Annotated in this window: 50 protein-coding genes, 1 tRNA gene, 4 pseudogenes and 4 CRISPR repeat arrays (2 of these 59 only partly in view); of the genes and pseudogenes, 17 read left to right on the top strand and 38 right to left on the bottom strand. The window is 65.7% G+C overall.

From position 1 onward, the window contains the following. Positions 1 to 2,497: direct repeats of the CRISPR family, unit length 29 nt; unit sequence GTGCTCCCCGCGCGAGCGGGGATGATCCC; it reaches 3,939 nt to the left of the window's first position. A 159-nt stretch (positions 2,498 to 2,656) separates the two neighbouring features. Beyond that, positions 2,657 to 3,907: an IS256 family transposase gene (locus GII31_RS21180; RefSeq protein ID WP_213245285.1), complete on the top strand. Its 1,251-nt coding sequence runs from the start codon at positions 2,657 to 2,659 to the stop codon at positions 3,905 to 3,907. Between the two features lie 54 nt (positions 3,908 to 3,961). Continuing rightward, positions 3,962 to 4,722: a CRISPR direct-repeat array (repeat unit 29 nt; unit sequence GTGCTCCCCGCGCGAGCGGGGATGATCCC). A gap of 47 nt (positions 4,723 to 4,769) precedes the next feature. Here GII31_RS21180 and GII31_RS21175 read toward each other — a convergent pair. The 4 genes and pseudogenes from GII31_RS21175 to istA all read right to left on the bottom strand — a co-directional run bounded on the left by GII31_RS21175 (position 4,770) and on the right by istA (position 8,163). Beyond that, positions 4,770 to 5,015, bottom strand: a complete 246-nt coding sequence (locus GII31_RS21175; protein ID WP_213245284.1) for a hypothetical protein — start codon at positions 5,013 to 5,015, stop codon at positions 4,770 to 4,772. Continuing rightward, entirely contained in the window at positions 5,015 to 5,158 is a 144-nt protein-coding gene (locus GII31_RS21170; RefSeq protein WP_213245283.1) for a hypothetical protein, read from the bottom strand. The genes GII31_RS21175 and GII31_RS21170 overlap by 1 nt, the downstream gene beginning before the upstream one ends. 29 nt (positions 5,159 to 5,187) lie before the next feature. Next, a CRISPR array of direct repeats spans positions 5,188 to 6,071; the repeat unit is 29 nt; unit sequence GTGCTCCCCGCGCGAGCGGGGATGATCCC. A 50-nt stretch (positions 6,072 to 6,121) separates the two neighbouring features. Then, positions 6,122 to 6,934: an IS21-like element helper ATPase IstB gene (gene istB, locus GII31_RS21165; protein ID WP_213245282.1), complete on the bottom strand. Its 813-nt coding sequence runs from the start codon at positions 6,932 to 6,934 to the stop codon at positions 6,122 to 6,124. Then, positions 6,934 to 8,163, bottom strand: a pseudogene (gene istA, locus GII31_RS21160) (IS21 family transposase). The gene istB and the pseudogene istA overlap by 1 nt, the downstream one beginning before the upstream one ends. An 81-nt stretch (positions 8,164 to 8,244) precedes the next feature. Beyond that, a CRISPR array of direct repeats spans positions 8,245 to 8,578; the repeat unit is 29 nt; unit sequence GTGCTCCCCGCGCGAGCGGGGATGATCCC. 372 nt (positions 8,579 to 8,950) lie between these two features. Here istA and GII31_RS22685 point away from each other — a divergent pair. Next, positions 8,951 to 9,244: pseudogene (locus tag GII31_RS22685) on the top strand (hypothetical protein); the annotation flags it as partial. After that, a complete protein-coding gene (locus GII31_RS21155) occupies positions 9,183 to 9,731 on the top strand; it encodes an IS3 family transposase (protein ID WP_213245281.1) in 549 nt (182 codons plus the stop codon). The pseudogene GII31_RS22685 and the gene GII31_RS21155, both read left to right, overlap by 62 nt. Here the strand turns inward: GII31_RS21155 and GII31_RS21150 are convergent. Next, positions 9,704 to 9,934: a hypothetical protein gene (locus GII31_RS21150; RefSeq protein WP_213245280.1), complete on the bottom strand. Its 231-nt coding sequence runs from the start codon at positions 9,932 to 9,934 to the stop codon at positions 9,704 to 9,706. The genes GII31_RS21155 and GII31_RS21150 overlap by 28 nt on opposite strands. Positions 9,935 to 10,011: 77 nt before the next feature. On the opposite strand from GII31_RS21150, the gene GII31_RS21145 reads away from it, so the two are divergent. Continuing rightward, positions 10,012 to 10,902 (top strand): IS982 family transposase, encoded by an 891-nt coding sequence (locus tag GII31_RS21145; protein WP_213244400.1) that lies wholly within the window; start codon positions 10,012 to 10,014, stop codon positions 10,900 to 10,902. 747 nt (positions 10,903 to 11,649) lie between these two features. On the opposite strand, the pseudogene GII31_RS21140 reads toward GII31_RS21145, so the two are convergent. Together GII31_RS21140 and GII31_RS21135 are read right to left on the bottom strand one after the other, a co-directional pair. Then, positions 11,650 to 13,044 (bottom strand): annotated as a pseudogene (locus GII31_RS21140) (IS1380 family transposase). A 380-nt stretch (positions 13,045 to 13,424) separates the two neighbouring features. Further along, positions 13,425 to 14,087: a TetR/AcrR family transcriptional regulator gene (locus GII31_RS21135; protein WP_213245278.1), complete on the bottom strand. Its 663-nt coding sequence runs from the start codon at positions 14,085 to 14,087 to the stop codon at positions 13,425 to 13,427. Positions 14,088 to 14,217: 130 nt separating this feature from the next. Between GII31_RS21135 and GII31_RS21130 the strand changes: the two genes are divergently transcribed. Next, on the top strand, positions 14,218 to 15,444 hold the full coding sequence (locus GII31_RS21130; protein WP_213245277.1) for an oxygenase MpaB family protein: 1,227 nt from the start codon (positions 14,218 to 14,220) through the stop codon (positions 15,442 to 15,444). 16 nt (positions 15,445 to 15,460) lie between these two features. Here the strand turns inward: GII31_RS21130 and GII31_RS21125 are convergent, their stop codons facing one another. Continuing rightward, on the bottom strand, positions 15,461 to 16,579 hold the full coding sequence (locus GII31_RS21125; protein WP_213245276.1) for a TDT family transporter: 1,119 nt from the start codon (positions 16,577 to 16,579) through the stop codon (positions 15,461 to 15,463). Positions 16,580 to 16,655: 76 nt separating this feature from the next. Between GII31_RS21125 and GII31_RS21120 the strand changes: the two genes are divergently transcribed. The 5 genes from GII31_RS21120 (at position 16,656) to GII31_RS21100 (ending at position 21,539) form a co-directional block, all read left to right on the top strand. Continuing rightward, positions 16,656 to 17,546: a LysR family transcriptional regulator gene (locus GII31_RS21120; protein WP_213245275.1), complete on the top strand. Its 891-nt coding sequence runs from the start codon at positions 16,656 to 16,658 to the stop codon at positions 17,544 to 17,546. 66 nt (positions 17,547 to 17,612) lie between these two features. Continuing rightward, on the top strand, positions 17,613 to 18,275 hold the full coding sequence (locus tag GII31_RS21115) for an O-methyltransferase (RefSeq protein WP_213245274.1): 663 nt from the start codon (positions 17,613 to 17,615) through the stop codon (positions 18,273 to 18,275). Between the two features lie 66 nt (positions 18,276 to 18,341). Continuing rightward, positions 18,342 to 20,027 (top strand): cation:proton antiporter, encoded by a 1,686-nt coding sequence (locus GII31_RS21110; protein ID WP_213245273.1) that lies wholly within the window; start codon positions 18,342 to 18,344, stop codon positions 20,025 to 20,027. Positions 20,028 to 20,125: 98 nt separating this feature from the next. Then, positions 20,126 to 20,839: a hypothetical protein gene (locus tag GII31_RS21105; protein WP_213245272.1), complete on the top strand. Its 714-nt coding sequence runs from the start codon at positions 20,126 to 20,128 to the stop codon at positions 20,837 to 20,839. Positions 20,840 to 20,972: 133 nt separating this feature from the next. Beyond that, positions 20,973 to 21,539: a putative glycolipid-binding domain-containing protein gene (locus GII31_RS21100; RefSeq protein WP_213245271.1), complete on the top strand. Its 567-nt coding sequence runs from the start codon at positions 20,973 to 20,975 to the stop codon at positions 21,537 to 21,539. Between the two features lie 10 nt (positions 21,540 to 21,549). Here GII31_RS21100 and GII31_RS21095 read toward each other — a convergent pair whose 3' ends face one another. Continuing rightward, positions 21,550 to 22,515, bottom strand: a complete 966-nt coding sequence (locus tag GII31_RS21095) for a prephenate dehydrogenase (RefSeq protein ID WP_213250840.1) — start codon at positions 22,513 to 22,515, stop codon at positions 21,550 to 21,552. 101 nt (positions 22,516 to 22,616) lie between these two features. On the opposite strand from GII31_RS21095, the gene GII31_RS21090 reads away from it, so the two are divergent. The 4 genes from GII31_RS21090 (at position 22,617) to GII31_RS21075 (ending at position 24,318) form a co-directional block, all read left to right on the top strand. After that, positions 22,617 to 23,174: a tRNA adenosine deaminase-associated protein gene (locus GII31_RS21090; protein ID WP_246221992.1), complete on the top strand. Its 558-nt coding sequence runs from the start codon at positions 22,617 to 22,619 to the stop codon at positions 23,172 to 23,174. Between the two features lie 43 nt (positions 23,175 to 23,217). After that, positions 23,218 to 23,688 carry a nucleoside deaminase gene (locus GII31_RS21085; RefSeq protein WP_213245270.1) on the top strand — a complete coding sequence of 157 codons (471 nt, stop codon included), beginning with the start codon at positions 23,218 to 23,220 and terminating at the stop codon, positions 23,686 to 23,688. 86 nt (positions 23,689 to 23,774) lie between these two features. Then, positions 23,775 to 24,182: a hypothetical protein gene (locus tag GII31_RS21080; RefSeq protein ID WP_260840174.1), complete on the top strand. Its 408-nt coding sequence runs from the start codon at positions 23,775 to 23,777 to the stop codon at positions 24,180 to 24,182. Positions 24,183 to 24,227: 45 nt separating this feature from the next. Then, a tRNA-Ser gene (locus GII31_RS21075) sits at positions 24,228 to 24,318 on the top strand. 255 nt (positions 24,319 to 24,573) lie between these two features. Here the strand turns inward: GII31_RS21075 and GII31_RS21070 are convergent. From GII31_RS21070 to GII31_RS20970, 20 genes and pseudogenes are all read right to left on the bottom strand, one after another. Further along, positions 24,574 to 25,551 carry an NAD(P)H-dependent flavin oxidoreductase gene (locus tag GII31_RS21070; protein ID WP_213245268.1) on the bottom strand — a complete coding sequence of 326 codons (978 nt, stop codon included), beginning with the start codon at positions 25,549 to 25,551 and terminating at the stop codon, positions 24,574 to 24,576. Between the two features lie 184 nt (positions 25,552 to 25,735). After that, positions 25,736 to 26,665 (bottom strand): SMP-30/gluconolactonase/LRE family protein, encoded by a 930-nt coding sequence (locus tag GII31_RS21065; protein ID WP_213245267.1) that lies wholly within the window; start codon positions 26,663 to 26,665, stop codon positions 25,736 to 25,738. A gap of 80 nt (positions 26,666 to 26,745) precedes the next feature. Next, complete coding sequence (locus GII31_RS21060; protein ID WP_213245266.1) at positions 26,746 to 27,168, bottom strand: hypothetical protein; 423 nt, start codon at positions 27,166 to 27,168, stop codon at positions 26,746 to 26,748. A gap of 272 nt (positions 27,169 to 27,440) precedes the next feature. Next, a complete protein-coding gene (gene nuoN, locus GII31_RS21055) occupies positions 27,441 to 29,072 on the bottom strand; it encodes an NADH-quinone oxidoreductase subunit NuoN (RefSeq protein ID WP_213245265.1) in 1,632 nt (543 codons plus the stop codon). After that, positions 29,069 to 30,802 carry an NADH-quinone oxidoreductase subunit M gene (locus tag GII31_RS21050; RefSeq protein ID WP_213245264.1) on the bottom strand — a complete coding sequence of 578 codons (1,734 nt, stop codon included), beginning with the start codon at positions 30,800 to 30,802 and terminating at the stop codon, positions 29,069 to 29,071. The genes nuoN and GII31_RS21050 overlap by 4 nt, the downstream gene beginning before the upstream one ends. Further along, positions 30,802 to 32,709, bottom strand: coding sequence for an NADH-quinone oxidoreductase subunit L (gene nuoL / locus GII31_RS21045; protein ID WP_213245263.1), 1,908 nt, complete (start codon positions 32,707 to 32,709; stop codon positions 30,802 to 30,804). Before nuoL ends, GII31_RS21050 begins: the two co-directional genes overlap by 1 nt. A gap of 47 nt (positions 32,710 to 32,756) precedes the next feature. Next, positions 32,757 to 33,056, bottom strand: coding sequence for an NADH-quinone oxidoreductase subunit NuoK (gene nuoK, locus GII31_RS21040; protein ID WP_213245262.1), 300 nt, complete (start codon positions 33,054 to 33,056; stop codon positions 32,757 to 32,759). Further along, positions 33,053 to 33,862: an NADH-quinone oxidoreductase subunit J gene (locus tag GII31_RS21035; RefSeq protein WP_213245261.1), complete on the bottom strand. Its 810-nt coding sequence runs from the start codon at positions 33,860 to 33,862 to the stop codon at positions 33,053 to 33,055. The genes nuoK and GII31_RS21035 overlap by 4 nt, the downstream gene beginning before the upstream one ends. Next, entirely contained in the window at positions 33,859 to 34,410 is a 552-nt protein-coding gene (gene nuoI, locus GII31_RS21030; protein ID WP_213245260.1) for an NADH-quinone oxidoreductase subunit NuoI, read from the bottom strand. Before nuoI ends, GII31_RS21035 begins: the two co-directional genes overlap by 4 nt. A 2-nt stretch (positions 34,411 to 34,412) precedes the next feature. Continuing rightward, a complete protein-coding gene (gene nuoH / locus GII31_RS21025; RefSeq protein WP_260840173.1) occupies positions 34,413 to 35,720 on the bottom strand; it encodes an NADH-quinone oxidoreductase subunit NuoH in 1,308 nt (435 codons plus the stop codon). Continuing rightward, entirely contained in the window at positions 35,717 to 38,128 is a 2,412-nt protein-coding gene (locus GII31_RS21020; protein ID WP_213245258.1) for an NADH-quinone oxidoreductase subunit G, read from the bottom strand. Before GII31_RS21020 ends, nuoH begins: the two co-directional genes overlap by 4 nt. After that, positions 38,125 to 40,202: pseudogene (gene nuoF / locus GII31_RS22680) on the bottom strand (NADH-quinone oxidoreductase subunit NuoF). Before nuoF ends, GII31_RS21020 begins: the two are co-directional and overlap by 4 nt. Further along, entirely contained in the window at positions 40,199 to 41,491 is a 1,293-nt protein-coding gene (nuoD, locus tag GII31_RS21005) for an NADH dehydrogenase (quinone) subunit D (protein WP_260840524.1), read from the bottom strand. Before nuoD ends, nuoF begins: the two are co-directional and overlap by 4 nt. An 89-nt stretch (positions 41,492 to 41,580) precedes the next feature. Further along, positions 41,581 to 42,282: an NADH-quinone oxidoreductase subunit C gene (locus GII31_RS21000; protein WP_213245255.1), complete on the bottom strand. Its 702-nt coding sequence runs from the start codon at positions 42,280 to 42,282 to the stop codon at positions 41,581 to 41,583. A 10-nt stretch (positions 42,283 to 42,292) separates the two neighbouring features. Further along, positions 42,293 to 42,847 carry a NuoB/complex I 20 kDa subunit family protein gene (locus GII31_RS20995; RefSeq protein WP_213245254.1) on the bottom strand — a complete coding sequence of 185 codons (555 nt, stop codon included), beginning with the start codon at positions 42,845 to 42,847 and terminating at the stop codon, positions 42,293 to 42,295. 7 nt (positions 42,848 to 42,854) lie between these two features. Next, on the bottom strand, positions 42,855 to 43,211 hold the full coding sequence (locus GII31_RS20990) for an NADH-quinone oxidoreductase subunit A (protein ID WP_213245253.1): 357 nt from the start codon (positions 43,209 to 43,211) through the stop codon (positions 42,855 to 42,857). Between the two features lie 233 nt (positions 43,212 to 43,444). Then, entirely contained in the window at positions 43,445 to 43,879 is a 435-nt protein-coding gene (locus GII31_RS20985) for a hypothetical protein (protein ID WP_246221990.1), read from the bottom strand. Positions 43,880 to 43,939: 60 nt separating this feature from the next. After that, a complete protein-coding gene (locus tag GII31_RS20980) occupies positions 43,940 to 45,262 on the bottom strand; it encodes a UDP-N-acetylmuramoyl-tripeptide--D-alanyl-D-alanine ligase (protein ID WP_213245252.1) in 1,323 nt (440 codons plus the stop codon). A 36-nt stretch (positions 45,263 to 45,298) separates the two neighbouring features. Next, on the bottom strand, positions 45,299 to 45,700 hold the full coding sequence (locus tag GII31_RS20975; protein ID WP_213245251.1) for a type II toxin-antitoxin system VapC family toxin: 402 nt from the start codon (positions 45,698 to 45,700) through the stop codon (positions 45,299 to 45,301). A gap of 18 nt (positions 45,701 to 45,718) precedes the next feature. After that, positions 45,719 to 46,000: a type II toxin-antitoxin system Phd/YefM family antitoxin gene (locus tag GII31_RS20970; protein ID WP_213245250.1), complete on the bottom strand. Its 282-nt coding sequence runs from the start codon at positions 45,998 to 46,000 to the stop codon at positions 45,719 to 45,721. A 125-nt stretch (positions 46,001 to 46,125) separates the two neighbouring features. On the opposite strand from GII31_RS20970, the gene GII31_RS20965 reads away from it, so the two are divergent. Together GII31_RS20965 and GII31_RS20960 are read left to right on the top strand one after the other, a co-directional pair. Beyond that, entirely contained in the window at positions 46,126 to 47,202 is a 1,077-nt protein-coding gene (locus tag GII31_RS20965) for a D-alanine--D-alanine ligase family protein (RefSeq protein WP_213245249.1), read from the top strand. A gap of 39 nt (positions 47,203 to 47,241) precedes the next feature. After that, positions 47,242 to 47,895 carry a Uma2 family endonuclease gene (locus tag GII31_RS20960; RefSeq protein ID WP_213245248.1) on the top strand — a complete coding sequence of 218 codons (654 nt, stop codon included), beginning with the start codon at positions 47,242 to 47,244 and terminating at the stop codon, positions 47,893 to 47,895. On the opposite strand, the gene GII31_RS20955 is transcribed toward GII31_RS20960, so the two are convergent. The 6 genes from GII31_RS20955 to GII31_RS20930 all read right to left on the bottom strand — a co-directional run bounded on the left by GII31_RS20955 (position 47,867) and on the right by GII31_RS20930 (position 53,077). Next, entirely contained in the window at positions 47,867 to 49,096 is a 1,230-nt protein-coding gene (locus tag GII31_RS20955; protein WP_213245247.1) for an McrC family protein, read from the bottom strand. The two genes, GII31_RS20960 and GII31_RS20955, sit on opposite strands and share 29 nt — an antisense overlap. Beyond that, positions 49,068 to 50,366, bottom strand: a complete 1,299-nt coding sequence (locus GII31_RS20950; RefSeq protein ID WP_260840172.1) for an McrB family protein — start codon at positions 50,364 to 50,366, stop codon at positions 49,068 to 49,070. Before GII31_RS20950 ends, GII31_RS20955 begins: the two co-directional genes overlap by 29 nt. 230 nt (positions 50,367 to 50,596) lie before the next feature. Then, on the bottom strand, positions 50,597 to 51,145 hold the full coding sequence (locus GII31_RS20945; protein ID WP_213245245.1) for a hypothetical protein: 549 nt from the start codon (positions 51,143 to 51,145) through the stop codon (positions 50,597 to 50,599). A 39-nt stretch (positions 51,146 to 51,184) separates the two neighbouring features. After that, positions 51,185 to 51,676, bottom strand: a complete 492-nt coding sequence (locus GII31_RS20940; RefSeq protein ID WP_213245244.1) for a hypothetical protein — start codon at positions 51,674 to 51,676, stop codon at positions 51,185 to 51,187. Between the two features lie 11 nt (positions 51,677 to 51,687). Beyond that, the gene (locus GII31_RS20935; RefSeq protein ID WP_213245243.1) at positions 51,688 to 52,314 is read right to left on the bottom strand and encodes a hypothetical protein; all 627 of its coding nucleotides are present in this window, start codon (positions 52,312 to 52,314) and stop codon (positions 51,688 to 51,690) included. 115 nt (positions 52,315 to 52,429) lie between these two features. Then, positions 52,430 to 53,077 (bottom strand): hypothetical protein, encoded by a 648-nt coding sequence (locus GII31_RS20930; protein WP_213245242.1) that lies wholly within the window; start codon positions 53,075 to 53,077, stop codon positions 52,430 to 52,432. Positions 53,078 to 53,301: 224 nt separating this feature from the next. Here GII31_RS20930 and GII31_RS20925 point away from each other — a divergent pair, with 224 nt between their 5' ends. Continuing rightward, positions 53,302 to 54,324: a ParA family protein gene (locus GII31_RS20925; protein ID WP_246221988.1), complete on the top strand. Its 1,023-nt coding sequence runs from the start codon at positions 53,302 to 53,304 to the stop codon at positions 54,322 to 54,324. A gap of 20 nt (positions 54,325 to 54,344) precedes the next feature. Here GII31_RS20925 and GII31_RS20920 read toward each other — a convergent pair whose 3' ends face one another. The 3 genes in view from GII31_RS20920 to GII31_RS20910 are tightly spaced (at most 22 nt apart) and all read right to left on the bottom strand, a layout consistent with a single transcriptional unit that may run on beyond the window. Beyond that, positions 54,345 to 55,154, bottom strand: coding sequence for a hypothetical protein (locus tag GII31_RS20920; RefSeq protein WP_213245241.1), 810 nt, complete (start codon positions 55,152 to 55,154; stop codon positions 54,345 to 54,347). Further along, positions 55,151 to 55,588, bottom strand: coding sequence for a hypothetical protein (locus GII31_RS20915; protein WP_246221987.1), 438 nt, complete (start codon positions 55,586 to 55,588; stop codon positions 55,151 to 55,153). The genes GII31_RS20920 and GII31_RS20915 overlap by 4 nt, the downstream gene beginning before the upstream one ends. Before the next feature lie 22 nt (positions 55,589 to 55,610). Then, positions 55,611 to 57,112, bottom strand: partial view of an Eco57I restriction-modification methylase domain-containing protein gene (locus GII31_RS20910; protein WP_246221986.1) — the end only. Its footprint extends 1,984 nt past the window's final position; only the last 1,502 of its 3,486 coding nucleotides appear in the window; its start codon lies off the right edge, out of view — the gene reads right to left on this strand; the stop codon is at positions 55,611 to 55,613.

The raw sequence follows: 57,112 nt of genomic DNA, 5'->3' as shown, positions 1-57,112 counted from the left end.
GGACCACCGACCTCGCGGACACGCCAATGTGCTCCCCGCGCGAGCGGGGATGATCCGTACGCGGGCATGAAGGATGGGTTCGCCTCTGCGTGCTCCCCGCGCGAGCGGGGATGATCCCGTTTCCGACGTGATCGCGACGTACTCAACGACGTGCTCCCCGCGCGAGCGGGGATGATCCGTCCACGTGAAGGCCTACCGGGGCGAAGCGATGGTGCTCCCCGCGCGAGCGGGGATGATCCGGTGCTGCCGGACGCGCTGAGCATGACGACCGGGTGCTCCCCGCGCGAGCGGGGATGATCCCGCGCGGACCACCGACCTCGCGGACACGCCCATGTGCTCCCCGCGCGAGCGGGGATGATCCCAAGCCCGAGGACCGCGCCGGATGGTCCGCGTTGTGCTCCCCGCGCGAGCGGGGATGATCCTCGGAGCGCCCTCCATGTGCGGCATCCCCGCAAAGTGCTCCCCGCGCGAGCGGGGATGATCCCCGTCGCATGTGTTGACGGTTGGCCCGGTCGGGGTGCTCCCCGCGCGAGCGGGGATGATCCCTCGCTGATCGCGATCCGGACCGGCCTGTGGGCGTGCTCCCCGCGCGAGCGGGGATGATCCCGGCACCTACATCGACGTCAACCCCACCTGACGGTGCTCCCCGCGCGAGCGGGGATGATCCCTCATCGAGGAACGGCTAACCGGCGGCCGATCCGTGCTCCCCGCGCGAGCGGGGATGATCCCATCTCGGCCGACTTCGTATCCGGGAGGTCGACGTGCTCCCCGCGCGAGCGGGGATGATCCGTGCGAATTCTTTTGATGCGCCTTCGCGACCAAGTGCTCCCCGCGCGAGCGGGGATGATCCCCGCTCACACTCACTCGTACGGCAGCTCGAACAGTGCTCCCCGCGCGAGCGGGGATGATCCGTAGGGGCCATAGAGTCTATTTTGACAGTCACTGTGCTCCCCGCGCGAGCGGGGATGATCCCTCGCCGACAACATCTTGGACACCCAAATCTGCGTGCTCCCCGCGCGAGCGGGGATGATCCCGGGCCGACCGTCTGATTCATCTGCCCCTGCAAGTGCTCCCCGCGCGAGCGGGGATGATCCCGCCGCCACCGAAGGCCGTGAGGTGGGGAAAGCGTGCTCCCCGCGCGAGCGGGGATGATCCCACCGGCAGCGGGTCAAAAAGCATGGTGATCCGGTGCTCCCCGCGCGAGCGGGGATGATCCCGACGGTGCCGCCGGTCGACGCCGCGAAGTAGCGTGCTCCCCGCGCGAGCGGGGATGATCCCGCGCCAAAGAACACCAATCCCGGAAGGAACTCGTGCTCCCCGCGCGAGCGGGGATGATCCCTCCCACCAGCCACGCTTCTGCGGCACAACCTCGTGCTCCCCGCGCGAGCGGGGATGATCCCGACACGATCCCGGTCGGGTCCGGGCCGGTCTCGTGCTCCCCGCGCGAGCGGGGATGATCCCGCGAAGTCGCCGATGTCATCGAGGCACACTTCGTGCTCCCCGCGCGAGCGGGGATGATCCGGTGACGACTTCGGTGGTGGCGCCGATGGTTCCGTGCTCCCCGCGCGAGCGGGGATGATCCCGTGCCGGTGCCCTCGAACGTCCAGTCCGGGTGGTGCTCCCCGCGCGAGCGGGGATGATCCCATCACGTCCGAGCAGGCCGAAGAGATGCACCGGTGCTCCCCGCGCGAGCGGGGATGATCCGTCGGGGGATCTGGGCGGCTGGCTGGAGTCGGAGTGCTCCCCGCGCGAGCGGGGATGATCCGGTGGATCGCCTCGCACGCAAGGTGCTCGACTTGTGCTCCCCGCGCGAGCGGGGATGATCCCAGGCACCAGGTGGTGCCGGCGGCCATGTCCGCGTGCTCCCCGCGCGAGCGGGGATGATCCGTATCCGTGGGGGCCAGGACCATGCCGGCGGCGTGCTCCCCGCGCGAGCGGGGATGATCCCCCGATTGACCGGATGACCGGTCACCACCCTGCGTGCTCCCCGCGCGAGCGGGGATGATCCCAGGCAATAATGTGAGCCGCGTCACACTATGGGGTGCTCCCCGCGCGAGCGGGGATGATCCGTGGAATCCGAGTGGTTGGCCGAGGGCATCACCGTGCTCCCCGCGCGAGCGGGGATGATCCCATCCACGTATCCATGGTGATCATTGCGATAAGGTGCTCCCCGCGCGAGCGGGGATGATCCCAACCAGCAAGGAGGACATCATGGACGCACAGAGTGCTCCCCGCGCGAGCGGGGATGATCCGGCGTGCCCGGAACCCAGGACTACAGCCTCGGCGTGCTCCCCGCGCGAGCGGGGATGATCCTCGGTAGCCCCGGCCGCAAGGCGTAAGCGCGGAGTGCTCCCCGCGCGAGCGGGGATGATCCGTGGTATGACACCCATGTTGAGGAGATCACTACGTGCTCCCCGCGCGAGCGGGGATGATCCCACCGAGCGGCAGTGTCGCGACAGCCGACGAGAGTGCTCCCCGCGCGAGCGGGGATGATCCCAGCGGCAGGTGCGCCGTCCGACACAGTAGTGCCCCATAGAGTGGTGTAACTCGGTGACCAGGACCGTAACTGACAGCGTGTAGCTGTCGGGCAGGGAAGCGGTCACCGTGTGATCCTTCGAGTCAACCTTCCACAGAATCCTCGAACGGAGTCATCACGATGACCGCACCCCACATTGTCGACCCTGCTGGCTTGCTTGGCCAAGCCCTGGCTGAGGCCTCGCCCGATCTGATGCGTGAGCTGCTGCAGACGATGATCAACGCACTGCTCTCCGCCGATGCCGACGCTGTGTGCGGCGCCGAGTGGGGCCGCCGGTCCGAAGACCGCATCAATCACCGGAACGGATACCGGCACCGGCCTCTCGATACCCGTGTGGGCACGATCGACGTCGCCGTGCCGAAGCTGCGCTCTGGCACCTATTTTCCCGAGTGGTTGCTCGAACGCCGCAAGCGCGCCGAGTCGGCGCTGATCACCGTCGTGGCCGACTGCTACCTGGCCGGGGTCTCGACCCGCCGGATGGACAAGCTGGTCAAGACTTTGGGCATCGATTCGTTGTCGAAGTCGCAGGTCTCGCGCATGGCCGAAGACCTCGACGAACAAGTCGCAGCGTTCCGTCATCGCCGACTGGACGAGGCCGGCCCGTTCACGTTCGTCACCGCGGATGCGCTGACGATCAAGGTCCGGGAGAACAAGCAGGTCGTCAAAGCCGTCGTTCTGCTGGCCACCGGAGTCAATGGTGACGGGCACCGTGAAGTGCTTGGCATGCAGGTCGCCACCAGCGAAACCACAGCCTCGTGGAACACCTTCTTCGCTGACCTGGTCGCCCGCGGCCTGGGCGGGGTCCGCCTGGTGACTTCTGATGCCCATGCCGGGTTGGTCGAGGCGATCGCGGCGAACCTGCCCGGAGCTGCCTGGCAACGCTGCCGCACCCATTACGCGGCGAATCTGATGGCGGTGTGTCCGAAGTCGATGTGGCCAGCGGTCAAGGCCATGCTGCACAGCGTCTATGACCAACCCACTGCTGGTGCGGTGAACGCCCAGTTCGACCGGCTGCTCGAATACACCGAAGACCGCCTACCCGAAGTGGCCGAACACCTCGGTGACGCCCGTGAAGACCTGCTGGCATTCGCCGCGTTTCCTGATGACGTGTGGCGCCAGATCTGGTCCAACAACCCCACAGAACGACTCAACCGCGAGATCCGGCGCCGCACCGACGTCGTAGGCATCTTCCCGAACCGCGATGCCATCGTCCGTCTCATTGGCGCAGTGCTCGCCGAGCAGACCGACGAATGGGCCGAAGGCCGCCGCTACCTCGGCCTCGAAGTGCTCAGCCGCTGCCGGCTGACCGTCACCGACACCGACCACACGCCGGAGGTGAACACCGACCCGCTGATCCAACTACCTGTCTGACCACCTACGAAGGACCACAATCAGCTACACCACTACGCGGGACTTGACCCACGCGTGCTCCCCGCGCGAGCGGGGATGATCCCAATGATCCGCATGTTCAGCCGTTCGCGGCGTTGTGCTCCCCGCGCGAGCGGGGATGATCCCATGCGTTTGCTGTAGTGCCCGTCGGGCATGGAGTGCTCCCCGCGCGAGCGGGGATGATCCCGAGCCCTGGTACCCGAATACGGACAGCCCGTCGTGCTCCCCGCGCGAGCGGGGATGATCCCAACTCACCTGCCCACAGCGCCGAAGCGGGCAGGTGCTCCCCGCGCGAGCGGGGATGATCCCTCAACCATTGAAATGCTCAACAACATGATGGAGTGCTCCCCGCGCGAGCGGGGATGATCCGTGATGAGTGGCAACAAGTTTGAGTTGACCGGCGTGCTCCCCGCGCGAGCGGGGATGATCCCGTTACGGCCGCGCGGAATTGCGCCACAGCAGTGTGCTCCCCGCGCGAGCGGGGATGATCCCACGCTTGACGATGCCCGTGCCGCAATCCGTGAGTGCTCCCCGCGCGAGCGGGGATGATCCCCTGACCGTGGCATTCGCTCCCGATATGGACGCGTGCTCCCCGCGCGAGCGGGGATGATCCGTCGACACCGCTGCCGGTGGCCGACGTGTAGAGGTGCTCCCCGCGCGAGCGGGGATGATCCGTCCTCACCCTCGAACTCGGGTGCGGAATCCGCGTGCTCCCCGCGCGAGCGGGGATGATCCCGTTCCGTAAAGCAACGCCGAAAACAGTCACAAGTGCTCCCCGCGCGAGCGGGGATGATCCTTGAGGCGGCGTGTCTTCGCGTCGTCGTCAAGATTCGAGCCGTCCACGTCAATCGCCCGGCATCGCAGGACCGAGGACGTGCCAGACGCTCCATATTTCATCACGCGGCACCGTGATGACGAGGTCACTGGGCTGTGGTCGGAACTCAAAGCGCCACCACGGCCATGTGACACCATTCGCATCGACAAAGACCCCTGGCGCAAACTGTGCGGCCGGAGTGTCATCGGACCCGAATACGTGCGTAGCCTTGACGGTCATCTCGGGAATGTCGTCGGCGTAGGGATACTCGACCATCACGCACCGCCGTTGAGGCCGAGTCCGGCGCGCTCGGCGGTGTCGTCTCCATGCACCGCGCCGACGCCCGCCTCGCCGAGCTTGGCGATGATTCGTTGAGCGTCTTCGGCCGAGACGTGGGAGGAGATCGTCACGTACGCCACGTCGTCCAACGTAACACCGCCGTGTATCTGGTGCTCCCCGCGCGAGCGGGGATGATCCTACGTGCACGACCCGAATGATCGGCAGTGCCGCGTGCTCCCCGCGCGAGCGGGGATGATCCTGCTTCGGCATCACCACCATCGCCGTGTGGATAGTGCTCCCCGCGCGAGCGGGGATGATCCGTGTATACCGAGTACGGGATTGAAAGTATAGGCGTGCTCCCCGCGCGAGCGGGGATGATCCGTCGTCAACGTCGATACCCTCCGGTGCCGGCATGTGCTCCCCGCGTGAGCGGGGATGATCCCGCGCCAAGCACGCACAAGACGGCGTCATGCAAGTGCTCCCCGCGCGAGCGGGGATGATCCGGCGTGGTCGGGGTGGATAGAGACCATATCCCTGTGCTCCCCGCGCGAGCGGGGATGATCCGATTTCCGAAATGCAGCTCGAACCGGCAGGGTTGTGCTCCCCGCGCGAGCGGGGATGATCCCTTGTCTAGCTAGGTTCCGTCGCCCACTACGTCGTGCTCCCCGCGCGAGCGGGGATGATCCCGGAAGTTCGACTCATCGACCGTGTTCCCATGGGTGCTCCCCGCGCGAGCGGGGATGATCCTGTGAAACGGTCCGTAGATTCAACGGTGACTGAGTGCTCCCCGCGCGAGCGGGGATGATCCCCTAGCCGAAGTTGGACCGCCCCCGGACTCCCTGTGCTCCCCGCGCGAGCGGGGATGATCCCGCTTCAAGCGCGCACAGGGCCGCGTCATTCAAGTGCTCCCCGCGCGAGCGGGGATGATCCGTCGGGACCGGTGTAGTCCCACACTGCCGAGCGGTGCTCCCCGCGCGAGCGGGGATGATCCGTCAGTCGATGAGATCAAGCGCGCCAACAAGGTGTGCTCCCCGCGCGAGCGGGGATGATTGTCAGCTCCGGTCGAAAAGTGCGCTGCTGTGTCCGGTCGAAAAGTGAGCAGGTTACGGGTTCGAGTTTGCCTGACGGTCGGCGTCGACGGAAGGCAGTGACTCGATTGCGGTGTGTTTGATGCGGTAGCTGGTGCCTTTGAGGGCGATGACGTCGGCGTGGTGAACGATCCGATCGATCATGGCCGAGGCGATGGTGGCTTCACCGAACACTTCTCCCCACCGGGAGAACGGCAGGTTGGAGGTCAGAATGATCGACGACTTCTCGTATCGGCTGGAGACGAGTTGGAAGAACAGGTTGGCAGCTTCGGCATCGAAAGGGATGTAGCCGACTTCGTCGATCACGATCAGTCCGATCCGGCTGATCCTCTTGAGTTCTGTGTCGAGTCGCCCGAGTCGGTGGGCCTCGGCCAGCCGGGTGATCCACGCTGTTGCCGAGGCAAACCCGACACGATAGCCGGTATGGGCGGCAGCGACGGCCAGCGCCGTCGCGAGATGGGTTTTGCCGGTACCGGGCGGTCCGAGCAGAACGATGTTGTGGGCTTCGGCGAGCCAGCCACCGGCTTCGAGCCGGGCTATCTGTGCACGGTCGACTGCGGGCTGGGCGGTGAAGTCGAAGTCGGTGATCGTCTTGATCGACGGGAACCCGGCGCCTCGAATACGCAAACGGGCACCGGACTCGGCGCGAGCATTCGATTCCACCGCCAGCACTGCGGCCAGATAGTCCTCCAACGACCAGTCCGCGGCGCGAGCTTGCTCAGCGATCCGGGAATAGTTCTGAGCGATCCTCGGCGCTTTGAGAAGCCGGGACTGGTGAGCGATCAACTTGTCAGCATCAGAGGGTGCGCTCGGGCGTGTGGTCGGCATCAGGCAACCTCCCCAGTCCCGAAAACACGATCGTAGACACTGAGATCGGCGACCTGAACCTGCACGTCACCAGAGGTTGGTGGCCGCGAGTTGTAGTGCTCGCGTTGAGCTTTGGCCACTGTCACGTGATCAGGATCGGTGGTCAAACCGTCTGGTCCCCAATATCTTTGGTGCTCGGCAACCTTCCGCTGACCGCAGTGGGCCACAACCCGGTCCAGGTCAGCGGTCACAGTGATCATCCGCCCGATCACCTCTGGATTGACTGAGTAGGTCGACCCGGCGACCGCCACGTAGTAGTCCCGACCCAACCGGGTGGTGACCGATGTTCCGGTACCCGGCGCAATAGGCGGCAGCGGCGCCATCGATTTGCGGTCGATCAACAACTCCTCGACCGGCTTCTTCTTCGTCGTGCGGTGAATTCTGGTGTTCGCTCCGGCCAGCCACTCATGGATCTGGGTATTGAAATCCGTGGCAGAGGCGAAGGACCGTCCCGGCAGGAACGATGTCTCGAGATAGCCGTTCGCTCGTTCGACCACCCCTTTGGTTTCCGGATCATACGGACGGGCCTGGATCATCCTGGTACCTAGCGTGCCACAGAATCCGGCCACACCGGCTGCCAATTTGCGGCGTTGGCCGATACCTGATTCGTTGTCCCACAACAATGTACGAGGAACAGCACCGATCTGTTCGCCGAGTGCCCACCACATGCCGGAGGTGAACACCGACCCGCTGATCCAACTACCTGTCTGACCACCTACGAAGGACCACAATCAGCTACACCACTACGCGGGACTTGACCCCATCACCAACACCGGAAATGACCGCAACACTCCAGCCTGGTCGGGCACCAACTGGCCCGGGAACCACAAATCGCATTGCACCTGCTCACCCGGACGATGGACCAGACGGTCACACGGATCCGCGGGCGCATACTCGGGGCGGATACGTGCCACATTCTCGGCGAACCACGACCGGCCACCGGACCAGCCGACCCGTTCGGCGATCACCGTGGCCGGCATCGTCGGAAACCGAGTCAACAGTTCGCGAACAGCAGGCTCGATCTGTGCCCACCCCGACGACCGCGGACGCGGACGCTCGTAGCGCAGCGGCGCATCAGAGCGCACCGCCTTGGCCACCGTATTGCGGGACAACCCCAACTGCCGGGCGATCGCGGCTTGAGACAACCCCTCCGACCGGTGTAACTGACGAATCAACGCCCAGTCCTCCACAGTGATCACTCTCCAATCATTGGATGGTGCTCACTTTTCGACCGTACTCACCTGCTCACTTTTGGACCGGAGCCGACAAAAGTGCTCCCCGCGCGAGCGGGGATGATCCCCCGAGAGCGCGCAAGGTGTGGCCCAGGAACAGGTGCTCCCCGCGCGAGCGGGGATGATCCCCCGGCTTAGTGGGGTGCGGATGCTTGAATGCCGTGCTCCCCGCGCGAGCGGGGATGATCCCGAATGGGGGTGGCTCGACGAGCTTCCCGCTGAGTGCTCCCCGCGCGAGCGGGGATGATCCGTGGCCGAAGTCCTCGTCACCGCCCAGGCAGTCGTGCTCCCCGCGCGAGCGGGGATGATCCCGAGTGGTGCTCAGCGACCGCGCACCGGATCGTGTGCTCCCCGCGCGAGCGGGGATGATCCCGTGTCACTCATGATTCCCCCAATTCGACTGGCGTGCTCCCCGCGCGAGCGGGGACAGACGGATCAACCGTCGTCGAGTGCTCCCCGTGCGAGCGGGGATGATCCGGACACCGGGGACAACAAGACCAAGGAGGCGACGTGCTCCCCGCGCGAGCGGGGATGATCCCACCGGGGAAATGACGTTAGCCCATAGCCATGTGTGCTCCCCGCGCGAGCGGGGATGATTGAACCTCCCCAGTTTGAGTGGACACCTGTGATAGCGGGACGAAGGGTCCTGCTGGGAGGATGTCAGTATGTCCAGGACGCGTCGGTCGTTTACGCCTGAGTTCAAGGCGGAGGCTGCTCGTCGGGTGATTGACGGGGGCCGGCCGTCAGCGAGGTCGCACGTGAACTCAACCTGCATGAGAGTTTGTTGGGCAAATGGGTTCGCGCCGAACGGATGCGCGATGGTGTCGCCGACGAGGTGTGCAGCGCCCCACCCGATCGAGACTTGTCGGCTGGTGAGCGCGCGGAATTGACACGGCTGCGTGCCGAGCTCGCCGAGAAGGACCGCGACATCGCGTTCCTGAAAAAGTATCGGCGTACTTTGCGGCACAGCAACATCGGTGAGCAAGTTCGAGCTCATCGCCGCGGAGTGCGCCGACCACGAGATCACGGAACTGACTGACTTGCTGGGTGTTTCACGATCTGGCTACTACGCGTGGGCGGATCGGCAATGCCGCACCGAGTTGACGCCTCGTCAGCAGCGGCGCCGGGACCTGGAGGTGAAGATCCTCGCCCACTGGCAGGCATCGGTGCGCACCTATGGTTCGCCGCGGATCGCCGCTGACCTGCATGCCGAGGGTGTTGCGGTCTCGGAGAACACCGTCGCCAAGATCATGTCTGAGACGGGTATCGAGGGCATCAGCCCACGTACCTTCAAGGTGAAGACCATCGTGGTTGATCCGGCGGCGTCATTCCCTCCGGACAGGGTCGGGCGGGAATTCGACCAGGGCGGCACTGACCTGGTCTGGACCTCGGACATTACCTACCTGACCTGCGGTGAGGGGGACGCGTACCTGTGCGCGATCGGCGATGAACACTCGCGTCGGGTGCTGGGCTGGTCGCTGGCCGATCACATTGGCGGCTACCCGGTATTCACGCCTGAAGGATAGAAGACGTCGCCGCTGTCATAATCGTCGGCGGTCGCGACATGAACACCGAGTTCACCCGAGAGCGCTTCGGCCAAGCCTTTCGCATACTCGGCTCGATCGGCGACCGGCGCGATCGAGTCGTCTACCATCAGTCCGCCCATTCTCAGGTAGTACGGATCGCCGAACCTGCGATCCATCACATCAACATCGACGACACCAGGCATCGACCGCCAACCTAGATGGTTGATTCCTTGAAGGTGCCGTCGGCAACGAGGTAGGCGGAGGGCTTCAAGATCAATGTGTGACGAAAGAACTCGAAACCCTCCTGACTGAACTCTATGTCCTCATCGACGACCACGTCGTCGAACCCCGCTCGGGACGCGGCCGGCGCCCGCTGCTCTCCGATGCCGAACTGCTCACGCTCGCGGTAGCGCAGGTGTTGCTCGGGTTCGACAGTGAACGGCGTTGGATCCGGCACGTCCACGGCAACGAGCAACTGCGCGCACTGTTCCCGTATCTGCCGGGCCAGTCCGACTACAACAAGCGTGTCAGGGCTGCACGAGGGTTGCTGTGCAAGACAATTCAGGCGGTGGCGCGGCTCTCACCGTCGTGGTTCGACGACCTGTGGATCACCGACGCCACCCCGGTTCCGTGTGGCATGTCAAGGGAAACGGTCAAGCGGTCCGGCCTGGCCGGGCACGCCGGATACGGCTACTGCGCGTCACACTCGCGTTTCTACTGGGGCTTGAAGTTGTATCTGGTGTGCGCCGGCGACGGGATGCCGATCATGTGGTGCCTGGCGCATCCGAAGATCGGTGAACGCGAGGTGGTGACCGCGCTGCTCGAACGCGATCACCACCTCATCCGCTCCGGGCAGGTGCTGCTCGCCGACAAGGGCTTCTCCGGAAAGACGTTCGCTGCCACAACCGCCGCGATGGGCCTGCGGTTGCTGCGCCCGGACCGCAAGGACGAGACCTACCGCAACGGCAACCTCGGCGGGGTGCGGCAGTGGATCGAATCGGTCAACCAGACCCTCAAAGGGCAGCTCGGCCTGGAGAAACACGGCGGCCGGACCACCCACGGAGTGTTCGCCCGAGTGAGTCAACGCCTCCTGGCGATGTCCGCCGGCATCTGGCACAACTGGACCACCGGCATCACCACCAAACGATCCCTGATCGCGTACGACCACTGACCGCGTCCAAGGAATCAACCATCTAGGCGGTCGATGGCGACGTTGATCGCATTCTCGTCGTCCGAGGCGATCACCAGATCGATGTCAATCACGCTTCCAGTGTATGGTGCCATCGTCGGTGAGGACGAACACTTCATCGACATACGGTCCGACATCGGCAAACGTCAATATCTCCGGTAGAACGGCCACAATGGAATCCTGGCTGACTCCCGGATACCTTCGGTAGTCGATCACGACATTTCGACTCTGGGTGCTCGCTCGAGTGATGTTGCGGCTCAGGTTGTTGCGCAGCGTGCCAGTACTACCCGAGCTTGGGTCGCTGTCGGGCTCCTAGTGCTCCAGCGTCGTCCGGCGCGAAGGTGAGGCGAAGTCGGGGACCTTCTTCGATAGTCGCTTGACGGATACGTAGTCATGTCCGGCTTCTCGCATGTCGTGAAGGAATTGACGTTCGGCGTCGCCGTCGGCATATCGGCCCGGGTGGTCTGGTGGCGCGAGTTCAAGTTCGTCAAAGTCCCGATCCCCGCCCCTCTCGTCTCGCTCCTCGCCCCTTGGCGCCCGCGAAGGAAGCGAGACGCTCCGGACCTCGTGATCACTAAGCCTCGATCCACCGATCGGCTTTTGTGGTGCGATGAAAGGTGTTGAGCACGTTCAGGCCGGTGATGGGCATGAGTTGAGTCGCCGATCTCCGATTTCGGCTTGTTTCACTGGGTTTTGGGATCGGGGCCGCTGAGCCGCTCGGGTTAGGTGTTAGGCCGCGTGTTGTCGGCCGATTATGTTGTTGAACAACAGGTTCCATTCACTTTCCCAAGGCCATTGGGCGGGTAGGTGCATCGTGATGCGCCGGGCTGAGGAGGCGATCCGCGCCGGAACGCAGATCAGGGCGCGGCGGACCGTGGGGGTGGTGGCCTTGGCCAGACGCTGCCCACCGAGGCAGGCGGCAGCACGAGTCAGATTGAACGCGATGACCGCACACACCAGCCAGCCGGCATTCGCACAGAACTTTCCCGACGGCAGATGCGCGAGCGCGGAGGCTTTGCGGTCGGCGTGCACTTGTTCGATGATGGCGTGTGCGCGGTGGGTCTTGTCGGCGGTGACGGTGTCGAGGTCGCTGGTGGTGAAGAACGCGTGGAATCGCCACACCTCGAACAGGCCGTCTCCATCGGGTTGACAGCAGGGGATACGGCGTACGACCAGTCGCCCGGGAACCTGTAACGCCTTGGCTTTGGAGGTGAACGCGGTGCACGGTATCTCGGCGACCTCGGCACGCGAGATCCAGCGACCGATGTTCTCATCGAAGACGGCGTCGGTGTACTCGATGGGCGTCCACGCGTCATCGCTGATCGGCGCGATCGCCGCGCGTACGTGCGCATACTGGCGGACGGTCACCGACACCTGGGCGCCGGCCCAGATCGCGGTGGTGACCGTGCGATGACCGTAGAACGCTGAATCCGCCCGCAACAGAACCCGGTCCCGACGCGTCTTCGGATCGCAGCCGCGCGAGGGTGGGCAGGGTATCGGCGATCAAGCGATGTGCCCCGCGGGCGGAATTGCATGCTCCCTTGCGCAGGCGTTGAGCGGCGATCACCGGCACACCCGGTCCGCAGGTGAGGGTGGTGATCGCCGAGTTGAGCCCACGCATCCGGGTGTAGCCGAACCCGGCGCCCTGTTTGGCCGGTCGGTGGACCTCGATGATCGAGTCGTCGATGTCGACCATCACCGGCCCATCGATCCCGGCCAGCACCGGAGTGCGGGTGTGCAGGCCGGCCAGCATGCAGGTGGTGATCGCATCGAGCTGGCGGACGTGTCCGAACCCGAACTCGCGCAGAAACGATCGTCGCGCAGAAACGATCCCAGCGTCGACGGCGTGTACAGGTGGTCGAACACCTGACCCATCGCGCCGTGTCGCAGCACCGCCATGTCATCGATGCTGTCGTCCCCGGCCACCATCCCCGCGACCAGTGAAAACACCTTCCGATCCGGGTGGGCGCCCTTGTCGGTGGGCACGCTCAGATGCTCACGCGCCAACCCCGACAGGCCAGCCTGTTCGGCCAGCGCCATCACCGGTACCAGTCCCGCCGCGCCGAGCAGATTCGGGTCATCACAGGATGCAGACCGGACCGGATGACTGTGAGACAATCGCATCTACGAGATGCCCTTCTGCGTGTACCGCTGGAACCCTAAGCAAGTCCCATTCTGTCACTTAGACAGGGTATTTCGTCTATCCCTCACCGACCAGCGGCATGCGAATCGGTGGATCGAGGCTTAGGGATCGGGTGCCGTGGTTGCACTGGCTTATGTACATCCGCGCGCCCCCTGGGACCTGAGTCCTTCGGGCCTCTGTCGGCACCTCGATCTCGGGCTATGCGCCCGAGCAGCATTGAAGCCGACCAGTCGCCGCCATGCTCCGACCGCGGTGGATCGGTCGCCGTGCATCCCCCGGGCGGCACCACCCGAAACGGACACGAGTCGACTGGGGAATCGGTTCGTCGGCGGGATGGGGTGCGGCCGCCACACCGATCAGCCTACCCGGGGCCGAGCATCGGGACGATGTATCGGCGGGCGATGTCGGCGAGTTGCCCGTCGTCATCGGTGTTGATGGTGAGGCTGGGAATCGTCAAGAAGGACATGGAGATCCGCACCATCATCTCAGCGGTGACGTCGACGTCGATCGTGTCGGGCACGTTTCCGGCGGCCTGTTCGCTGCGTAGTTGCTGGGCCACGAATCTTGCGACCGAGGCGACCATCCGGGCGGCGACGTCGGCGGCACCGATGAGTTGCTGCGGTTCGGTCACCAGCAGGCTTGCGATCAGCGGATTGCCACGGACCGTGCGTAGTGAACTGACGAAGGCGAACACCACCCGGTCGGCGGCTGTCGGCGCCGCGGTCACCTCCTCGCGGAAGATCCGGAAGTAATGCCGGAACTCGCGGGTGACCACCGCTTCGGCGAGAGCGTTCTTCGTCGCGAACTTCCGGTACAGCGTCACCCGCGACACCCCGGCGAGGCGGGCGACCTCCTCCATCGACGCCCGCTGCATCCCGACCCGGCAGAACACCTCGCGTGCGGCGTCGAGCAGTTTGATCTGGGTGGGGTCGCCGACGGCCGATGCCTCGGGTGGCGCCCCGGCCCCGGTCAGCGCGCGATGCAGTAGCGATGTCTCGATCGGTGCCGGTCCTGCGGTTTCCAATGTTTCGGTGCTCCTCCGGGTCCACCCCGATCTGTTCCCCCGAACCCTATGTGATCTACACCACGACCTGGTAAATGTATCAATGGTACAAGTCCTGTAACTCTGTTACATCACCGGATCGGAGTTGACGATGGAGAATCTGAGCAGACGAGCCGCACTCAGGGGCGCCGGGGTGCTCGGGGCGGCCGGAGCCGCGGTATTCGCCACCCCGGCGGTGCCGTGGACGTGGTCGCCGGCGTACTCGATACCGGGCACCGGAACGGGGGACGATCCCCGCACGGTGTGGGATCCGGAGGCCGACGAGGTCATCGCCCGGCTGATGCGCAACCCCGAACAGGTGCACAGGGTCAACAACCTGCTCAAGGGCTGGACCCGGAACAGCCAGGCGCTGCCCGCCGGACTGCCGCCGGAACTGCGCGACTTCATCGAGTACGCGCGTCGCCTGCCGTCGTGGACCGACTGGGACAGGCTCGACGCGGCCGTCCGGTTCAACCAGAAGCGTGGTCTGTACCTCGGCGTGATCTACGGCTTCGCCAGCGGCATGATGAGCACCGTCATCCCCCGGGAGGCTCGCGCCGTCTACTACTCCAAGGGTGGCTGGAACCTCAAGGACCGCATCTCCAAGACCGCCAAGTTCGGCTACGACGTCGGCGCGCTGAATGCCTTCCGGCCGGGCGGCGAGATGATCGTCACCTGCGTCAAGACGCGGATGGCGCACGCCGGAGTGCGGTATCTGCTGCCGCGGTCCGAGCACTGGGCGGCGGTGGCGCCCGAGACCAAGCCGATCAGCCAGGCCGACATCATGGTCACCTGGCACAGTCTGCCCACCACCGTCATGCGCAACCTGCGCAGATGGCGGGTGCCGATGGACAACTACGAGGGCAACGGACTGCTGCACTCGTGGCAGGTCACCGCGTCGTTGCTCGGGGTGCGCGACGAATACATCCCCAACTCGTGGGGCCGGGCCGAGTCGCAGGCGCGCCAGGTGCTCGACCCGATCATCGCCCCCACTCCGGAGGGCGCCAAGCTCGCCGACATGCTGCTCAATCTCGGTGTCAACCTCGACCTGACGTTGCTGTCCCGCGGTGTGCTGGGCGCGCTCACCCGCTATGTGTGCGGCGACAGGGTGGCCAACTGGTACCACATCCCCCGTGAGCCGGTGTGGAGTCCGCTGCTGGAGACCGCGTGGGTGCCGTTCGTCGGGATGCGTGAGGGTCTGCTCGGTGTGGGGGTGCCCAAGGAGACCTACTGGATGTTCGACGAACTGCTACGCCAGTTCGTGCTGCTCTACATGTCCGAGCTGCGCATGCCGATCAGCATCCAGATTCCGACGTTCAACAATCCGAAGTACAAGTAGGCTGCCGCGGGATAGTTCATGATGTGGCCGATAGTGCTTGCGGAGCAGTGCTTTCCGGTGAGACGGCGCTGCCGGTTGCGTTGGCGAACAGCGCGATCGACGCAACAACGGCGGCCAGCCACCCGACGATCAGGACCGCCAACAGTGCACCCGCGGCAACGCCGAACGCGACCAGCCCCGTCGCCTCGGCCAGCGCTGAGGTTCCCGTCACCACGGTGCCCACCGGGAACGTGAACGACCACCAGGTGGGCGCGAACGGCAGACCGTCCCGCAACTGCCGGACGGTCAGCGCGGCCACCAGTGCCAGCCAGAACATGGTGAAGCCCCACAACGGAACTCCGTAGCAGAGCGCGAACATCGACAGTGCGTGGCCGTATTCGCCGGCCACCTCCGGGGCGACCCGGCCCAGGTGGTGGGCGGCCGTGATCGACTGTCCCAGAAAGCCCAACCCGATCCACAGGGTCGGAACCGCCGGAGCTCCGGGTAATCCATGTCGAATGATGCGCTGCCACACCTGATTCAAGATCAGCAGCCCGGACAGTGCGGTCAGTCCGAACAGTGCGTAGCACGCCAGCAGCATCGTCTCCCGAGGCTGACCGGCCGGCAGATGGCCCACCAGCGCGGCACCTGTCGTCGCCGAAACCATCGGTGGTACAACCGAAACCAGCCATCCGCCGGTTGCGGCGTCGTCGCCGACGGTGTGGGCGGTGATCATGCGATAGGGGACCGCCACGGCGGACACAAGACCGGCGACGGTGCCGATGATCCAGCATGCCGCGCCGACCCCGGTCGCCGCATCCGATCCGATCACCCCCGGACCGGCGACCATCGTGGCCGCCCCCACCGTCAGAACCGCCATCGGCGGCGCGCCGTAGAAGTGTGCGAGCACCGGGTCGTCGAGGTGGCGTGTCCATATCGTCCGGTCGGCATGCCACCGCCGCACCGCCGCCACGCACACCGCGACCAGCAGCCCGGCGGCCGCGAGCCAGAATGTCACGGCCACCCCGTGCCCGCCGGGAATGGGGAACGGCAGGCCCGCGACCGCCACCGCGATGACGCCGGTGCCCATCACAGCTGTGAACCAGTTCGGCCCGTACTCGGGGGTTGCGCTGGGCGGGGATTCAGGGCGGGGCATGTATCCAGACTGCGTGATCGGAGATGCCGCCGGTAGCGGGCGAACCCCGGTAGCGTCACAGGACTACCCTGTGACCATGCTCCCCGAACTCGCCTCGCTCCGGCTGCTCACCGAGGTCGCCAGGCTCGGCAGCATCGGTGCCGCCGGACGCGCCGTCGGCATCTCGCAGCAGTCGGCGTCCGAGCGGTTGCGGGCGATGGAAACCCAGACCGGGCTGGTTCTGGTGCGGCGCGCGCACCGCGGATCGGCACTCACCGACGCCGGGCAACTGCTCGTCGAATGGAGCAAAGATCTCCTCGACCGTGCCGACGAGATCGACAGTGCCCTGGACACCCTGCGCCGCGGCAACTCCCGGGAACTGCGGGTACACGCCTCGCTGACCACCGCCGAATACCTGCTGCCGCGCTGGCTGGTGCAGTTCCGGCGCACCCACCAGATCAGCGTCAGCCTGCGCGCGGTGAACTCCGACGACGTCGTGGCCGCCGTCCGCGCCGGCGAGTCGGACCTCGGTTTCGTCGAAGGGCCGGTCGGAGCAGACGGGCTGACCGCGGTGACCGTGGGTACCGACGAGCTGATCCTCGTCGCCGCCCCCGACGACCCGTGGGCCCGCCGCCGCACACCCGTCACCCCCGACCACCTCGCCGTCCGTGCCCTGACCTGCCGGGAGATGGGGTCGGGCACGTTGGCCGTCGTGCGGCACGCCATGGCCCGCACCGGTCACACCCTGGCCGAGCCGGAGGTCAAACTCGCCACCAACTCGTCGATCCGCGCGACGGTCCGGGCCGGCGGCGCACCCGCCTTCCTGTCCGGACGGGCCGTCGCCGCGGACGTGGAGTCGGGTGCGCTGGTACGGGTGCCGGTCGCCGGTCTCGAACTGGTCCGGGAGTTCCGGGCGGTGTTCGTCGGTGGTTCGCGTCCGCCGGCCGGGCCGGTCCGCGATCTGCTCGACATCGCGCGTCATAGTTGAGGCCCGACACGGTTGAGGCCCGCAACTCACAGCGGATGAGCAGGGTCCGGCCGTACGGTGAGAAGTATGATCTCGACTCTGCATTCCGGACCCGTCGCCGACGCCATCGAACGCCTCTACGCAGCCGCGCAGAGCGGTCCGCGACCGGGGCCGCGTCGAGCGCCGGGCGACCGGGAGACGGAGCGGGAACGGTCCGTCGCCGAACGCGCCGCCGACGCCGCCGACGCGTTCATGGCGATCAGCCCCGACACCGGCAGACTGCTCTACTCGTTCATCCGCGCCGCGAAGCCGCCGACGGTCGTCGAATTCGGTATGTCCTACGGTATTTCGACACTGTTCCTGGCGGCCGCCGTGCGTGACAACAATTTCGGCCGCATCTACACCACCGAACTGAGCGAGAAGAAGATCGCCGCCGCACAAAAGACATTCATCGACGCGGGGGTCGGTGACCTCATCACCGTTCTCGCCGGCGACGCACGCGACACCCTCACCGATATCGAAGGACAGGTCGGGGTGGTGCTGCTCGACGGCTGGAAGGAACTGTACCTGCCCGTCATCACACTGCTCGAATCGCGGATGCCGACCGGCGCGGTGGTGGTTGCCGACAATGCGGAAAGCCCCGACATGGCACCCTATCTGGACTACGTGCGCGACCCGGCCAACGGATATGTGAGCGTCAACATCGCCGGAAAACGAAACGACACAGTCGAGATCAGCAGCCGGGTCTAGCCGGGTGATCCGACAGACCGACCCGCCGACTCGGACAAATCGTTCCCGACCTGAAAAGATCAGCGCATGGAACTGCTGATCCTGGTCCTCGTCGGGGCCGTCATCGTCACGTCGTTCGCCGACAAACGCGGGATGCAACCCGCGCTGATCATCATCGTCGTCGCCCTGGCCGTCTCGTTCATCCCCGGAGTTCCGCACGTCGAACTCGAATCGGAGATCCTGCTGACAGTGGTGCTGCCGCCGCTGCTGTACTCGGCCGCGCTCGGATTCTCGTTCGCCAATTTCGTGCGCAACATCCGCCCGATCCTCGGTCTCGGGGTGGCGATGGTGGTCATCACCGCCTTCGCCGTCGGTTTCGTCACCTCGCTGGTGGTGCCCGAGTTCACATTCACCCTCGCACTGCTGCTCGGTGCGATCGTCGCCCCGCCCGACGCGGTGACCGCCGTCGCGATCGGCCGCAAGCTGGGCCTGCCGAAACGACTGATGTCGATCCTCACCGGCGAATCGCTGGTCAACGACGCGGCCGCGCTGTCGTTGTTCGCGATCGCCATCTCGCAGATCGCCAGCACCCACTCGTTCATCGAGAATCCGCTGGCCCTGTTCGGGTACAACGCCGTCATCGGGCCGATCGTCGGTCTCCTCGTCGGTTTCGCCACGCTGTGGATCCGCAGGCACCTGGCCAACCCGGCGCTGGAGACGGTGCAGGGATTCGTCGTTCCGTTCGCGGCGTTCATCGCCGCCGAACACATCCACTCCTCGGGTGTGCTCGCCGTGGTGATCGCCGGATTCGTCGTCGGCTCGGGTTCGGTGCGTGCCGGATACAAGACCCGATTGCAGGAACGGTACGTGTGGCATTCGGTGGACGTGCTGCTCGAGGCGTTCGTGTTCGCCTACATCGGTCTGCAGATGCGGTTCATCATCGAAGACCTCCGAGAGGCCAGGGAATCGCTGGTGCACATCGCGTGGGCATCGGTGATCGTGTTGGTCATCGTGCTGGCGATCCGCCCGATCTGTGTGTTCGCGATGTTCGGCCGTGCCGTGGTCAGCAGACGTATCGACGCCGCGGTCAACACCGAAACCCCCGCCGATCCGCGTCGCTCCGCCAGATCCGCGGGCAGTGGGAAAAAGCCGTCACGGTGGACGGGCAAGATCGATCGCAGATCGCTGACCTGGCAGGAGTCGACGGTCGTCGCATGGACCGGGATGCGTGGGGTGGTGACCCTGGCCGCCGCGTCAGGTATCCCGCTCACCGTCGCCAGTGGCGAGGCATTCCCCGAACGCTCGGCCATCCAGGCGATCGCGTTCGTCGTCACCATCGGCACCATCCTCATCCAGGGCACCACCCTGCCGTGGATGATCGCCCGGCTGAACCTGCGCAACGAGCAGGAGGAACGCTACGACCTCGAACAGACCGTACTGGCCGAGAAGATCGCGCACCGGGCCTCCGAGGACGTTCTCGCCGGGTTCGTCGCCGACCCGCCCGCCGGCCTCGACGCCGACACCGTCGCGATGATCCAGGAGACGGTCGCACGGCAGACGCACGACGCCGAGGAGATGCCCGACCCCGAGAAACACAACCGGCGCACCGACGCGTTCATCGGCCTGTACCGCGACGTGCTCGCCGCCCAGCGCGCCGCGCTCGTCATCGACCGCGATGAGGGCAAGATCGAGGACGAGGCGGTCCGCGCGATGCTCGAACGTCTCGACCTGCAGGAGGCGAGCCTGTCGGCCAGGATGGAGAGCCGCCTCTGACCGATCGCCGTGCCCGGTGCCCGGTGCCTGTTGGGTAGGGTCGCAGGCAGGGCGCCGGGCCACCGGGCCACAGGTGCGGCACGGGCAGGAGGCAGGCGATGACGCGACGACAGCCGACACCCGCCGAACGGTTGTACCTGAACCCGCTCGGGCCGCAGTTCTATCCGCCGCTGGGCTTCGCCGACGACGGAACACCGCGGTATCAGCCGGGACAGCCCGCGGGGCGGCCGTCGCACGCACCCACCGACGGCCGGATGCCGGCGGCGGGCACACCGGCCGACGCCGCCCGCCGCGCCACCCCCGGACCGGTGTCCCATCGCATCGATCGCCGGTCGGACACCCTGTGGAAGACGACGGTGTACGTCGTCGCGATCGTCGTGCTCGGCGCGGCGACCCTCCTGATGGCGCGCAACATGCTGACCGATGACACCCCCGACGAGATCACGTTGCCGTCCGTGGATTCGGATGACACCTGGATCACCGACACCCAGGCGCCCTACACCCGGATGCCCGACGTCCCGTCCCGGCGCGGCACCGGCATCGACGCCACCGGAAAGGCCGTTGTGTACCGGGTCACCGTCACCGGTGTCGGTGTGCTCGCCTACAGCGACGGTGTCGGGACCCGTAGCGACGTGGTCTCCGAGCCGGAGTGGAGTGTCGCCTTCACCGGTACCTCGTCGCCGCTGCGACTTCTGGTGGTCGGCACCTCGGGCAGCGCCGTGTCGTGCTCGATCAGCGTCGACGGCGAGGTCGTCGCCACCGATCGGGTGGCGGCCGAATCCGACCGCCGCACCGCGACATGTCTGGCGTGAGCAGCCCCGATGTCGGTAACGTAGAGAAGTGAGTTCTCCGCAAGCAGCCCAGCCCAGCCCCCCGGCGTCGCAGACCTCCGCGGTGTCAGAAGCTTCATCCGCGTCACTGCCGGGCAGTGGCGAATTTCGCACCATGATCACCTGGCAGGGTCTGGACGCCGTCCGGCTCGAACAGGTCCGTCTCTACGTCAGTGGCGCCCGCATCAAGGCGTACGGCCGGATCATCGCCGCCGCGCACGAGGGCCGCGAAGCCTTTTCCGCCTCGTACGAACTGATCACCAACGACGAGGGCGTCACCAAGCGGTTCTCCACGCATCTGGTGCGGGCCAGCGGCGAATCGCAGTTCGCCATCAACCGCGACGGCGAACACAACTGGCTGGTCCAGACCGCCGACGGCACCGTCCGCAGCGACTTCGACGGTGCCGAGGACATCGACATGGCGCTGTCGCCGATGTTCAACGCGCTGCCCATCCGCCGGTACGCCTTCCGTGCCGGGCGTCGGGTACCGGCCGGTGAGCAGGCACAGGTACCGGTCGTCTACGTGTACCTGCCCGAGGTGCGGGTCGAGGCCGCCACCATGAACTACACCAAACTCGAGGGCAACCAGGTCGCCATCGAAGGGCCGGTCGCCAGTTCCACCATCACGTTCGACGAGAACGGTTTCGTCGTCGACTACGAGGGGCTCGCCGAACGGGTCTGAGGGCCGGGCGTCAGCCCAGCCACACCCGGCCGGCGTGTGCCTGCCTGCGCAGTTCCTCCTGCCACCCATGGTCGCCGACGGTGACACCGCTGATCGGTTGCAGCGGCCCGGACGCGATCGCCTCGTAGGCGAGCCGGGCCCGATGGCCGTCACCGACCAGGATCTCGACGCTGCCCCGGTCACGGAGATCGTCGCGGACGTCCGTGAGGCGGTCGATGGCCTCGCTGAGCACATTCAGCAGCGCCGCGTCGTTGGCTTCGAGCATCGCCCGCTGCAACGCCGGAGCGGTCCCGGCGACGCGGGTGCCGTCCCGGAAACTGCCCGCGGCCAGCCGCAACGCGAGACCGCTCTCACCGGCCCCCACCACGGCCGTCGCCGCCGCCATCAGGTGCGGAAGGTGCGAGATCGCGGCCACCGCACGGTCGTGGGCGTCGTCGGCGGCGGGCACCACCGTCGCACCCGTGGCGAGCGCTATCGAGGCCACCCGCAGCCAGTCGGCCGCGTCGGTTCCGTCACCCGTAGACACCATCCACATGGCGCCCCGGAACAGCTCCGGGTCGGTCGCCGACCAGCCGGAGTGGCTGGTCCCGGCCATCGGGTGCCCGCCCACGAACCTGGCGGCCGGATGCTGTGCGGTGACGATACGGCGCACGGCCTCCTTCACGCTCACCACATCGGTGAGCAGATTGCCGGGGGCGTGTTCGGCGACCGCGGCCACCAGCCCCGACAGCGTGGTCACCGGCGTTGCCAGCACGATCACCGCATCGGTGTCGGCGGCCCGTCGCACGGTGGCGGCCAGGTCCGCCGACACGTCATGGCCGTTCGCCCGGGCGGCCTCGACCGTCGCCTCCGATCTGTTCCAGCCGAACACCGGTGCGGTACCGGCCAGTGCACGGAGCAGGGAACCACCGATCAGTCCGAGACCGAGCACGCACACCGCGCCGGGCAGTGCGGGGGAGGTGGACGGGGCGGGCATATCGTTGTCGGTCACCGCTCCACTCTCGCACGCCGTGGCGAACCGGTGGAATGCGCAGGAAAACTTGGGAACAGCCCACCAATAGGGATACCGTGACCCGCATGGCAGCTGTCGGCAAGGGCGACGGGTCCCGCGGGACCGACAACACGAACAGTGCAGTGACAAGTGACGACATCGACGGCTTCGCGGTGGCCGTCGTCCGCGAGGAGACGCGGTGGACCGTGACCGCTCTGGAACCGTCCGCGCTCACCGATCTCGCCGACGCCGAGCGGCAGTTGCGGGCATTGCGCGCGACGAGCGCGGTGTTCGGTCTGCTCGATGTCGACGACGAGTTCTTCATCATCGTGCGACCGGCACCGGGCGGGCCGCAGTTGCTGCTGTCCGATGCCACGGCCGCCGTCGACTACGACGTCGCCGTCGATGTCCTCGACGCCCTCAATGTTGAGGTCCCCGACCTCGATCCCGACGACATCGACGACATCGAACCGTGGGAGGAGGGCGATCTCGGTGTGCTGGCCGACCTCGGGCTGCCCGACGCGGTGCTGTCGGTGATCGTCGGCGACACCGATCTGTACGCCGACGAGCAGATCGGTATGATCGCCGCCCGGCTCGGTTTCTCCGAGCAACTGTCCAAGGTTCTCGACACATTGGGACGCTGAGCTGAGCGGCGCGCGGAGTCTGCCGTCGGGGCCGTGGGAGACGATGATGCGGGCCGCGCTCGACGCGGCCTCGCTGTCGGGGGCCGACGACATTCCGATCGGTGCCGTCGTGTACGACCCCGAAGGCATCGAGCTGGCGCGCGCGGCCAACCGTCGGGAGGCCGATGGCGATCCCACCGCACACGCTGAGGTTCTCGCGCTGCGGTCGGCCGCGGCGGCGTTCGGTGACGGGTGGCGGCTGCCGGGCTGCACGCTCGTCGTGACCGTCGAACCGTGCACGATGTGCGCCGGCGCCGTCACTCTCGCGCGCGTCGACAGGCTGGTGTTCGGCGCGTGGGAACCCAAGACGGGGGCCGTCGGATCGCTGTGGGACGTGGTGCGCGATCAGCGGCTCGGCCATCGGCCGGAGGTGATCGGCGGGGTCCTGGCCGACGACGCGATACGCCTGATGCAGGAGTTTTTCGCGGCGCGGCGAGAATCCGTCCGGTCCCGCCGGAAACCGGCAAACGGGTAGTCCGGTGAGCTAACCTGGCCTTGACCGACCGGGTTTGTGCCGGTCACCGGCATGCTTCGACATGCCGAATCAGATGAGGAGAAGCCATGTCGGACGCCACCAACAAAGTCAACGAGGCGCTCAACGTCGCCAAGGGCAAGCTCGAGGAACTCGCCGCCAACGAGAAGGTCGCCGGGGCCATCGGTGTCGCGCAGCAGAAGGCCGGTGAGATCGCGGCGAACGAGAAGGTTCAGGGTGCGATCGGTGTCGCGCAGCAGAAGATCGGTGAGATCGCGGCGAACGAGAAGGTTCAGGGTGCGATCGGTGTCGCGCAGCAGAAGATCGGTGAGATCGCGGCCAACGAGAAGGTTCAGGGTGCGATCGGTGTCGCGCAGCACAAGATCGGTGAGATCGCGGCCAACGAGAAGGTTCAGGGCGCGGTGAGCACCGCACAGGAGAAGATCGGCGAGGTTGCCGGCAAACTGGCCGGCCACAAGCCGGATTCACCCGCCTGACCAGCCAATTTCACGCTAGGACGCACCTGCGGTACAGTTTTTCGCGGTGGCGTGTCCGAGCGGCCGAAGGTGCAGCACTCGAAATGCTGTGTACGGTAACCCCGTACCAGGGGTTCAAATCCCCTCGCCACCGCCATATCGGCCCCCTACCTGCACAAGGTAGGGGGCCGATGGCGTCTCCGGGTCAGGGCCCGAGCAGGGCAAGCGGAACGACGGCGATGCCGTCGGCGCGGCGGTAGGCTGATTTCCCGGTCGTGACGACCGCGTCAGCGAGACTGTCGCCGATCCGATTCCGCAGCCGGAGAAGGTGCTTCACGTCTGCCGACCGAGCTCGCGCACCTGGCGTGGGCAACCGCCCGGCGAGATGTTCCATCCGCACGGGCAACGCCTGTTACCCGACTGCGTCGGCGAGCCTGGTGGTGATGATGGCCTCCGCGTCGGACATGATCTGCTCGATCACCTCGCGGCAGCTGAGCACCGAATCGATCAGACCCTGCGACTGACCCGCCCACCACATTCCGCCGTCGATATCGCCGCCGGTGAGTACTTCGCGGCGGGCCCGTTCGCCCGAGGCCAGATGTGCGACGTCGGCGAAGGTGGCGCCGGGCCGACGGCCGATCTCGGCGATCTCCTCCGACACCGCGTTCCGCGCGACGCGGGCGGTGTTGCGGAACTCGCGGAACACCAGCGTGGTCGCGCGTTCGTCGTTGGCGACGATCTGATCCTTCACGTTCTGGTGCACCGGTGCCTCGGTGGTGGCGACGAACCGGGTGCCCATGTTGATGGCGTCGGCACCGAGGGCCAGTGCCGCGACCAGACCGGCGCCGTCGGCGAAACCGCCCGACGCGACGATCGGGATGGACAGTTTGCGGGCGGCCGCGTTGATCAGGATGAGTCCGGGAATGTCGTCGTCGCCGGGATGACCGGCGCATTCGAAGCCGTCGATGCTGATCGCGTCGACGCCGAGGCTTTCGGCTTTCAGCGCGTGCCGCACCGCGACCGCCTTGTGGATGACCTTGACCCCGGCATCCTTGAAGTGCGGCAGATGGGGGGCCGGGTTGGCGCCCGCGGTTTCGACGATCTTCACTCCGGAGGCGATGATCGCCTCGCGGTACTCGTCGTACGGCACCGGATTGACCGTCGGCAGGATCGTGAGGTTGACGCCGAACGGCTTGTCCGTCAGCGACTGGGTCCGGGCGATCTCGGCGGCCAGCGCATCGGGTGTCGGCTGGGTGAGGGCGGTCAGGAAGCCGAGCCCTCCCGCATCGGCCACCGCCGCGATGAGTTCGGCCTTGCCGACGGCCGTCATGCCGCCGCACACGACAGGGTGTTGCACCCCAAAGGTTTCGGTGAATCGAGTCTTCAACACCGTCCCGAACCTACCGCCGGATCCGCAGTCGGCCGGCCGCGATCCCGCTCACCGGATCGATCCCCGCAAACTTCGTCCGATATGGCGGTTGGCTCGGACATATGCCCGAGCCGACCGCCATATCGGACGAAGTTCGTTCGCGCGCGTCGATGCGGTGGGCAACTATTCGCGAGGTGCCCCGGAACTATCGCCCGGAGGTCGGCAGCTGGACGCGGAGGACTGCGCCCATCTCGGTTCCGATAGCGAGTTCGGTTGTGTTCTCCGGGTTTACGGCGACGGAGGTGGCGGGTTGGCCGAGCTGTACGGCGCATGAGCGCCGCGTTGCGGTGTCGGTGACGAACAGTTGGCCCGTTGTGGTGGTGACGGCCAGTTTTCCCGGCGCGACGACGGCGAGATCGTCGACGATCCCGGGCAGCGGAGCGGTGACATCAGCCCCGATGCCGACTCGATCCGGCTGGGCCAGCGGCACCTTCAGCACTCGCCCGGTGAGGCTGGTGGTCATGGTGACGTACAGGGTGCCGCCGTCGACGGCCACCCCGTTCATGCTTGAACCGTTGACGGTGCCGCTCGGTGCGAGATTCCGGGGCGCCTTCGACGACCAGCCGCGATCGACCTTGCCGCCCGGGAGGACCTTGAGCACGCCCTGCCAGGTGTCGCCGACGTAGGCGTTGCCCACCGCGTCGAAGGCGAGCCCGTTGGGAAAGCCGAGACCAGCGGTGTATATCCGTGGCTTAGGTTGTGCCGCAGTAGGATTAAAACTGTATATACTGCCGGTCCGCAACAGTCCGACGGCATCCTTGGTGAACGAGGTGACGTACATGCGCCCGTCCGGACCCGCGGCGATTCCGCCGGGGAACGGTACGGACACCGACGCGGTGACACGGCCGTGATCGTCGAGCCGTTCCACAGTGCTCATCATGAACCGGGATACCCAGAGTGACCCGTCGCGGTCGTAGCCGACGTTCTCGCTCCAGCTGAGCACGGGGACCGATGCGTTCTTGATGGTGTCGACGCGAACGGACTGGCACGGCGGCGCAGCCTCCGCGAGGGAGGGGTACAGCGGCGCCACCGCCAGCAGTGCGCCGGTTGCCAGGGCCAGAACAGCACGGCGCATGGGCACTCCTCGGATCGTCGAATGTTGGTATGGAAGCATAGTGGAGCACAAGGGCGGATTCGCTGCCATGTTAGAACCTGTCAGGCGTCGATCCGTGGACGACGACGCACCGTGGGCCGGTAGATCACGAATCCGAACAGGGCGGTCTGGATGATTTCGTCGGCAAGGTAGGCGTCCAAGTCCAAGGGCTTGCGTAGGTGTTCTATGGCGATGAAGTCACCGATAACCGGGCCGACGGTGTCGGCGTCGAGATGGAAGGTTTCGCCGCTGACGTCGGTGATACGTGCGGCGGCCGCGCCATCCCAGGAGTCGATGCGCGCCCAGTGCCGGATGCCGAAGCCCTCGACGGCCTCAATCAGCAGACGCGTGACGAACCGGTCCAGATCCGCTGGCGGGTCCGGGTGATGTGACGCACGCATGGCGTCGAGCGCAGACCGGTAGGTGACCCCATGCTTCCTCGCGTACTCCCGCGCCGCCCGCTTCTCGGCCGCATTCCTCGTCATAGTCGAACACCCGTCCAGCGACGCTGCCCGCATGCGGGTCGCATCGGATGAGTCGAGCGTGCGAAAACCCAGGTTTCGCAGATCCGGCGGACCTTGCCCTCTGGCGCCGACGGTGGGGCGATGCGGGCGTCCCCGGTCGGCTCGGGTGGCTATGCGAGTAGCAACTGTTCGAAGTGTAGCCGGGGCCGGTTCTGCAAACTTCGTCCGGTATAGCGGCTGGCTCCGACATATGCCCGAGCCAGCCGCTATATCGGACGAAGTTTGCGGATTGGCTAACGGAGTTCAGCGGCGCGTTCGGCTAGGTCGAGAAGCGGTTGGGGGATGATGCCGAGGAGGATGGTTACTACTGTGCAGAGGGCGATGCCGGCGGTGGTGAGGATGCTGGGGCGCACGATGTGCGGCGGGTCGTCGGGTGGGTCGGTGAAGAACATCGCGATGATGATGCGGATGTAGAAGTAGGCGGCGATGGCACTGGAGAGCACGCCGATCACCACCAGAACGCCGGCGCCCGAACCGGCAGCTGCGGAGAACACGGCGAACTTGGCGATAAAGCCGCTGGTGAGCGGGATGCCGGCGAAGGCGAGCAGGAACATCGAGAACATGGCCCCGACCAGGGGATAGCGTTTGCCCAGACCCGCCCACTGGGAGATATCGGTGGCCTCGCGCCCCGACAGATGCGGCCCGACGGGTCGATCCGGCTCGCGGACAACGGAAATCGTGGCGAAGGCGCCGAGGGTCGAGAAGCCGTACACGGCGAGGTAGAACAGGGTTGCCGAGACGCCGTGTTCGTCGAGGGCGATCACCCCGAGTAGCAGGAAGCCGGCGTGTGTGATGGACGAGTAGGCGAGCATCCGTTTGATGTCGGACTGGGTGACCGCCATGATCGCGCCGACGAGCATCGTCGCGATCGCCACCGCCCACAGAATCGGCCGCCAATCACTGTGTATCTCACCGAATCCGACGTAGCACACCCGGAGCAGACCACCGAACGCGGCGACCTTGGTGGCCGAGGCCATGAACGCGGTGACCGGGGTGGGGGCACCCTGATACACATCCGGGATCCACGAATGGAACGGCACCGCACCGACTTTGAATAGGAGTCCCACCGCCAGCAGTGCGAAGCCGATCACCGCCAGGGAGTGGTCGTCGGCTCCGCTGAGTGCCGAATCGATCTCGGCGAGATCGAGTGTGCCGGTAGCTCCGTACGCGAATGCCGCGCCGAACAGGAAGAACGCCGACGCGAACGCGCCGAGCAGGAAGTATTTGAGCGCCGCCTCCTGCGAGATCAGCCGCCGTCGTCGTGCCAGCCCGCACAGCAGGTAGAGCGGCAGCGACATCACCTCCAGCGCCACGAACATCGTCAGCAGATCACCGCACGCACCGAACAGCATCATCCCGCCGATGGCGAACAGCACCAGCGGGAACACCTCGGTGGTGGTGCCGCCGGCGCGGGTAGCCTCGTATTCGGCGTCGCTACCGGGCACCGACGCACCCGACGAGGTGAACATGTCGGCGTCGGTGATGTCACCGGCACCTCCCGTGCCCGAACCCGCGGCCGCTCCGATCAACTCGGGTTGCCGGACCACCCGTTCGAGGCGGCGCTCAGCCATGAACGACACCGCCACCAGGGATATCAGCAGCACCGTTCCCTGCAGGAACATCGCCGGGCGGTCGAGCACGACGGCACCGGCCACCGTGCTCACACCGTCCGATTCGGTCGAGGCGACGGCGACCAGCGCCGCGAAGGCCGCGACGATCGCCACCAGCGCCAGTCCGAGCTGCGCCCGGAATCGGTGTGCGCGCGGCACCACGGCCTCCAGCAGCACACCGATGACGGCGGCACCCAGCACGATCAGCATCGGTGACAGCGCCCCGTAGGCGATGCTCGGCGCGTCGTAGGTCATCGCTGTCCTCCCGGCTCGGTCAGTGTGATGGTGTGCTGTACCGCGGGTGTCACCGCGTCCAGGACCGGTTTCGGATACACCCCGAGCGCCACCAGAGCCACCAGCATCGGCACGATCACCAGCTTCTCCGTCGGCAGCATGTCGCGCATCGTGCGCGCCGGATCACGGTGCGTTCCGGGGCCTTCCCGCGCGGGCACATCCGGAACCCGCACCGGTCCGCCCATCATCCGCTGATAGGTCCACAGGATGTAGATCGCCGCCAGCACCAACGCCCCGGTGGCGGCGACGGCCGCGATCGGGAATCGCTCGTAGGTGCCGATGAGGACCAGGAATTCGCTGATGAACGGTGCCAGACCGGGCAGCGACAGCGTGGCCAGGCCCGCCACGAGGAATGTGCCGGCCAGTACCGGTGCCACCTTCTGCACCCCGCCGAAGTCTGCGATCAACCGGCTGCCGCGCCGGGACACCAGGAATCCGGCGATCAGGAACAGTGCCGCGGTGGAGATTCCGTGATTGACCATGTACAGGGTCGCGCCTGCCTGGGATTGCGAGGTCATCGCGAAGATGCCCAGGATGATGAACCCGAAATGGGAGATCGACGTGTACGCGATCAGCCGCAGCACATCGGTCTGGCCGATCGCGAGAATCGCGCCGTACAGGATGCCGACCACCGCCAACGCCGCGATCACCGGAGCGAAGTACGACGACGCGTCGGGGAACAGTTGCAGGCAGAACCGCAGCATCGCAAAGGTTCCCACCTTGTCGACGATCGCCATCATCAGCACCGCGGTCGCCGGGGTGGCGGCCACGGCTGCATCGGGCAGCCACGTGTGAAACGGCCACAGCGGGGCCTTCACGGCGAAGGCGAACATGAAGCCGAGGAACAGCATCTTGAGCAGTCCGGACCCGGCGTCGAGTTCACCGGCCGCGGCGGCATCGGCGATCGCGGGCAGGCTGAAGGTGCCGCCGATGTCGGAGCGGGCGGTCACCATGTACAGGCCGACGACCGCCGCCAGCATGATGAGACCACCGAACAGGTTGTACAGCAGAAACTTCAAGGCCGCCGCCGAACGATTCGCGGTCCCGCCGAAGCCCCCTGTGACATGTGTCGGGTCCCGGTCGGCCCCACTGTCCCCGTCTTCCTTCCTCACTCGGGGTCGCAGGCTCCCCACTCGCTCGGTCGTCCAGACGAGGCCGGTCCGACCGAACCCGCCGATGAGGAAGTACATCGGGATGAGCATCGCCTCGAAGAAGATGTAGAACAGCAGGATGTCCAGGGCCACAAAGCTCATCAGGACCATCGCCTCGACGGTCAGGATCAGCGCCACGTATGTCTGCACACCACCGATCCGGGAGGTACCCCCTCGCACCTCGGCCGGCGACAACTCGACCGGCGACGAGGAGGACTGATCGGCGTCGTTCCAGGCGGCGAGCAGGAGCAGGGGCAGAAGGGCGGCGGTGAGCAGGACCATCACCAGGCCGATACCGTCGAGGCCGAGGTCGTAACCGGCCCCGAATGTGGGTATCCAGCTGTGGCTTTCGGTGAACTGGTAGCGGGCCGCGCCGGGCGAGGTGTCGAATGCGGCGGCCAGCCCGCCCGCGATGCCGAGGGTGATCATCGCGGCGGCCATACCGACCCATTTGGCGGTTTCGGCCCGCGACGACGGTATCGCGACGACACCCGCCGCCGCGACCGCGGGAACCAGCCAGAGAACAGTGAGCCAGCCCATCACCACACCACCGCCAGGGTTGTCGCGAGAACGATCGCCGCACCGGCGAACGTGGAGAGCGCATACGATCGGACGAAACCGTTCTGCCAGCCGCGCAGCCGTCCGGACAGTGCGCCGATTCCGCGTCCGGTGGCCTCGGTCGCGCCGTCGATGCCCGAACCGGTGGCCCCGCCGCCTTCCACCGACACCAGCGCGGCGGTCAGTCGCTGCCCTGGCCGCATCAGCAGGTTCTCGTTGATGGCGTCGCCGTACAGGTCCCGACGTGCGGCGACGGTCAGCGGTGACACATCCTCGGGTGCCACCGCCGCAATCTCGCCCGAGTACTGCCGCCACGCGATGCCGACGCCGACGGCCACCACCGCCAGCACGATGAGCGTCATCGACCACACGGGTATCGCGAGTTCGCTGTGGTGTTCGCCCACAACGGGTTCGAGCCAGCCGGGCAGTCCGTCGCCGAACACCAGCAACCCGCCCGCCGATACCGAGCCGATACCGAGAATGATCATCGGCCAGGTCATCGACCCCGGCGACTCGTGCGGATGTGCCTGCGGTGCCCACCGTCGCGGTCCGAAGAAGGTGAGCAGCATGACGCGGGTCATGTAGTAGGCGGTGATCCCGGCGCCGAGCAGTGCGGCCGAACCAAGGATCATGCCGCGCATTCCGCCTTCGGCGAATGCCGCTTCGATGATGTGATCCTTGGAGAAGAACCCGGCGAACGGCGGTACCCCGATGATCGCCAGATACCCGACGCCGAAGGTGACGAACGTGATCGGCATGACGGCACGGAGCCCGCCGTACCGGCGCATGTCGGTCTCGTCGTTCATCCCGTGCATCACCGACCCCGCGCCGAGGAACAGTCCGGCCTTGAAGAAGCCGTGGGTGAGCAGGTGCATGATGGCGAATGCGTAACCTGCGGGACCGAGCCCGGCGGCCAGCACCATGTAGCCGATCTGACTCATCGTCGACGCGGCGAGTGCCTTCTTGATGTCGTCCTTGGCGCAGCCGATGATCGCGCCGAACAGCAGTGTCACCGCACCGACCACCACCACGCCGGTCTGTGCGGCCGGTGCCAGCTCGAAGATCGGACCGGAGCGGGTGATCAGGTAGACGCCGGCGGTGACCATGGTGGCGGCGTGGATGAGCGCCGACACCGGGGTGGGACCCTCCATCGCGTCACCGAGCCACGACTGCAACGGCACCTGCGCCGACTTGCCGCAGGCTGCGAGCAGGAGCATGAAACCCAAAGCGGTGAGCACGCCGTCACCGGCGCCGGGGGCCTCACCGAGGACGGTGGCGAACGACACCGAGCCGAAGGTGGTGAACATCAGCATGAGTGCGATGGCCAAGCCGATGTCGCCGACCCGGTTGACCACGAACGCCTTCTTGGCCGCGGTGGCCGCCGACGGCTTGTGCTGCCAGAATCCGATCAGCAGGTACGACGCCAGTCCCACACCTTCCCAGCCCAGGTAGAGACCCAGGTAGTTGTCGGCGAGCACCAGGATCAGCATCGCCGCCAGGAAAAGGTTGAGGTAGGCGAAAAACCTTCGGCGGTCCGGATCCTCGGCCATGTAGCCGATCGAGTAGATGTGGATGAGCGTGCCCACGCCGGTGATGAGCAGTACGAAACACATCGACAGCTGGTCCAGTTGCAGGCCGAAGTCGACGTCGAGGTCGGCGACGGGCACCCAGCTGAACAGGACGTCGTGAACACCGCGCGCTTCGGCATCGCGGCCCACCATCCCGGTGAACATGAACAGACACAACACGAACGACGCGCCGGCGAGCACGGTCGCCAGCAGATGGCCCCAGCCGTCGGTGCGTCTGCCGCCGAGCAGCAGGACGGCCGCACCGGCCAGGGGCAGGCAGAAGATCAGCCAGAGCAGGTTCGCGGTCGGCGTGGCACCCATCGGCACTTACCTCCTAGCGGCAGGGCGGGGCTGGCGGGACAACAGGGCTAGTGGGACAACAGATCCGCATCGTCGACCGATGCCGAGCGGCGTGAACGGAAGATCGTCATGATGATCGCCAGACCGACGACAACCTCGGCGGCGGCCACCACCATGGTGAAGAAGGCGATGACCTGACCGTTGGTGCTGTGCTGGATACGGGCGAACGTCACGAACGACAGATTGGCGGCGTTGAGCATCAGCTCCACACACATGAAGACGACGATCGCGTTGCGGCGCACCAGGACCCCGGCGGCTCCGATCGAGAACATGATGACGCTCAGGTACAGGTAGTTCTCCGGGTTCATGGGCGCACCTGCCGGATGTCGGGCGGCGTCGACACGTCGGTACGGGTACCGGTCCGCCTGGTGATCACAGTCCCCGGCACCGACAGCTCGGCCGGTGAACCATCGGGAAGCCGGGCCGGGGTGTCTGCGGAGTTGTGACGGGCGTACACGCCGGGATTGGGCAGCGGGGTGGCCTGCCCGCCGCGCCGGAACCGCTCGATCGACACCTCGCGCTGGGTGGGTCTGGGGCCGAAGCGTTCACGATGGGCGAGCACCACCGCGCCGAGGGTGGCGGTGATCAGCAGCGCGCCGGTCAGTTCGAACGCCCACAGGTATTCGACGAAGATCAGCCGCGCGATCTCCTCCACGGAGCCGACGCCGGCGCCCGCCGCACCGGGCACGGGCGGTGTGGCGCCGCCGGTGGCCACCACGGTCGCGTTGGCGATGCCCGCGCACAGCAGGGTGGCAAATCCGGCGGCGATCAGCAGGGCGGCGGTTCGCTGGCCGCGCAACGTTTCCCGTAGCGAGTCCGACGAGTCGACGCCGATCAGCATGAGTACGAACAGGAACAGCATCATCACCGCCCCCGTGTACACCACCACCTGGACCACCCCGAGGAACAATGCGCCCTGGGCCACGTAGAACACGGCGAGCACGATCATGGTGGTGGCCAGGAAGATCGCCGAATACACGGCCTTGGTGGCGGTCACCACCCCCAGTGCGCCGAGTACGGCGACGGCACCCAGAACCCAGAACTGTACGGCCTCACCGGTTGATGTCCGTTCCGCGGTGAGCGCGATCAGGTCCGCCCGGTCGACCGGGATCATGGTCGTACCCTGCCCCGGTAGTAGTCCTCGTCGGTGGCGCCGGGGGCCATCGCGTGCGGCGGCGGGGCCATCTCCGGTTCGAGCGGGGCGAGCAACTGGTCCTTCTCGTAGATGAGGTCGGCGCGATTGTTGTCGGCCAGTTCGTATTCGGAGGTCATCGTCAGGGCCCGGGTGGGGCAGGCCTCGATGCACAGGCCGCAGCCGATGCACCGCAGATAGTTGATCTGATACACCCGCCCGTACCGTTCGCCCACCGAATATCGTTCTGTGTCGGTGTTGTCGGCACCCTCGACGTAGATCGCGTCGGCCGGGCACGCCCACGCGCACAGTTCACAGCCGACACATTTCTCCAGCCCGTCGGGGTGCCGGTTGAGTTGGTGGCGGCCGTGATAGCGCGGCGCGGGGGGTCGTTTGACCTCCGGGTACTCCTCGGTGATCGATTCGGTGAAGATACCGCCGAAGGTCACCCCGAAACCCGCGAGGGCCTTCTGTGGGGAAACCCTTCGCGGGGAGTTGCCGCGCGGTGCCGGCGGTGTTGAATCAGCCATGATCACAGACGCTCCTTCACAGGTTGGTCGGTTGCTCGCTGACCGGGCAGCGGCGGCACCGGGAATCCGCCGGCCATGGGGTCGAAAGTCTGGGGATCGAAGGCCCCGGGGGCGGGGGCGGGTTCGTCGACGGTCGCCGCCCGCAACGGGATGGTTGCCGCGTAGCAGGTCGCGGCGGTCACCGCGAGGCCGACGACGATCAGGATCGTCTCGGCCACCCACGTCCGGGAATCGGCTGTCCCGGAATGGTCGACGGACACCCGGATCACGCCCACGATCATCACCCATGCCAGCGATATCGGGATGAGCACCTTCCATCCCAGATTCATGAACTGGTCGTATCGCAGCCGGGGCAGGGTGGTGCGCAGCCAGAAGAACACGAACAGGAAGCTCCACACCTTGATCACAAACCACAGCACCGGTATCCAGCCGGAGTTGGTGGCACCGATCAGGCTCAGCGGCCAGGGCGCCTGCCAGCCGCCGAGGAACAGGGTGGTGGCCAGCGCGGAGACCGTCACCATGTTGATGTATTCGGCGAGCATGAACATCGCGAACTTGAGCGAGGAGTATTCGGTGTGGAATCCGCCCACCAGTTCGCCTTCGGCTTCGGGCAAATCGAAAGGGGCGCGGTTGGTTTCGCCGACCATCGAGATCGTGTAGATCAGGAACGACGGCAGTAGCAGCAGAATGAACCAGCGATCACCCTGGGCGGCGACGATTCCGGAGGTGGACAGCGTACTCGACTGCAGGAATACCGCGGCGAACGCCAGACCCATCGCGATCTCGTACGAAATGACCTGCGCCGCCGACCGCAGCCCGCCCAGAAGTGGATAGGTCGATCCTGACGACCACCCCGCCAACACGATGCCGTACACGCCGATCGACGTCATCGCCAGGATGTAGAGTACCCCGACGGGGAGGTCGGTCAGCTGCAACGGCGTGTGGTGGCCGAACACCGACACGGTCGGCCCGAACGGGATCACCGCGAACGCCGTGATCGCCGGGACCACCGCGATGATCGGGGCGAGCAGGTAGATCGGCTTGTCGGCGCCGGTGGGGATCAGGCCCTCCTTGAGGGCCAGCTTCACCCCGTCGGCCGCGCTCTGCAGGATGCCGTGCGGCCCGACCCGGTTCGGTCCGGTACGGGACTGCATGCGGGCCATCACTTTTCGTTCGAGCAGAATCGCCACCAGTACGGTGAGCACCAGGAACCCGAACACGACCACAGCCTTGCCGGCGACCAGCCACCACGGATCGTGGCCGAAGTCGGAGAGTTCGGGGAAGTCGGTGGCGACCGCCTGCGTGTTCATGCCCGCGCCCCGTTCTCCGGCACAGGTGCGAGCGTGGCGTCGCGGCTGATCGACACCACCTGTCCGACGGACACCCGCAGCGTCCGATACACGTGCGAACCGGGTGAGTTGAGCGGGACCCACACCACCCGGTCGGGCAGGTCGTCGATCTCCAGCGGTAGCGAGATGGCCCCGTACAGCGACGACACGGTGACCCGGCCACCGGCCAGGGCACCGATCTCGGCGGCGGTGCTCGCCGACAGCCGCACCACCGGTCGTCGTGCCGTGCCGGCCAGGTGTGGTTCGTTGTCCTGCAGCCGCCCGGCGTCGAGAAGCATTCGCCACGAGGCGAGCATCGCCTGCCCGTGGGCGGGCCGTCTTCTGGCGGCCGACGGGTCGGATTCGATGGTGGGCCGGGCCCCGGCCCATGGGGTGATGTCGGCCAGTTGCCGCCCGATCGCGGTGCCGCTGTCGCAGTCGAGGTCGACGCCGAGTCGCTGCGCCAGGGCGGTGAGCACGCGGTGATCGGGCAGCATGCCGGTCTCGTCGAGCGCGGCCGCGAACCGCCGCGGGCGGCCCTCCCAGTTGACGAAGGTCCCGGACTTCTCGGCGACGGTGGCCACCGGCAGTACCACGTCGGCACGGTCGGTGACCGCCGAACGCCGCGTTTCCAGGCTGAGCAGGAACGGCGTGTTCTCCAGCGCGGCCTCGGCGCCGGCCGGATCGGGAAGGTCGTCGACGTCGACGCCCGCGACGATCAGCCCCGACAGATAGCCGTGGCGGGCGGCGGCCAGGATGCCGCCGGTGGGCCGACCGTGGGTGGCAGGCAGGTCGGTGGTGTTCCACAGCCGGCAGAAACGTGCGCGTGCGGCACTGTCGCTCACCGGGTTGCCGCCGGGCAGCAGGTTGGGCAGCGCCCCGGCCTCGACGGCTCCGCGATCACCCGCGCGCCGGGGAATCCAGACCAGTGACGCGCCGGTGCGGTTGGCGAGTGCGGCGGCGGCAAACAGCCCGCCCGGGGTGCCGGCGAGCCGTTCACCCACGATGATGATCGAACCCGACTGTGCGACAAGCCGGTCCGCGGTGTGCAGGATTGTGGGCTCGGCGCCGGGGCGGGTACGTACCAGGGCGGCCCTGAGTTTCCGGTTTCCGGCCGACAGGAACGGCGCGATGCTGTGCACGCGCAGCCCGGAGGTGCGCACCGCCCGCCGCAGCCGCAAGTAGACGATCGGCGATTCCTCCTCCGGCTCGAACCCGACGAGCAGCACCGACGGCGCTGCTGTCAGATCGTCGTAGGTGACCTCGAAGCCCCGGCCCGCCACGTGGGCCGCCAGGAACCCGGTCTCCTCCTCGGAGTGTTCGCGTGCCCGGAAGTCGATATCGTTGGTGTGCAGAATAGTTCGCGCAAAGCGCGCGTAGGCGTAGGCGTCCTCGACGGTGAGCCGGCCGCCGGTGAGCACCCCCACGCCGCCACGTATCGCGTCGGCCAGACCGGCGGCGGCTGCCGACAACGCCTGTCCCCAGGAGGTTTCATGCAGTTCGCCGTCGGCGCCCCGCACCAGTGGATGCCGCAACCTGTCGGCGGCGGTGGTGTAGGTGAACGCCCAGCGGCCCTTGTCGCAGTTCCATTCCTCGTTGACTTCGGGATCATCACCGGCCAGGCGCCGCAACATCTTTCCGCGTCGATGGTCGGTGCGCTGGGCGCAGCCGGAGGCGCAGTGCTCGCACACGCTGGGGGTGGACACCAGGTCGAACGGCCGTGCCCGGAATCGGTACGCGGTGCCGGTCAACGCGCCCACCGGGCAGATCTGTACGGTGTTGCCGGAGAAGTACGACTCGAACGGTTGGTCGGCGTACGCGCTGACCTGTTGCAGCGCACCCCGATCGGCGAGATCGATGAGCGGATCGCCGGCGATCTCGTCGGAGAATCGGGTACACCGCGCGCACAGCACGCACCGTTCCCGGTCGAGCAGGATCTCCGACGACAAGGCGACCGGCTTCTCGAAGATGCGTTTGGTGTCGATGAACCGGGACCGCGCCCGCCCCGAGGACATCGCCTGGTTCTGCAGCGGGCATTCGCCGCCCTTGTCGCACACCGGGCAATCGAGCGGATGGTTGATCAGCAGCAGCTCCATCACACCGCGCTGTGCCGAGGCCGCCGCCGTCGAGCTGTGCTGGGTGTGTACCACCATGTCGTCGGCGACCGGGGTGGTGCATGAGGCGACCGGCTTGCGTTGTCCCTCGACGTCGACCAGACACTGCCGGCACGCGCCGACCGGCGCCAACAGTGGATGATCGCAGAACCGGGGGATCTGGATACCGGCCTGTTCGGCGGCGCGGATGATCAGCGTGCCCTTGGGCACCGCGATCTCGGTGCCGTCGATGGTCACGTGCGTGGTGGTGGTCCTGCGGTCGTCGAGAGCGGTCATCGTGCACCTGCCTTCCTGCCGAACACCGTGGACAGCGAATGATCGAACGGACAGCCGCCGCCGGTGATGTGCTGCTCGTACTCGTCGCGGAAGTACTTGAGCGACGAGGTGATCGGCGAACCGGCGCCGTCGCCCAATGCGCAGAACGACTTGCCGACGATGCTGTCGGTGATATCGGCGAGCATGTCGATGTCGGTCATCGTGGCCGCGCCCGCCTCGATCCGGCGCAGCACCTGCACCAGCCAGTACGTGCCCTCCCGGCACGGGGTGCACTTGCCGCACGATTCGTGCGCGTAGAACTCGGTCCACCGGCTCACGCACCGCACCACGCAGGTGGTGTCGTCGAAGATCTGCAATGCCTTGGTGCCCAGCATCGAGCCGGCGGCGGCCACACCCTCGTAGTCGAGCGGGACGTCGAGGTGTTCGGGGGTGAGCAGCGGCGTCGACGAACCACCCGGTGTCCAGAACTTGAGGCGGTGCCCGGCCCGCACCCCGCCCGCGCGGTCGAGCAGCGTGCGCAAAGTGATTCCCAGCGGGGCCTCGTACTGGCCGGGCCGGGTGACGTGTCCGGACAGCGAGTACAGGGTGAAGCCCGGTGACTTCTCGGTGCCCATGGTGCGGAACCAGTCGACGCCGTTGCGCAGGATCGGGCCGACACTGGCGATGGATTCGACGTTGTTGACCACCGTCGGGCTGGCGTACAGGCCGGCGACGGCGGGGAAGGGCGGCCGGAGCCGGGGCTGGCCGCGCCTGCCTTCCAGCGAGTTGAGCAGTGCGGTTTCCTCGCCGCAGATGTAGGCGCCCGCACCGGCGTGCACCACCAGCTCGATGTCGACGCCGGAGCCGAGGATGTCGCGGCCGAGCAGCCCGGCCGCGTAGGCCTCGGCGACGGCGGTGCGCAGCCGCCGGATCACCGAGGCCACCTCGCCGCGCACATAGATGAAGGCGTTCGCGGCGCGGATCGCGTAGCAGGCGATGATGATTCCCTCGATCAGCGAGTGCGGCGAGGCGAGCATCAGCGGCATGTCCTTGCACGTTCCGGGTTCGGATTCGTCGGCGTTGACCACCAGGAAATGTGGCGGTGCGTCGGCACCACCGGAGTGTGCCGGATCCTCTTGCGGAATGAAGCTCCATTTCATGCCGACCGGGAAACCGGCTCCGCCCCGGCCGCGCAGCCCCGACGCCTTCACCAGTTCGATGACCTCGTCCGGCGACATCGCCAGCGCCGCCCGCACCCCGTCGTAACCGCCGTGCGACCGGTAGTTGTCGAGCGTCCACGACTCGGGTTCATCCCAATGCGCGCTCAGTACAACGGAATCGGGAGGTTCGGTGACGGTAGTCATCGTCGGCTCCCCTCTGTCCGGTGCTCCTGCGGTGCTGCTCGGTGTTCCTGCGGTGCGATGGTCTCCGGCACCCCGGCCAGCAGCCGTTCGGTCTGCCGGAACGAACACAATCCGCCGGTGCCGCGAGACGGGCGCACCGCCAGGCCGGCGCGCAGGTCCTCGATCAGGTCGATCGTCGAGGCCGGGTCCTGGGCATCGAAGAATTCCCAGTTCACCATCACCACCGGCGCGTGATCGCACGCGGCGTTGCATTCGATGTGTTCGAGGGTGATGCGGCCGTCGGGAGTGGTGTCACCGCAATCGATTCCGAGATGCTCCCGTACGGCGTCGAGGATGGCGTCACCGCCGAGCACCGCGCACAGTGTGTTGGTACACACGCCCACCAGATATTCGCCGGTCGGGGTGCGGCGGAACATCGTGTAGAACGTGGCCACCGCGGCCACCTGTGCCGCGGTCAGATCCAGTTGTGCGGCACAGAATTCGATACCGGCGCGGGTGATACACGAATCGACGGACTGGGTCAGGTGCAGCAACGGCAGCAATGCCGACCGTGACTGCGGGTAGCGGGCGATGATCTGGTCCGCCTCGTCGGTGAGGCGGCGGACCACCTCGTCGGGGTAGTGGTCGGGACCGGCGAACGTGATCGGTGGTACACCCGCCGGGATCGTCGGGGCCGCCGGTTCTTTCGGACCGGTGGAGATCTCGCTGCCGAGAAACACCTGATCGCTCATCGGTCCACCCCTCCCATCACCGGGTCGATGCTGGCGACGGCGGTGATCACGTCGGCCACCGTGCCGCCCTCACACATCGCCGCCACCGCCTGCAGGTTGGTGAACGACGGATCGCGGAAATGCACCCGGTACGGCCGGGTTCCGCCGTCGGATACCATGTGTACGCCGAGTTGCCCACGGGGGGATTCGATCTCGACGAAGCATTGGCCGGCCGGCACCCGGATTCCCTCGGTGACCAGCTTGAAATGGTGGATCAGCGACTCCATCGACGAGCCCATGATCTCGGCGATGTGTTCGGGTGAGTTGCCCAGACCGTCGGGACCGAGCGCGAGTTCGGCGGGCCAGGCTATCTTGCGGTCGTCGACCATCACCGGACCGGGCCGCAGCCGGTCGAGGCACTGGCGGACGATCTTGAGCGATTCGCTCATCTCCCGTACCCGGATCATGTAGCGGCCGTAGGAATCGCACGTGTTCTCGGTGATCATGTCGAACTCGTAGTCCTCGTAGCCGCAGTACGGCTGGGACCTGCGCAGGTCATGCGGCAGGCCGGTGGAGCGCAGCACCGGTCCGGTGATGCCGAGCGCCATGCAACCGGTGAGGTCGAGGTAGCCGACGTCGCGGGTGCGGGCCTTCCAGATGGGGTTGTCGGTGAGCAGATCGCTGAGTTTCGCCAGCCGCGCGGGTAACGCGTCGAGGACCGCGGATACCTTCTCCACCCCGTCTTCGGGCAGATCGGCGGCCAGCCCGCCGGGCCGGATGTAGGCGTGGTTCATCCGCAGCCCGGTGATGTGCTCGAACAGGTCCAGGATCATCTCGCGTTCGCGGAAGCCCTCGAACATCGGGGTGACCGCGCCCAGTTCCATTCCACCCGTGGCCAGGGCCACCAGGTGCGAGGTGATCCGGTTGAGTTCCATCAGCATCACCCGGATGACGGTGGCCCGTTCGGGGATATCGTCGGTGATACCGAGCAGCTTCTCCACACCCAGGCAGTACGCGGTTTCGTTGAAAAACGGCGACAGATAGTCCATCCGGGTGACGAAGGTGACGCCCTGCGTCCAGTTGCGGTACTCGAGGTTCTTCTCGATCCCGGTGTGCAGGTACCCGATTCCGCAGCGGGCCTCGGTGACCGTCTCGCCCTCGATCTCCAGGATCAGGCGCAGCACCCCGTGTGTCGACGGGTGTTGTGGACCCATGTTCACCACGATGCGCTCGTCACCCGGCTGGGCCTCGGCGCGCGTCCGCACCGAGTTGACCAGTTCGTCCCAGTCCTGGCCCGACACGGTGAACACGCGCTCGGGGCGCTCCTCGTCCCGTCGGCCGTCGTGGGCGGGCCGTGGGCCCCGCGTCCGGCCTTCGCCGACTCCCGAATCCAGTGTGGTCACGTGTACGACCTCCTTCGGTCGGGAGGCGCGATGCGGGCGCCCTTGTACTCCACCGGGACCCCGCCGAGAGGGTAGTCCTTGCGCTGTGGGTGGCCGTGCCAGTCGTCGGGCATCTCGATGCGGGTCAGCGCCCGATGGCCGTCGAAGACGATGCCGAAGAAGTCGTACGTCTCGCGCTCGTGCCAATCAGTGGTCGGATAGATCCGGGTGAGGGTGGGTATGTGCGGATCGTGATCGGGGACGGATACTTCCAGTCTGATCCGGCGGCCGTGGGTGATCGACGACAGCGGATAGCTCGCGTGCAGTTCGCGTTCGGCGTCGTCGGGGTAGTGCACCCCGTTCACGCCCAGGCACAGTTCGAACCGCAGCCGTGGATCGTCGCGCAACGTGTGCGCCACCACCTGCAGGAACCGGCGGCGGATGTGCAGGGTCATCTCGTCGCAGTGGATCACCACCTTCTCGACGGCGTCGGCGTAGACGATTCCGCGTCCGTGCAGGGCGTCGTCGAGGGTGTCGGCGATGTGGTCGAAGTAGCCGCCGTACGGCCGGGGTGAGTCGCCGGCGAGGGTGACCGGACGCACCAGTCCGCCATAGCCGGAGGTGTCGCCCGAGCCTGTCGCGCCGAACAGTCCTCGGCGCACGGCGATCACCTCGCGGTCGGCCGGAACCCGGCCGTTGAGACCGTCGGATTCGGTCATCGTGGCCCCTTCATCGCAGCAGTCCGGTGAACTCGATGGTCGGTGTGGATTGGAGTGCGGCCTGTTCGGCGGCCCAGATGGCCTTCTCGCGGTCCACGCCGAGCGGCATCTCCTGGATCTGCTGGTGCAGGGTGAGGATCGCGTTGAGCAGCATCTCGGGCCGGGGCGGGCACCCGGGGAGGTAGATGTCGACCGGCACCACGTGGTCGACGCCCTGAAGGATCGCGTAGTTGTTGAACATTCCACCCGAGGATGCGCAGACGCCCATCGCCAGAACCCATTTCGGTTCGGCCATCTGGTCGTAGATCTGCCGCAGCACCGGCGCCATCTTCTGGCTGACCCGGCCCGCGACGATCATCAGGTCGGCCTGCCGGGGCGAGGCGCGAAACGCCTCCATCCCGAACCGTGCCAGGTCGTAGCGGCCCGAGGTGGTGGCCATCATCTCGATCGCGCAGCAGGCCAGCCCGAAGGTCGCGGGCCACAGGGAACCCTTGCGCATGAATCCGGCAAGCCCTTCGACAGTGCTCAGCAGCAGGCCGCCGGGGAGATTTTCTTCCAGTCCCATCGTCGTGTCACTCCCAGCTCAGGCCGCCGCGCCGCCACTCGTAGGCGTAGGCGACGGATACGTTGACGATGAACAATCCGACGGCCAGCAGACCGAACCAGGCGAGTTGGTCGGCGGCGACGGCCCACGGGTAGAGGAAGACGATCTCGATGTCGAAAATGATGAACAGCATTGCGGTCAGATAGAACTTGATCGGTATGCGCTGCTGGGTCCGGCTGATCGACGGTTCGATTCCGCACTCGTAGGGTTCGAGTTTTGCACGGTTGTACCGGCGCGGACCGACGAACATCGCGATACCCACGGATACCACGGCGAACACGGCAGCGATGGCCGCGAGCACCAGAATCGGTACATAAGCGTTCATGAAACGCGCCTCCAGATCTGCGACGGGACTCGCACGGAGTTGGCGTCGTAGCTCCAGGGCTGTGAGCTACACCACAAACCCTACAAGGCTCCGGGCGCGTGGTGGGGACGTTCGCGGTTTCTCGGGGTTGTGGCGATCCGGGTACGGTCCGGAGGTCGTTCGGGTAACGAAGTACCCCGGGTGACCGACTCACGCCACGCTCCGTCACCGGCACCTGGCGGGGCGGTCCGGGATCAGGACGGTGCGGTGATCCCGGCGGTGCGCAGCATCTGCGTGAACGCCGCGGATAGGGCGAGCGGATCGACGGGCAGCACCGCCGTCGCCTCCGTCCGCGACCAATCGGCCAGCCAGCGGTCGTCGGCACGGCCCAGCAGCACCAGGGTGGGCGGTGCCGGGTCGTATTCGTCCTTCATCTGCTTGGCGATGCCCAGGCCGCCGACGGGCGAGGCCTCGCCGTCGAGGACGGCCACATCCACCGAGCCCGAGTCCAGTTGCGCGAACAGCATCGGCGCGGTGGACACCTCGTAGTACGACAGTTCGGGACCGCCGGTGACATTTCCCGTCGCTGCGCTCGCCCCGGTATCGAGGTGGGTGCCCAGCGCGCCGATCACCTGTGCCCGGGTATCGGAGTCGCTCGAATAGACCAGCACGCGAAGAACATTCGTCACCGTCCCGATGCTACGCCGTGGCCTGCGCGAGCGAGGGACGTTTGACGACGAGCTCGCGACCTAGCCGACCAGCCTGTTCGCGACCCGCTCCAGCGCGGCCGCCCGACTGGCCTTGACCAGCACCGCATCGCCGTCGGCGAGGTCGGCGAGAGCCGCGACGGCCGCGTCGACACCGGCGACATGCCGGGCGCCGTCACCGTAGGCGGGTGCGTCCACGGCGATCACCTCCACACCCAGCTCAATCGCGGTGCGGGTGATGCCGGCATGTGCGGCATCCGAGTCGTCGCCGAGTTCGGCCATCGCGCCGAGAACGGCGACCCGGCGGCCGGCCCGGAGCGTGGCCAGCGAGTTCAGCGCGGCGGTCATCGACGTCGGATTCGCGTTGTAGGCGTCGTTGATGACGATCACCCCGCTCGGGGTGGTGGTCAGTTCCATCCGCAGCCCCGACAGTGCGGCGATCCGCAGCCCCAGCGCGATCTGCTCGACGGGAACGCCCACACCACCACCGGCAGCGGCGGCGGCCAGCGCGTTGGGAACCTGGTGTGCGCCGCGCGCACCGAGTCGGACGTCCGCCTCACCCCACGGGGTGTGCAGCCGGAACGACGCGCGCAGTTCGGAATCCAGGGAGACGCCGGAGGCGTGCACGTCGGCGGTGGGGGCAAGGCCGTACGTCAGGACCGGCGCGGACGTACGTGCCGCCATCGCGGCCACCACCGGATCGTCGGCGTTGAGGACGGCCACCCCGTCGTCGGGCAGGGCCTCGATCAGCTCACCCTTCGCCTGCGCGACGGCCTCCAGCGAGCCGAACATCTCCAGATGCACCGCTTCGACGCGGGTGATGACCCCGACCGTGGGGCGGCCGATGCCGCACAGCAGCTCGATGTGGCCGATGCCGCGCGCACCCATCTCCAGCACCACCGCCTCGGTGCTGTCGGGGGCGTTCACCAGGGTCATCGGCAGGCCCAGTTCGTTGTTGAACGACTTCTCGCTCGCCGCCGTCGGGTAGGTGGTGGCCAGCACCCCGGCCAGCAGATCCTTGGTGGAGGTCTTGCCGACCGAGCCGGTCACCCCGACGACGCGGGCGGGCAGCCGGGTACGGGCCGCACGGCCCAGGTCGGCCAGGGCCAGAGCGGTGTCGGCCACCCGCACGACGGTCGCACCCGGCACATCGGTCGTCGGATCGGACGAGAGATACACCGTCGCCCCGGCCTCGACGGCCTTACCGATGAAGGCGTGACCGTCGCGTTCGGCGACGATCGGCACGAACAACTGCCCCGGCCCGACGATCCGCGAGTCGATGTTGACCCCGTCGATCACGGCGTCGGCGTCGCCGACCACCTCACCATCGGTTGCCTGGGCGATCTGTGCTGCCGAAAAACGCATGCTGAACAATCTACTGGGCGGGTGGGCGCGTCCCGCTCATGGACCGACGCGCATCCCGGCGAGCCGGGCCGCCCGAAGCAACTCGGAGTCGAAGGACACCATGACGTCCGCGCGTAGCCGGATTGCCACAGCCAGGTGAAGGGCGTCGAGTGCACGGAGCCGACCGGGCACGAGTGGGGCGTTCGCGAAGTCTTCCCGTTCGACGGGAATGATGTCGATCGTCGTCAGCAGCTCGTCCGCTCCGGCGAGATCGATTTCCGGCTGTCGATTCGCTTGGCACAGAATCTCGGTTCTCAGCAGGGTCGACGACAGGAGCGTGTCATCGCCGTCCACGTGATCGAGATAGTCGGTGATCCGTGCGGACAGACCAGCGGATTCGGGTGAGTCATCGGCCACCAGGAGCCTGATCAGTGCCGAGGTGTCGATGTAGATGATCATCGGCGACGACCCGCCGCGTCACTCATCGAACATGAGGTCGCGCTGCCCGCGCATCTCGTTCAGCACGTCGCCTGGATCGCGGTCGGCGAGTGCGGGCTTGAACCTGGAGAAATTGCGTTCCTGCGTACCGCGTTGCACCTTCCCCTCGGCGAGGAGTCGCTCGTACGGCGTCAGCGATGGCGGTGACAGGACCGCGACGACCACCCCGTGGTTGGTGATCTCGAAACTTTCCCCGTTGCGAACCGCTTCGAGGATCTTTGACGAGTTATTGCGGAGTTCTCGATGTGCGATGGTGCGCATGGTTCCTCCCCAGGTGGATAGCAAATGTGTGTAGCAATCGTAGCGCTCGCCCGGCTTGTCGTGGTCGCACCGCGCGTGTGGGAGGCATCCGTGTGGGTGACACCGCACCCACTAGGCTGAACGTCATGGCCTCGCCCCTCCTGCGTCTTGTCGTCCTGTTCGGCGGAGTATCGGCAGAACACGATGTGTCCCGGGTTACCGCAGCCCACGTCCTGGCCGCCGCGGACCGTACGAAGTACGAACTCGTACCCGTCGGCATCGGCAAGGACGGCTCCTGGATACGCAACGACGATGCGATCGCCGCCCTCGCCGACGGCACGTCGCTGCCGAACGCGCTGGAGGTGACCGGCACCGTCGTCGAGCCGCTGACCGTGCTGCGGGGTGACGCGCGCGGTGCGATCACCGTGGTGCTGCCGCTGCTGCACGGCCCGCACGGCGAGGACGGCACCATTCAGGGGATGCTCGAGCTGTTCAAGCTGCCGTATGTCGGTTCGGGTGTGCTCGCCTCGGCGGTGTGCATGGACAAGGCGATGGCCAAGCGGGTCACCGAGCAGGCCGGTATCCCGCAATGCCGATGGATCGAGTTCCGCGACGGCATCGACGACTCCCGCGAGATCGTCGGCCGGGCCGTCGAGACCCTCGGCCTGCCGGTGTTCGTCAAACCTGCCAACCTCGGCTCGTCGGTGGGAATCACCAAGGCACACAACGAGTCCGAACTCGACAAGGCCATTGATGTCGCGCTGCGCTACGACGACACCCTCGTCATCGAGGAGGCGGTGACCGCCCGCGAGATCGAGGTGGCGGTTCTGGGCAATACCGCCCCCGAAACGTCGGTGCCCGGCGAGATCCTGCCCGGCGGCGAGTTCTACGACTACGACGACAAGTACGTCACCGGTGCGGCCAAGCTCGCGATCCCCGCCGACCTGCCCGCCGCCGCGATCGCCGAGGTCCGCGACCTGGCCGTCGACGCCTTCCTCGCGCTACGGTGCGCCGGCCTGGCCCGCGTCGACTTCTTCTACGAGGAGAACGGTCGCGGCTGGTTGCTCAACGAGATCAACACCATCCCCGGCTTCACTCCCGGCTCGATGTACCCGAAACTGTGGGACGCCGTGGGTCTGGGCTATGCCGACCTCATCGACCGGCTGGTGGTGCTGGCCATCGAGAATCACCGCCGCCGCGTCGGCTTCTCCACCGAACACTGACCCACCGCGCCCGATCGTCGGGACGGATACAGTTGATCCATGTCCGTTCCGTACGGTGAGCGCCCGGATCTCCCCGAGTACATGACGTGGGAGGAACTCCGGGAACTGCCCGAGGAGATCGCCGAGCAGGTCGAACTGTGGGATGGCCGGGTCGTGTGGATGCGGCGCGGCCCGGCAGAACACCAGACTTTCACCAACCGGATCTGGGCGGCGTTGGAGCGGTGCGTTCGCGCCGACCGGTCCGACAACCCCGAGCGCTGCCTGCGCGTCACCACCGAAACCAACGTGTTCCTGAGCGCCGACGGCAAGAACGACTTCCTCACCCCGGATTTCCTCGTCCACCGCTGCCTCGACAAGCCCTATCAGGACCTGCGCGCCGCTGACGTCGTCCTGGTCGGTGAAGTCCTGTCCCCGGGAAACTCCCCGACCGACGTGGAAGCCAAAAGGATGCGGTACGCATCGGCGGGTATCCCCTGGTACTGGGAGGCGGCACTGGATCGTTCGGCGAGTGCCATCGCCTCGATCCGTGCGTACGGCCTGGAATCGACGCCCGGCCCGCTGCCCGACGGGGTTCGTCCGCTGCGCCAGGCCAACTACCTTCTCGTCGGTGAGTGGACTCCGGCCGATGGTGCCGGCATCGGCATCAGGGCCCCGTTCCCGATCGTCATCGACTGGGCGGACCTGGCGTACTGATATCCGGCGCCGGGGCGCCGGTCGCCAGGATGAAGCGGGCCAACTCGTTGATGCGGTCGAGCAAGTGCTGCGGCGGTAGTGACAGGTCGATAGCGTGGCAGTGAATCACGACTCCTGAGCGCCGGACAACGTGCGACGTTGGTGTCTCGTTCCCCTTCGCATAGACGAGGTGGCCGTCGGTGAGTCCGAGAGCTGTGCAGTACGCCAGCATCTGGTAGAGGTCGGCGTCGGGGAAACCGTCGGGTTTCTCGGCTTTGTACTTCGCGTCGACGACGGCAACCGCGTTGTCGGTGCCGTCGACGCACAGCAGGTCGGGCCGCATCGTCACCCGGTCGGCGTCGTCGAGGTAGACACGCTGCTGGGTCAGCGACCGGTTACCTCGCCTCGTCAATGTCTCGCTGAGCGCGGTACAGATGAAGTCTTCGAAGATTCGCCACATATCGAAGACGTAGCCACTGACCGCGAGGTCACCCGCGTGGTGTTCGAACGATTGGGCGGCAAGGATCACTTCGGCGAGGCGGAGCGCGTTGACGTAGCGGGCGTTGAGCCGGGTAGGACGCCACGCGGGTGCGGTCGTACCCCGAGAAGGGTTCGTGACCTCGGCCAACGCGAGGTGTAATCGCTGAAGCCGGCGTCGCGCGGTGGTGGTGACACCGGCAACGCGGAGCATACGTAGCGTGGCGGCCAGCAGGATCTGATTCTCCGCGATGTCGGTGGTGAACTCGTCGTATTCGACGGCGAGCGGCACCGCGAAACCGTAGTGACGGGTCATCTGCTCACCGGCGAGGACCCGGCCGCGCAGTACGGGCAGGCTGTCGGTGACGGTTCGGTAGCCCTGGAGCAACCCCTGAGCGGTCGCGTGGGTGGCGAGTCGGGAGAATGCTTCGGCGAGAGCGGGGAACAGTTCGTCGTCGGTGGTCAGGTGCACGGGGTCGTCGTGCCAGATGCCGGGCTTCTTCGCGTAGCCGAGGAGGAAGATCAGCCGGTTGAGGTCGGCGATCTTCGGTCTGACTACGATCTGCAGGTCCCCGGCGGCCAGCGCGCCGACCTTGTTGGCGGCGGCGCCGATCGTGAACACGCCCTCGATGAGGGTGGGGGTGACCTCGACCAGTGGTGATCCACGGAGCGCGGCGTACTCGTCGCCGGTGAGCTGCCGTTCGGCATACCCGCCTTCAGTCAGCGTCAGCGCTGGCCGGGGCATCGCCGAAGGCTTCTGATCGGGCGTCGACATGGTCGGCTACTCGCTTGCGGATGATGTCCAGTCCGTAACGCTTTTCCACGTTGATGCCGTCGCCGTAGTGGTGCTCTTCGAGGAGTGGCAGGATCGATGTGCGCCAAATCCGCTGTAGCCCTTGATCGGTGAAAGCTGACTCGCGCATGAAGTACGACGGACCGATCTTGAAATCGTCGTCTTCGATCCGGGCGTTCAATTCGTCGAGGAGATCAGCGACATCGGTGGGCCGATTGGTCGCGGTGAGCCAACTGCGCAGGACGCCGTTGGCCGGTTCCTGGGAAGGGTGCAATGCGACGAAGGAGAATCGTCGGCGCATTGCCGCGTCGACCAGCGCGATGGACCGGTCGGCTGTGTTCATGGTGCCGATGATGACGATATTGCGCGGCAACGCGAACGGGGTTTCGCTGTACATGAGGTCGATGCGCTCGTCGCGGTACTCAAGCAGGAAGTACAGCTCGCCGAAGATTTTCGCGAGGTTGCCGCGATTGATTTCATCGATGATGAGCACGAACGGCGCTTGAGGGCTCGCGATCGCCTCGTCGACGAGCCTCCGGAGCGGTCCTTTCCTCAGGTCGAATCCGACGTGGCCCCCGGTCTGCTGACCGGGCCGGTATCCCTCGAAGAAGTCCTCATACGAGTAGGCGGGATGGAACTGCACGATCTTGACTCTGTCTGGACCGGCGAGATGTCGGGCCAATGTCTTTGCTATGTAGGTCTTTCCGGTTCCGGGCGGGCCGTAGAAGATGAGCTGGGGACGGTCCCGGAGCAGGTCGATACATTCCTGCAGCCAGTCCTGGCCGACGTTCAGGTGTTCGGCGAGGGACTCGTCGGCGTCGGGAATGTGCAGCGACGAGTGCGATGGCCCTGGTCGCGGCAGGTCGATGAGGGTACGAATGGTGTCGACCTGACCGGTGAGGTCGAGGACCTCGCCCGTCTCGTTGAGTCGGGTGGACAGCTCGGGGGGTAGTTGGGCGGTGGAGATGGATTTCTCATGCCAGTGAACGGGCCGCCGCAGTTTGGATCGGCCTGCGCTGTCGCGGGCGTACACGGCGTCGCCGGTGACCGTGCCGAAGTAGACTCGGCCTTGGCTCACTGTTACTATCAGATCGCCGCGGCTCATTCGGGCGAGGAATGAATAGAACTCGTCGGCCTTCTCTTTGCGCACGGTGTAGTTGAATGACGAATAGCTTTCTTCAACAACCGATTTCAGATCCTCCAAGCTGATATCCGAGTCCACGCTCGGAAGGAACTTCGCGGCGAGCGATACCGAGGATTTCTTCCGCCAGATCGGCACCATGTCGGTGCCGCCGACGTTGGAACCATAGACACGCCATGCGCGTGCAACGTCCGGGCTTGGTGCGTACTGGGGCTTCGATCGGCGACCGATGTTCTCGACGGCCGGTGCTGCGGACCGGTTCAGGGAAGGGTCTGGTTTGTCTGCATTGCCGGACAAGGTGGTTCGGCTCCTTACCTGGGGCGATAGGTTGTGGTCGTTCGGTCGCGCAGCGCGGACCATGCGATACGAATGTGCTCCTCGGTGTACATGCGGGGATCATGGGTCGTCCATTCACCGATTGCCCGGACCGTGATAGCGAGGTCATTCGCGGCCTCAGGGACGTGTCGTACCATCCACTGCACGGTTGCCAGCAACTGTAAGGCGTACGCGGATTCGAACCCATCGATGACTTCGGAGACGCGCGCGACGCGCAGACGTGAACCCGGGTGATGTGCGACGACCTCGTGTGCTTGACGCTCGACGTCGACGGGCACACCAGTCCAACTGGCGTAGGCCGTGGCGGGGCAATTGGTCGCAAAATGCTCGGTAACCTCACTGAACAGGACATCGACACCCGCGGAGACCGGGCCGTTCCTGTTCAGCGTGTACTGAAGTTCAAGGGGTTCGCCGAGTACGTGGAGGAAGTACATGAGGTACTGCGCCTCGTCTCGTGACGCGTCGAGGGCGAACGGTACGTACTCGGTGATGAGGGTGATCAATGCGGCATGGCCCAGCGACATCGTGGGCGAGTCGGTTGGCACGGGCGACACCGATCTTCGCTACTCGTGGTTGGTCGATGCGTCGGTTGAACCTGAATCGTCCCGTTGGGGCTGACGCAGGTAGTCGAGCACTACAGGTGGAATTCCCATGTCGGCTGTCAGGGCGGTGAAGAATTGGCGGACGTACGGGTAGATGATGAAGTACACCGCCGTTTCGAACCATTCCGCGATTGCCGGAGCGGTGGTTTCCAGGTCATCTGTGCATTCGAAAGTTGCTAGGTGGACGACGCGGATCGTTGTCTGTGCTGTGGAGTCGTCGTCGCCGATGGTGAGGGTGTGTTCGATCCGCACCAGGAGGTGGTCATCGTTGCCGGCGAGCGCGTACTGGGGAATGCCGCGACCAAGCGAGTAGCCAGAACTGGTAAATGCGCTCGTCCGTACGGGCCCGGCCTCGACCTCATCGACACGAATCTGGGCTGGTGAGGTCGCCGCGATGATCAGATTGACCGCTTCTGGCGACGGTTCGTCGGTGTCGCCGGAGATCGTGATCATCAGGCTGATTCCTAGCGAACTGGTATGGGTTGGAAGTTGGGAGTTGCGCCGAAACGACTGGCGGCGGCAACAGAACGTTCAAGCGCGGACAACGCGAAGTCTCGATTCATGACGTGACCAGGGGTGCGGCTCGGGTACTGAATCTGGTGCCATTCGATGGTTGTGTGGTCGGGATTGCGCATCAGGCTGTTCTCGATCTGGGTGAGGACCTGCACAGTGGGCAACGGGTCGTCGACTTCCAGCCCCCGTGCTTCCTTCAGCCATTGCGCGACTTCGGTCCACGCCCACACCGGCATGGAGGCTGTCTGGAGGTAGTCGAACGGTTGGGGGAACCCCTCGGCCTGGCTCCACTTGCGTGCGCCCTCGCGGCTCACGCCCGCGCGGTGCGCGATATCGGTGGTGCCCACCAGATCGCGGTCGACACCGTGTACGCGAAGCTGCGGCAGGTCGGCCTGCATCGCGCGGACGAGCTCGACAACGGCTGAAACCGGGTCCGCGTCGGACACTGACATCATGAGCACGCAGGGCTGCTCGCCTGCGAGGAAGGTATCGGGGTACTTCTCGCCGAGTACCTGGAACGTCGCGTCGTCGTCAAAGTCGAGACCGGAGATTCGCACTCCTACGGGCAAGGTTGCCATATCGAACGCGCCTCCTCTCGGTAGGCAAATAGTCTGCGGTTGGCAGTTGCCAACCACGGTACCGAACCCGCGGCGACTTGGTAAGACTTGGGGCGACTTTGGCAGATGGCAGCGCCTATAGGCATTCCAGGCGTGCTCTGAGGCTCGTGACGCGGGCAACCGCCGCATCATGTCGTTCGGTTCCTGCCTGGTGGCGAGGGTTCCTGGCAGGGAGATCGCGCAGTTCAGTACGGACCGTACGGAGGCCGAAACTCGCCTTCTCGACGAACTCCTCGGGTGTCCACCCGTCCTCTTGGTCCTCGACGAGGAGGTCTCGATCGGCCGCGAGTTGCTGCTCGGCGGTGGCGGCGGCCTCGAACTCAGCCTCCAAGTCTGTCAGCTCCCGATCGACCTGATCGAGTTGACCGTCGGCTTCGGCGAGTAGTTCCAGGGCGTGGTTTGCAGCGTCCTGCCGTTTCAGCTCCGTTTCGGCCGCGACCAGGAGCCTCTCTGCCTGCCCAAGCAGGCGCTCAACTCTGTCGAAAGGCGTCTCGTCGGCGACGTGCGGGCACTGCTTGATCTTGCGACGTGCGTTGCGGGCCCAGCTCTCGACACCCTTCGGTGTCGAGTAGAACCTGAGGCGACAACCGGGATCGCTCTCGGGGCAGTTCAGGACCAACCCGCCATGGTTGCTCGCTTTGACCGGGGCCGGCCAGCCGAGTTCTTTCGCGAGGTGAAGCGTCTCCCGGCACTCCTTGTGGGGGTGGTGCCACGGATCACTCATTCGAACTTGCTCCGAAGGGCTTGCATCGTCGGTGGTCCGGACGGCGCCGCTGATGACGTCTAGCGAGGTTCTGCACAGGTACTCCTGCCGGTCTAGTTCCGCTAAGGAGAACGTATAACGAGGACACCTTGATGTCTACGTTGTACGTGATACCGTCCATTGTGGACGCTATGCCGTCCACCTCCGCCGGGCGGTGGTGGTAACAACGACCTAGGAGCTGGCCGATGCTGACGTACGGTTACTGGAACAATAAGGGTGGAACTGGGAAGACGAGCCTGTGCTTCCAGTCTGTCTGCTTTTATGCGCACGCGAACCCGGACAAGCGGATACTGGTTGTGGATGTTTGCCCTCAAGCGAATCTATCTGAACTGCTACTCGGAGGTCTGGATAATGGTGGGAGCGATAAACTTCTCGGTATTCAGGGGTTGGTTCCGAGAGCTACTATTGGTGGCTACTTCCAGCAAAGGCTGCCTGCGCCATTCACAATGCCGTCGGCAGTGCGATTTGACGACTATATAACAACGCCGGCGACGATTAATGCTGATATCCCGACAAATGTGGACCTCATCTGCGGGGATCCGCTTCTGGAACTACAGTCGAATGCCATATCGACCCTCGCTAATACAAACATTCCTGGAACGAACGCTTGGCTTGCGGTGATCGATTGGCTCAAGGATCTCTTGGAGTTATCGTCAAATAGGTACGATGTCGCGTTCATTGACTGCAATCCGAGCTTCTCGATCTATACGCAAATCGCTCTGTCTGTGGTTGATCGTTTAGTACTGCCGGTAATGGCGGATGACTCTTCGCGAAGGGCGATTCAGAACGCCTTCTCGCTTGTCTATGGGCTTAAGTTGCCATCCGAGATCTACTCGCAATATGCATTCGCAACCAGGCTACGAGATGCGAACCGATCGCTTCCGAAGGTGCATTTGATTGCAAAGAATCGAATCACTCAGTACATTACGGATGCGTCCGCCTACGCGGCGGTGCTGCGATCAATCGACGCTGACGTTGATGGCCTCCTTAGGTCAAATCCTGAGATGTTTACATTCTCCGACCTAGAGGATGGATTTGTGAGCATTCGAGACTTTCAGACGACGGGAGTGGTTGCCTTCGCCAAGGGGATTCCGCTCTATGCACTGAAGCCTGGAAAGCGTCAAGTTATGGGGCGTCGAGTGGTAATAGATGCGGAATACAAGGCAAATATGGTCCATGCTATGAATGGCCTGGTAGCGATGCTCTGACGTCCGATTGCGTATGTGGGTTACACGGACCTCTGCTCGGGCAGGTCAGACATTCGATCGTAGACCTCGAGGATCAGACGTTTGGTGTGGTACTCGCCGTGTTCGGCCTCGTCCTTGCGTTTGACGATGGGGAAGGTGTCCATGATGTAGTCGACATCGTCGCGTTCGATGCCGTAGAGACGGAAGAAGGCGGCGTCGAGTTCGGCGCGTATGTAGGAGCGCCGATCCTCATCCCACACGAATACCTCGCCGCTCTCGTTGAGCGACTCTCCGAAATCCTGCATGTCGTGAGCGGTGTAGGTGAGCTCCAGAACTCGTTGGTCAATCCAGTCGGCGATTGTTTTGTCGCCGGTCCACGTGAATGGCATCGCCAGCTGTTGGGGAGTGGGCACTGGCAACTGCCTGACAATGTAGAACAGCATATTCAGTCCGGAGATCTTCTGGCGGGAAACGAAGTCGAACACGAAAGAGTTGAAGCACGCCAAGAGGCAACTGGGTTTTGTGTCTGCGTGTGCGAGAAAGACTGAGTCTCCGGCAGCGGACCACGGCAAAGCGCTAGAGATAAACGTTCGATGATTCGTCGCACTCGTAATCCTAAGGAATGCGAGGAGCCATTCGTCCTCCCGTTCGGGCATGTCCTCTTCGGCGACCCAGTAGTACGGCAATGCCACACGTGTCACGTCTTGGTGCTCGAATGTGGTCAGATACCGAGGTTGGTTCTGCCGTTTGGTTGCCGTCTCGCTCTTCACGACGTCTGCCGCTCGGTGGTCATACGCGGCGATCATCTTCGCCTCGTACAGCGGCAGCATGGTTTCGATCTCTGCGGTCATGTGGTCGCCTCCAACTGGGCGTCGTCGATTCCGGTCGAGGAACGGTAGGGGATGCCGGTGGCCTCGGCTTCGGCCATGGCGTCGTAGGCTTCGAGGATCAGGCGTTTGGTGCGATACTCGCCGTGTTGGGCCTCGTCCTTGCGTTTGACGATGGGGAAGGTATCCATGATGTAGTCGACGTCGTCGCGTTCGATTCCGTAGAGGTGGAAGAAGGCGGCGTCGAGTTCGGCGCGGAGTAATCGCCGTGATCGCGCTTGTCGGGTGATGCGTCGACTCTGATCGTTGGCCCAATGGCCAAGGCTGCGGTTACTCCACTCCGGAACCTTATTAAGTTCGGACGGGCTCGGGATCGGAAGTTGAGATACCGTGCCGAATGTCATATTTGCGCCCCCAAGCTTTTGTCTGGCAGCAAAGTCAAGCGCGAACGCACTCATCAGAACCGTCAGGACCTTTGGGTCACCCGAACTGAGTATGACTGGCAGACTGTTTCCAGCTCCGGATCGTGGGAACGTGGCGGCGATCATCGTACGCTCGTCTGTCGATCGAGCGATCCATCGGTAGCCCGCCAGGAAATCCTCGTTGGGAGTGCCGCTGGGAAGCTTGGCAGTGACTTCCTGCTCCGCGACCCAGTAGCGCGGCATGACAACGAAGTTTAGGTCGGCTTTCTCTTCGGCGGTGACCAGGCGAGTGGCGCCGTCGGGTTCGTAGGTGGCCCAGCGGTGGTCGAAGTGATGGATCATCTTGGCCTCGTAGAGGGGGAGCATCCGCTGGAGTTGTTCTCTCTCTCTCTCTCTCTCTCTCGAAGACATTGCCGCGCAGTGTCCAACCGTCGGCTTCGAGTTCTTCGCGGGTATGGAATAAGCCGGAGTCGTTCGACATGTGGAACATCGTCATAAATTTTATGCCCCACGGGTTTCCGTTCTTGGGGTCGTTCTCGTTGATGAGGACCGGGACGCGTTTGTAGATTCCGAGGGTGATCTCGGCATCGCGGCGCGATCGGAATATCGGGCAGGTTCCGGTATTGGGGTTGAGGAGGGTGATCTCTTCGGGGCTCAACGTGAAGCAGGTGTCGGGGCGCAGTAGGTCCGTCGGGTCGTGTGCGAAGAACGCAAAGTCGGCCTCTGGCTCGCGGGTATCCCGACCAGTCAAGGTGAGCAAACAGAACTTGAAGCTCCGATGGACGCCTGCGAATAGGGGGCGTGAGTTCTCGAAGTCATACAGGCTGGCGATCGATCCGTGCTCGACCAAGTCCTTGAAGAAGTACTGGGTGGTGGCATCTGTGGCGATGCCAGTCGGCAGGATCGCACCGAGTCGCCCACTACCGTCGATGAGGTTCCGGTTGGTTTCGGCGAATACCGCGTAGGTATTGATGTCGCCGCGTCCGGTGAGCGGGTAGCGGCCCGAATTGTGCAAGATGTGTGAGATGCCTTCGGCGCGGCGCTTCTCGGCGACGAACGCTCGGTACAGCGATTCGTTGGTATTCGGCAGCACCGCAATCAGCTTCTTTCGAGCGGCTGCGTTCGGTGCAGTCGCGATCTCGGGATCGCGGGCCGCGAAGAACTCCTGCTCCTGCAGCTTGACTCGCTCCCATGGCGGGTTGCCCAGGACCACAGAGAAGCCGCCGGCCCAACCGGTCGCCTCATTGACGGTGCCCGAATCGGTAGAATCAGTGGGGAATATATGCGGAAACTCCAGGTGCCAGTGGAAGAAGCGGTACTCGGCGGTAAGTTGTTCAAGCTGGTTGTCTTGCTTGCTGTCCAGCCAGGTGGTGCCGTCTCGCAGACCGGTGATGGTGGCGTGGGTGATCGGTTTGGGTGCGCTGTCGGTCTTGGGCCACACGAACGCGGCACACCACGCATCGGCGACCAGTCGGGCGTTGCGGTACTCAGGTGAGTCCTCGTAGGTCCGCAGACGCTGTTGCTGGACGTGGACGTCGGCCAGTGACAGGGTGTCGCGAC

The sequence above is a fragment of the Gordonia pseudamarae genome (assembly GCF_025273675.1).
GTDB classification, from domain to species: domain Bacteria; phylum Actinomycetota; class Actinomycetes; order Mycobacteriales; family Mycobacteriaceae; genus Gordonia; species Gordonia pseudamarae.
The sequence above is the reverse complement of the archived record's forward strand: the minus strand, read 5'-3'. Positions and strand labels throughout refer to the sequence as shown.

Bases quoted from the DNA above. Each gene is read 5' to 3' on its own strand.
- GII31_RS21180 (WP_213245285.1), top strand. From the start codon at position 2,657: ATGACCGCACCCCACATTGTCGACCCTGCTGGCTTGCTTGGCCAAGCC.
- GII31_RS21175 (WP_213245284.1), bottom strand. From the start codon at position 5,015: ATGGTCGAGTATCCCTACGCCGACGACATTCCCGAGATGACCGTCAAG.
- istB (WP_213245282.1), bottom strand. From the start codon at position 6,934: ATGCCGACCACACGCCCGAGCGCACCCTCTGATGCTGACAAGTTGATC.
- GII31_RS21150 (WP_213245280.1), bottom strand. From the start codon at position 9,934: ATGCCTGGTGTCGTCGATGTTGATGTGATGGATCGCAGGTTCGGCGAT.
- GII31_RS21130 (WP_213245277.1), top strand. From the start codon at position 14,218: ATGGAGAATCTGAGCAGACGAGCCGCACTCAGGGGCGCCGGGGTGCTC.
- GII31_RS21125 (WP_213245276.1), bottom strand. From the start codon at position 16,579: ATGCCCCGCCCTGAATCCCCGCCCAGCGCAACCCCCGAGTACGGGCCG.
- GII31_RS21120 (WP_213245275.1), top strand. From the start codon at position 16,656: ATGCTCCCCGAACTCGCCTCGCTCCGGCTGCTCACCGAGGTCGCCAGG.
- GII31_RS21115 (WP_213245274.1), top strand. From the start codon at position 17,613: ATGATCTCGACTCTGCATTCCGGACCCGTCGCCGACGCCATCGAACGC.
- GII31_RS21110 (WP_213245273.1), top strand. From the start codon at position 18,342: ATGGAACTGCTGATCCTGGTCCTCGTCGGGGCCGTCATCGTCACGTCG.
- GII31_RS21105 (WP_213245272.1), top strand. From the start codon at position 20,126: ATGACGCGACGACAGCCGACACCCGCCGAACGGTTGTACCTGAACCCG.
- GII31_RS21100 (WP_213245271.1), top strand. From the start codon at position 20,973: ATGATCACCTGGCAGGGTCTGGACGCCGTCCGGCTCGAACAGGTCCGT.
- GII31_RS21095 (WP_213250840.1), bottom strand. From the start codon at position 22,515: ATGCCCGCCCCGTCCACCTCCCCCGCACTGCCCGGCGCGGTGTGCGTG.
- GII31_RS21090 (WP_246221992.1), top strand. From the start codon at position 22,617: ATGGCAGCTGTCGGCAAGGGCGACGGGTCCCGCGGGACCGACAACACG.
- GII31_RS21085 (WP_213245270.1), top strand. From the start codon at position 23,218: ATGATGCGGGCCGCGCTCGACGCGGCCTCGCTGTCGGGGGCCGACGAC.
- GII31_RS21080 (WP_260840174.1), top strand. From the start codon at position 23,775: ATGTCGGACGCCACCAACAAAGTCAACGAGGCGCTCAACGTCGCCAAG.
- GII31_RS21065 (WP_213245267.1), bottom strand. From the start codon at position 26,665: ATGCGCCGTGCTGTTCTGGCCCTGGCAACCGGCGCACTGCTGGCGGTG.
- GII31_RS21060 (WP_213245266.1), bottom strand. From the start codon at position 27,168: ATGACGAGGAATGCGGCCGAGAAGCGGGCGGCGCGGGAGTACGCGAGG.
- nuoN (WP_213245265.1), bottom strand. From the start codon at position 29,072: ATGACCTACGACGCGCCGAGCATCGCCTACGGGGCGCTGTCACCGATG.
- GII31_RS21050 (WP_213245264.1), bottom strand. From the start codon at position 30,802: ATGGGCTGGCTCACTGTTCTCTGGCTGGTTCCCGCGGTCGCGGCGGCG.
- nuoL (WP_213245263.1), bottom strand. From the start codon at position 32,709: ATGGGTGCCACGCCGACCGCGAACCTGCTCTGGCTGATCTTCTGCCTG.
- nuoK (WP_213245262.1), bottom strand. From the start codon at position 33,056: ATGAACCCGGAGAACTACCTGTACCTGAGCGTCATCATGTTCTCGATC.
- GII31_RS21035 (WP_213245261.1), bottom strand. From the start codon at position 33,862: ATGATCCCGGTCGACCGGGCGGACCTGATCGCGCTCACCGCGGAACGG.
- nuoI (WP_213245260.1), bottom strand. From the start codon at position 34,410: ATGGCTGATTCAACACCGCCGGCACCGCGCGGCAACTCCCCGCGAAGG.
- nuoH (WP_260840173.1), bottom strand. From the start codon at position 35,720: ATGAACACGCAGGCGGTCGCCACCGACTTCCCCGAACTCTCCGACTTC.
- GII31_RS21020 (WP_213245258.1), bottom strand. From the start codon at position 38,128: ATGACCGCTCTCGACGACCGCAGGACCACCACCACGCACGTGACCATC.
- GII31_RS21000 (WP_213245255.1), bottom strand. From the start codon at position 42,282: ATGACCGAATCCGACGGTCTCAACGGCCGGGTTCCGGCCGACCGCGAG.
- GII31_RS20995 (WP_213245254.1), bottom strand. From the start codon at position 42,847: ATGGGACTGGAAGAAAATCTCCCCGGCGGCCTGCTGCTGAGCACTGTC.
- GII31_RS20990 (WP_213245253.1), bottom strand. From the start codon at position 43,211: ATGAACGCTTATGTACCGATTCTGGTGCTCGCGGCCATCGCTGCCGTG.
- GII31_RS20980 (WP_213245252.1), bottom strand. From the start codon at position 45,262: ATGCGTTTTTCGGCAGCACAGATCGCCCAGGCAACCGATGGTGAGGTG.
- GII31_RS20975 (WP_213245251.1), bottom strand. From the start codon at position 45,700: ATGATCATCTACATCGACACCTCGGCACTGATCAGGCTCCTGGTGGCC.
- GII31_RS20970 (WP_213245250.1), bottom strand. From the start codon at position 46,000: ATGCGCACCATCGCACATCGAGAACTCCGCAATAACTCGTCAAAGATC.
- GII31_RS20965 (WP_213245249.1), top strand. From the start codon at position 46,126: ATGGCCTCGCCCCTCCTGCGTCTTGTCGTCCTGTTCGGCGGAGTATCG.
- GII31_RS20960 (WP_213245248.1), top strand. From the start codon at position 47,242: ATGTCCGTTCCGTACGGTGAGCGCCCGGATCTCCCCGAGTACATGACG.
- GII31_RS20955 (WP_213245247.1), bottom strand. From the start codon at position 49,096: ATGCCCCGGCCAGCGCTGACGCTGACTGAAGGCGGGTATGCCGAACGG.
- GII31_RS20945 (WP_213245245.1), bottom strand. From the start codon at position 51,145: ATGTCGCTGGGCCATGCCGCATTGATCACCCTCATCACCGAGTACGTA.
- GII31_RS20940 (WP_213245244.1), bottom strand. From the start codon at position 51,676: ATGATCACGATCTCCGGCGACACCGACGAACCGTCGCCAGAAGCGGTC.
- GII31_RS20935 (WP_213245243.1), bottom strand. From the start codon at position 52,314: ATGGCAACCTTGCCCGTAGGAGTGCGAATCTCCGGTCTCGACTTTGAC.
- GII31_RS20930 (WP_213245242.1), bottom strand. From the start codon at position 53,077: ATGAGTGATCCGTGGCACCACCCCCACAAGGAGTGCCGGGAGACGCTT.
- GII31_RS20925 (WP_246221988.1), top strand. From the start codon at position 53,302: ATGCTGACGTACGGTTACTGGAACAATAAGGGTGGAACTGGGAAGACG.
- GII31_RS20920 (WP_213245241.1), bottom strand. From the start codon at position 55,154: ATGACCGCAGAGATCGAAACCATGCTGCCGCTGTACGAGGCGAAGATG.
- GII31_RS20915 (WP_246221987.1), bottom strand. From the start codon at position 55,588: ATGAGTGCGTTCGCGCTTGACTTTGCTGCCAGACAAAAGCTTGGGGGC.